This window comes from Oceanobacillus massiliensis str. N'diop (genome assembly GCF_000285495.1).
GTDB lineage: Bacteria > Bacillota > Bacilli > Bacillales > Amphibacillaceae > Oceanobacillus > Oceanobacillus massiliensis.
In genome coordinates this window covers 584,706-629,913 of sequence record NZ_HE610976.1, presented here as the reverse complement: position 1 = coordinate 629,913, position 45,208 = coordinate 584,706, and the positions used below count along the sequence as shown (strand labels likewise).

The following is a 45,208-nucleotide window of genomic DNA, read 5'->3' as shown; positions in this document are numbered from 1 at the left end:
CATGCCAGAACTGCGCGAACCGAGGCTGGAACCGCGCGAAACCAGGCCAGAACTGCGCGAAAATGAGGCGGGACCGCGCGAAACCATGCCAGAACTGCGCGAACCGAGGCTGGAACCGCGCGAAACCATGCCAGAACTGCGCGAACCGAGACAGGACCGCGCGAAACCAGGCCAGCACCGCACGAACTCTCCACACCGCGTCCGCGCCACTCAAGCCCGAACCCCCCGCCAGTCTTCCAGCTAGCACACTTCCATACGGCACCGCTCCTCAGAGTCTTCGTGTGTGACAGTAGGTATTATGTCTCTTATCTTTTTTAAATTTGGCAACAACTGTTTTGCCAAAGTTGCATTTAGATTGTGTTGAAAATAGTAATGAAAGCGCATTACAATGTAGGTATAAGGAATTATCTTTTTATTTGAAGGGAGAGCTTTAAATGGCTGAAAATAAAGGCGCGCGCGCCAAGATTCAACGTTTCGGCAGCTATCTGAGCGGCATGGTCATGCCTAATATCGGTGCGTTTATCGCATGGGGTATCATTACGGCATTATTCATTCCGGACGGCTGGTTGCCAAATGCAGATTTAGCAATATTGGTAGATCCAATGATCAAATACCTGTTACCGTTATTGATTGGTTTTACAGGTGGCCGAATGGTCTATGATTTACGTGGTGGTGTCGTAGGTGCGATTGCAACCATGGGGGTAATTGTCGGAGCAGATATTCCGATGTTCCTCGGAGCCATGATTATGGGTCCACTTGCAGGTTACTTAATGAAAAAATTCGACGGGTTATTCCAAGCGAAAATTCGTCAAGGCTTTGAAATGCTTTATAATAACTTCTCATCTGGTATCCTCGGGGCTATTCTAGCAATAGCTGCAGTTAAAGGAATTGGACCGGTTGTTGAGGGCTTGAATAATCTCCTTGCATCAGGGGTAGAAGCAATTATAAATGCTGGACTATTACCACTGGCCAATATTATCATTGAGCCGGCGAAGATTTTATTCCTAAACAATGCAATTAACCACGGGATTTTGAGCCCGATTGGTGTAGACCAGGCAGCTGAGGCAGGGAAATCTATCCTCTTCCTATTAGAAGCAAACCCTGGCCCAGGATTAGGTATCCTTCTGGCATTTGCCATATTTGGAAAAGGTGCATCAAAAGCCTCTGCTCCAGGTGCAGCGATTATCCAGTTCCTTGGTGGTATTCACGAAATTTACTTCCCGTATGTATTAATGAAGCCAATGTTGCTACTTGCAGTAATTGGTGGTGGAGTGAGTGGAGTATTCACATTCCAGCTCTTTGGATCAGGCTTAGTTGCAGCAGCTTCACCAGGTAGTATTTTTGCAGTACTGGCAATGGTACCGCAGGGCGGAAATCACTTTGGAGTCATTCTAGGTGTACTTGTTGCTGCAGCGGTTTCCTTTGCGATAGCAGCAGTAATCTTGAAAACAAGCAAAGCAGAAGATGAGGATTTATCTGCTGCAGCTGGTAAAATGGAAGAAATGAAAGGTAAGAAGAGTACCGTTTCCGGTGTTCTGAACCAGGATCAAGTGGAAGCAAACAGACCAGCGGCAGAGGTTGCTGAAGATCATAAGGCTGAAAAGGTTGATAAGATCATATTTGCCTGTGATGCTGGTATGGGATCCAGTGCGATGGGTGCATCCTTACTGAAGAATAAATTCAAGAAGAGTGAGATCAATATCGATGTAACGAACAAAGCGATCAATGATCTTCCAGGCGATGTCGATATCGTTATTACCCAAAAAGAATTAACGGATCGTGCTAAAGCCAAGGTTCCGAATGCAGAACATATTTCAGTAGACAATTTCTTGAACAGTCCTAAATATGATGAGCTAGTGGAACGTCTAAAAAAATAAATGATAGCAAGGGGTGAATGGTTTGTATGTATCCGGCAGGCAAAGGACAATTTTAAATCTATTGCTGCAGGCTCAAGGTGCCGTAACGGTCAAGGAGATAGCAGCAGAGCTTGGCGTTAGTGTACGGACCATTCACCGTGATATCAAAGACTTAGCGAAAATCGCATCTGATTTTCGCTTAAATCTTTTTAAGCAGGCTGGCATTGGAATAAGCATACAGGGTGAGGAACAAGATAAGCAAAAGCTTCAATCAGCGATCACGACAATCACGACGGCAGATCTTACACCAGAGGAAAGAAAGGCAATCCTTATTTCCACCTTGCTTGAGATGAATGAACCGGTGAAAATGTTTACCCTGGCAAATGAATTGAATGTAACTATCGCCGCTATCAGTCATGACCTGGATCAGCTGGAAGAGGAGTTAACAGCCTTTGACCTTAAGTTGATTCGGAAGAAGGGTTATGGGGTTGAAATTGAAGGGGACGAGGCACATAAACGTGCCGCACTCAGCAATCTAATCACTCGGAATATCGACCCTTTCGAGTTTGTTGCCCGTTTAAAGGAAAGCATTCAGCATAAGTCGGACAGGCAGGCTGATACCATTTCCACCAGGCTGCTCGGCCTCGTGAATCCTGAGAAATTGAGCATTATTGAACAAAGAGTGGAAGATGCAAGGGATAAATTGCCATATGAACTGGCGGATAGCGGCTATATTGGATTGGTAGTCCATCTCGCTTTAGCGATTGAGCGCCTGCAAAAGGGTGACACGATTCAATTTGATCAGGCCTATTTAAGACAGATTGAAGGGACAAGGGAATACGAGATTGCTAAAACAATTATCAGGGAGCTGGAGGCATCCTTTGCAATGGAAATCCCGGACGATGAGATTGGCTATATAACGATGCACCTGATGGGAGCTAAGCTGCGTACGAATCAGGATTATCTGATTGAGGATTCCAGTATTGATATTGCTTTTAAAGCAAAAAAATTGATTCGTTATGTGAGCGATGAGATGAATACAAATCTGACCCAAAATAATAAATTACTGAATGATTTAACCGCGCATTTGAAGCCGGCGGTCTATAGGCTGAAGCAGAGAATGAATATTTCCAATCCGATGATCAAGGAAATCAAACGGGATTATCATGAGTTTTTTCAAATTCTCGAGAGAGGTGCTATCGATATCTTTCCTGATATCCGTTTTCCGGATGATGAAATTGGCTATCTCGTCCTGCATTTTGCAGCGACAATGCTGCAATCCGAAAAAAGCTCGGATATAAATGTTTTGGTAATCTGTTCAAGTGGAATTGGTACTTCTAAAATACTTGCCACTAAACTCATGCAAAAATTTCCCGAAATCAAGCAGGTTGAGAATAAATCGTTCTTTGATTTGAAGGATTCGGCACTGGATCGTTATGAACTGATTGTTTCAACGATTCCGTTAGAAGGACTGGACAGAGAATATATCCTGACGTCGCCTATGTTGACGGAAACGGAGATAAAACGTATTCAGAAGGAAATCAGGAAAAAGAGACTCACCTCCGCACCGAAAGCCTCAGTGGCACACACGGAAGTTAGCGAGGACAAGGATTTCCTAATCCAGCTGGAATCGATGCAGAACTATTCGAAGGCAGTACTGGATCTATTGAAAGTCTTTCAGGTAAATCAAATGGAAGAGTCCAACCAGCGCTCTATCCAGACTTTGCTTGAATCCATCTGCATGGAATTGGAACAAAGGAAAATAATAACAAACAGTGAAAATGTTTTAAACAAACTGCTATCAAGAGAAACAACAGGTGGACTTGGCATACCAAATACAAATCTCGCTTTGTACCATACACGTTCGGCTGGTATACAAAGTCCGAGTTTCACCATCTACTCACTGAAGCAGCCTGTTGTCGTCAAAGGGATGGACGGCGAGGATATGTCCATCAGAAGAATTCTGCTAATGCTTGCCCCTGAAGTAGCCCTTCCGGAAGTATTGGATGTTTTAAGCTACTTGAGCGGAGTAATTATACAGGGGCAAGAAAGCATTGATCTGTTTGAGTCAGGAAGCGAAACAGACATTAAAAAATTCCTTTCCAAACAGTTTCATCAATTTCTAAAAGAAAAAAATCTAGTCTAGGAGTGCATAATCGATGACAAAAGAGATCTTAAGCAAAGACAATATTCAACTGCAGGTAAAACTGAATTCCAAAGAGGAAGCAATCCGCTATACTGGGAAAATCCTTTTTGAAAACGGCTATGTAGAAGAAACTTATATTGAAAAAATGTTAGAAAGAGAAGAACTGACATCAACATATATGGGTAACAACCTCGCCATTCCACATGGTACTGAGGACGCAAAGAAAAATGTATTGGAAACAGGATTAGCTGTCGTTACCGTTCCTGATGGCGTAGATTTTGGCGGTGGAAATATCGTTAAAGTACTAATCGGCATCGCTGGTAAAGGTGATGAGCATTTGGAAATCCTATCTCAAATCGCAATCATCTGTTCAGAACAGGAAAATGTTGAAAAAATCGTTAACGCTGGATCAAAAGACGAAATCCTAAACCTTTTCAATGAGGTGAACTAAATGCAAGCAGTACATTTTGGTGCAGGGAATATCGGCCGGGGATTCATCGGCGCCCTGCTCTACCAGGCAAATTATCATACAACATTTGTGGATGTTAATGGCAAAATAATCGATGAAATCAACAGCAAACAGCAGTATAATGTCGTATTGGCCGCTGAAAATAGCGAAACATTAACTGTTAAGGATGTTTCCGGCATTAACAGCATGACAAATCCTGAAGATGTTATCCAAGCAATTGCCAATGCTGATATTATCACAACGGCAGTAGGACCGAATATCCTTGCCATCATCTCCAAATTGATTGCAGAAGGATTAAGCGAACGCGCTAAAACAAACAAGAAACAACTGAATCTGATTGCATGCGAAAACATGGTCGGAGGCAGCGCACTGCTTAAAGAAAAGATTTATGAGCATATTACAGAAGAAGAAAAAACTGTATTCGATCAGCTTTACGGCTTCCCAAATGCAGCAGTAGACCGAATCGTGCCGAATCAAGTAAACGAGGATCCGCTCTTAGTATCGGTTGAACCGTATTACGAATGGGTTGTCGAAGAAACAGCAATTAAAGGCGACAAGCCACAAATCGACGGTGTCACTTATGTTAGCGATCTGACACCATATATCGAGCGCAAACTGTTTACCGTAAACACCGGGCATGCTGTACCAGCATACCTGGGAAGATACATGGGCTATGAAACAATCAATGGAGCAATGAACGATGAAAATGTGCAGGAAATCATCAAAGGAGCCTTAACCGAATCCGGCGAGGCACTCATCCAGACATATGACTTTGAACGGGAAGCACATCAAGAATACATCAACAAAATCATCAAGCGCTTTAAGAACCCATACATCTCAGACGAAGTCACCCGCGTTGCCCGCGGCCCTATCCGCAAACTAGGAGCCCGCGACAGACTCGTCCGCCCAGCAAGCATGTATATTGATGTAACAAGCAACGAGCCAAGCTACCTAGCCAAAACCATCGCAGCCGTACTGGAATACAAAAATGACCAGGACGAAGAAGCAGCAAAACTGCAACAAATCATATCCGAAAAAGGATACGAAAAAACATTGCAGGAAGTATCTGAACTAAAAGCAGATCATCCACTGATTACTACGGTAATGAAAGAACTAGAACAGATTAAAACCTTAAAAGGATAATTACAGTTTGGGAAGGCAAGCCAATGCGAGGAGCATTGGCTTGTTTTTTTGTTTGATGGATGTGGCGCGGTGCGGTGACGGTAGTCGTGCGGAAAAGGGGCAGAGTCGCGCGAAAAGAGGCAGGAGTCGCGCGAAAAAGGGGCGGAGTCGCGCGAAAAAGGGGCGGAGTTGCGCGAAAAAGGGAAGGAGTCGCGCGAACCATGGCCAGAGTTGCGCGAAAAAGGAGAGGAGTCGCGCGAAAAGGGGAGTCGCGCGAAAAGGGAGAGGAGTCGCGCGAAAAGGGAGAGGAGTCGCGCGGAAAGGGAGAGGAGTCGCGCGAAAAGAGTAAGTAGTCGCGCGAAAAAGGGCCGGAGTCGCGCGAACCAAGGCCAGAGTCGTTTCAAGTCGCATTAGTTGCTTAATCATTCGCCATCTAATACGATATTACTGTTTGCATTACATAGGAGATGACATCGATGAATAATATATTTCAAAATAAATGGTCCGTTATTGGTATAGCAATTTTTTGCTCCGTTTTATGGGGGAGTGCGTTTCCGGTACTTAAAATCAGTTATGAGGAGCTGCAGATGGCGCCGGATGATACGATTGCTAAAATTGTCTTTGCCGGTATTCGCTTTTTATTGGCTGGACTGATCGTACTTGTTGGGGTGTTGCTGACAAATCCCAGGAATATTCTTGTTACAAGGCGTCAAATCAGAACATTGATCATATTAGGTATTGTTCAGACTTCGCTGCAATATTTTTTCTTTTATAATGGACTGGCAAAGGTTTCGGGGATGCAAGGATCCATCCTCTCTTCCAGTGCAACCTTCTTTACAGTGTTACTAGCTCATTTCTTTTATAATAATGATCGGATGAATTGGAATAAGACAATTGGTCTCATTACTGGATTTGCTGGAATTATTGTCGCGAACTGGGGGCAGGAATTCGAGCTGAGCTTTCAATTGACTGGTGAGGGATATATGATATTAGCGGCATTGACGGGGGCAATTGGCACGATTATGGCTAAAGAGCTTGCAACTGGAATCCATCCATTTGCCCTGACAGGCTGGCAGCTGACAATAGGTGCTGCGGTTTTACTTGCAGTTGGCCTGCCGCAAATAGAGGCGGACGCCATCATTTTCAATCCGCTTGGAACAGGGCTATTGATTTATTCAGCCGTGCTTTCAGCATTGGCTTTTGGCCTTTGGTATTCCATTTTAAAATACAATAAGGCCGGTGAAATCAGCATGTATAAGTTCATTGTGCCGGTTTCGGGAACAGTATTATCAGCGATGTTCATTCCCGGTGAGGAATTGAATCTCTTTATTGTCGGTTCCATTGCGCTGGTTGCGATTGGGATTATTGCTGTCAATTATAAGGGGAGCAGTAAGAAAAAGCTTTAAACCGCCAAACCAGAGCAAGGCTTCACATATGCATAGCGACAGAACATTTTAATTCAATACGCTAGCCATGCTGCCCGCAAGCATGCTTCAGCTAGAAACGCTAGCCAACGCCAGCCAAGCTATCCAAAAACATGCTTCAGCTAGAAACGCTAACCCACGCTAGCCATGCTGTCCAAAAACATGCTTCAGCTAGAAACGCTACCCAACGCCAGCCATGCTGTCCAAAATATACTTAGGCAAGGGAGTCCCTACATCCGCCCCAACACATAAAATAAGACCTGCACCCCAGCTTCAAGGGATGCAGGTCTTTCAATATTCTATTTCTCTACGATTTCCACTTTGCCTTCATGTCCAACAAGTACCTTAGTTGCCATGTCTGTAAATAGGCCAGTCTCCACTACACCGACTAGTGAAATTAGATCGGAATGCAGTTTCTTTGGATCCGGAATTTGTTCAAAATTGCAATCCAAAATATAATTGTCATTATCTGTAATGAAGACTTCGTTCTTTTCTTTCCTTAAAACAGGAGTGCAGCCATGGGCAGCGATTTTCTTGGCAGTCACTTCCCAGCCAAATGGCGTTACCTCGACAGCCAACGGAAAGCGGCCCAATTGGGAAACCATTTTTGAGTGGTCGGCTATGATGATGAATTTTTTGGCGGATGCGGCAACAATCTTTTCCCGAAGCAATGCTCCGCCACCGCCCTTAATTAGATTCAGTCCCTCGTCTACCTCATCTGCACCATCGATGGCCAAATCAAGTTCTTGTACGGTGGCAAAATCAGTTAGCGGGACACCGAATTGCTCGGCCCACTGTGCGGTCGTGTTAGATGTAGGGACTCCAACGACTTGGAGACCTTGCTGGACCCTTTCACCAAGTTTTTTAACCATCCAGTATACGGTCGAACCTGAGCCAATCCCGATTTTCATACCATCTGTTACATATTCAACGGCTGCCTCTCCGACTAATTTTTTGGATTCATCTATTGTATTCATTAGGCACCTCTGTTCCATAGAATTTAAAATGCTGCATCAAATATCCGGAATGCGGATCAGCTTTCGCACTCCGGATTTGTTGCCTTGGCTGATTATTTAATCACAGATTCTACATACTTCACGACATTTTCAACAGTAAATCCGTACTCTTCCATAACCTTTTCTCCTGGTGCGGATGCGCCGAATCGGTCGATTCCCAGTATCTTTCCGTGATCTCCGACATAGCGTTCCCATCCGAATGAAGTTCCCATTTCAATCGCAACACGGGCTTTGATCTGTGGTGATAGTACAACATCTTTATAGGCTTGGTCCTGTTCGTTGAAACGATCCCATGATGGCATGCTTACTACGCGTACATCAATGCCTTTTTCGCGTAATGTCTTTTGTGCAGCAACAGCCAATTGGACCTCTGATCCGGTTGCCAATACTAGTGCATCAGGTGTTTCCTTTTCCGATTCACTGACAATATAGGCACCTTTTTTAACCCCTTCATAGGCAGCTTCATCTGTGCCTTCAAGTGTTGGGAGGTTTTGCCTGGTCAATACAAGGGCTGTTGGCTGATTCGTTGATTCAACTGCAAGTCTCCAGGCTGCTTTTGTTTCGTTGGCATCGGCAGGACGAATCAGTGATAGGTCAGGAATGGCACGCAATGCAGCCAATTGTTCAACCGGCTCATGTGTCGGCCCATCTTCACCGACTGCGATAGAGTCATGGGTAAATACATAGGTTACAGGTGCCTTCATAATCGATGCCAAACGAATCGAAGGTCGTAAGTAATCACTGAATACAAAGAATGTGCCGGCGAATACCTTTAACCCGCCATGTAATGCCATCCCATTCAGTGCTGCCCCCATTGCATGTTCACGTACACCGAACCAGATATTTCTTCCGGCATAGTCCTTGCGTGAAAAGTCGCCTGCATTGCTGATCATTGTTTTATTGGATCCGGCAAGGTCGGCACTGCCGCCAAAGAAGTTCGGTACAGCTTTTGCAATTGCATTCAGCACCTTACCAGAGGATGCCCGAGTTGCAAGGGTATCTTGTCCGGCCGTAAATTGCGGAAGCTCATTTTCCCAATCAACAGGAAGTTCACCAGTGATGGCAAGCTCCAGTTCTTGAGCCAGTTCTGGATAGTTTTCCTTATAGGAAGCTAGCAATTGATTCCATTCGCTTTCTTTCACTTCGCCATTTTTGCCGATTTTGTCATTGAAATCATGATAGACTTCTTCCGGTACATGGAAATCTTCGTGTGTCCATTTGTAAAATTCCTTTGTCAGGACAACTTCATCGACACCAAGTGGTGCACCGTGAGAAGAGCTTGAAGCAGATTTGTTCGGTGAACCGTATCCGATAATTGTTTTAATCTCAATTAATGTAGGCTGTGCGGTATTTTCCTGTGCTTCCTTTATGGCATTCCGGATTGCTTCCAGATCGTTCCCGTCTTCTACGGTAATAACTTGCCAGCCATAGGCCTGGAAACGCTGTTCGGTATTTTCGGAGAAAGATAGATTCAATTCTCCATCGAGTGAAATATCATTTGAATCATAGAGTGCAATCAGTTTGCCAAGCCCGAGATGCCCGGCAAGAGAAGCAGCTTCATGAGAGATTCCTTCCATTAAATCGCCATCACTGACAAGAGCGTACGTGTAGTGATCGACAATGGCATGGTTTTCTTTATTATATTTTGCTGCAAGATGTGCTTCAGCCATTGCCATACCTACTGACATGGCAATACCTTGTCCAAGGGGGCCGGTAGTTGCTTCAACGCCATCGGTATGATGGACTTCCGGGTGACCTGGAGTTCTTGAGTTCCATTGGCGAAACGCTTTCAAATCTTCTATTGTTACGTCATATCCGGATAAATGAAGCAAGCTATACAAAAGCATGGAACCATGTCCTGCCGAAAGGACGAATCGATCACGGTTAAACCATTTAGAATTCTTTGGGTTATGATTCATAAAATCTGTCCATAGCGTATAGGCCATCGGTGCGGCACCCATTGGAAGTCCTGGATGACCGGAATTGGCTTTTTCAATTGCATCAATAGATAGTGTGCGGATAGTGTTTACGGATTGTAATTCAACTAGATTTGCCATCGTAATATCTCCTTTTAAGAAAATTGTTATATTTTTCACATGTTCATTCTATAATGAAACGCTTACAATAACAACTAGTTTTTGTACATTAATTGTGAATTATCTATGTATAAACTTGGTTTTTCTATGTAAGTCACAATATTGTACATTAAATGTTCTACAAATTGTGATGAAAACGTATTCATTTTCTGTTAAAATAGTGTTAAGATTTAATCAAAGGAGGTTACAAGTTGGTGCTCAGCGATCGAAACAAAAACATCCTGAAGGAATTAATCAGCTATCCTAGTATTATAAGTATGGATTTAGAGAAGAAATATGACCTGACTCGCAGGCAGCTTGGCTATAGCATCCAGAAGATTAATGACTGGCTTGTAAGCAATAACCTTCCTGCAATAGAGAGAACAAGAAATGGTCATTTTGTGATTGATCAGGCTGTCTTTTCCAAATTCAGCAGCAATAATGAGAATACGTTAGCGAAAACCAATATCCTCACAGAAGATCAGCGTGTCTATCTGATTATGATGATGCTTGTAAGCTCAGAAGAGGAACTTTCCTTAAACCATTTCACACTGGAATTGAATGTTAGTAAAAATACGATTCTCAGTGACCTGAAAGAAGTGCAAAGGCGCCTGGATGAATACGAGCTGACGATCCGATATTCAAGAAAGAATGGTTATTTAATAGAAGGAAAAGAATTTCAGATTCGCAAACTGCTCATCAATGTAACCTATCAGATACTGCAAATGAGTAATGGAGAAACGAGATTAAAAGAATTAACGACAATCAATGAAGTGCAATTAAATGAATTTAATCATCGTATCGAGAGAATAGAGAATACGCTGAATTTGAAATTTACCGATGAAAAACTACTGACAATGCCGTATATCCTTATTTTGGTCCTTAGAAGAATTGAAAAAGGCCATCATATCAATGCCTTTTCCATCGAATATGAGGAATTATCAAATACGAAGGAATATCAGGCAACCGAAGAACTTTTATATGACTTTGAAAATCTTCCGGTTGAAGAACGATTGTTCATTACGCTGCATCTTTTGACAACGAATGTCCACTCATCTGAAATTTTGAATGAAGAGGCAATACCGAACCTGATTCCGGCAATTGATACGATGCTTCGTTATTTTGAAAAAAATGCCTGTATCTATCTGCAGGACAGGGATATACTTCGCGATAAATTATTGCAGCATATCCAGCCTGCCTATTACCGGATTAAATACCAGCTTACCGATACGGTTCATTTTCAAGGTTCTTTAAGCAAAGAGTTCAAAGAAATACATCATCTTGTCAAACGCTCGATCCGGCCACTCGCAGACTTGATTGGCAGTGACATTCCAGACAGTGAATCAACCTATATTACGATGCTGATTGGAGGCTGGATGTCCAGACAGGGTGAGAGTATCGATAAGAAAATTAAAGCAATCGTTGTCTGTCCGCAGGGGGTTTCTGTTTCCAGACTCATGTTCAATGAAATAAGCGAATTATTTCCCGAGTTTGTCTTTCTGGATTCCCTGTCGATAAGAGAGTTCCTCGACTATCCATTGCATTATGATGTCGTATTCTCACCAGTACACCTTGAAACGACGAAAAAGCTGTTTGTGACCAAAGTGTTTCTCGGCCAGGAAGAGAAATACCGCTTAAGGAAACAGGTTATGCTTGAGGTCCATGGCTATATTCCTAATGATATTGATGTGAATTATCTGATGGAAATCATCAAACAGCATGCGACGATTGACAGCGAAAAGGATTTGATCGACAGTCTGGAGAATTATATCAACCGTGACGAGGATGCTGCAGTAGTCAAAAAGAATGTTGATAAACAGGAATTAAATCTGGATCAATTGATCACTCCGCAGAACATCACTCTGGAAGACTCGGTAAGTTACTGGGAGGATGCCATTCAAAAGGGTGCCCATCCATTAATTGAAAGCGGTTCAATTGAAGAGGAATATGTCAATCGGATGATTCAATACAGTGAACAGGATTCTTACATTGTAATCGGTCCGAATATTGCGATTCCGCACGCTGCACCGGAGGATGGTGTGAATGAGGTTGGCATGAGCTTACTGCGGGTGAAAGAGGGCGTAAGGTATTCGAATGAATTTAGCATCAAATTGATTGTAGTCATCGCTGCGGTGGATAAGCAGCAGCATATTCATGCATTGATGCAATTGATGAGACTTGCGAGCTCCGAGAAAGATCGCAATCGAATGATCAACGCCAATTCAGTGGAAGAAATCTATGAAATTATCAAATTATATTCTGCCGATTGACTAAATACAACGAAGAGAAATAGAAGGAGTGGAGTAAAATGAGTGAATTGTTTTTTGATGAATCTGTCATTCTGCTAAATTTGGAAGGCACTACCAAGGAAGAAGTACTGGAGACGGTCAGCAGCAATCTGGTTGATAAGGGACTTGTAAAACCAAGCTTTATCCAGGCCATCATCAACAGGGAAGGTGAATTTGCAACAGGACTGCCAACAGCAGGTGTCTCTGTAGCCATCCCACATACAGATGTAGAGCATGTCAACCAGAAGACGATCAGTATTGCTGTGCTGAAGGACCCAGTTGATTTTGTCATTATGGGTGATGACAGCGAGACTACGCCAGTTCAGATTGTCTTTATGCTGGCAATGGATGAACCGCATTCACAGCTTTCCTTGCTGCAGCGTTTGATGCAGGTTTTCCAGAATGAAGAAGTATTGAAAGAATTGGCAAGTCAAACAGATAAAACAGCAATAAAAAATCTGATGGAAGAAAAATTGGATTTTGTTGCACTTGAAGGAGGTGAAAGATAATGGCGAAGCAAGTATTAGTGGCATGTGGAGCAGGTATTGCTACATCTACAGTTGTTAACAGTGCTATCGAAGAAATGGCAAAAGAAAACAACCTTAAAATTGACTTGAAACAAATTAAGATTGCTGAAGTTGGTTCTTATGAGGACACAGCCGATCTATTGGTAACAACAGCAATGACGAAAAAAGAATATCCATTCCCGGTAATCAATGCACGTTCTTTCCTTACTGGAATTGGTGTGGAAGATACAAGGAAACAAATTTTGGAAGCGCTAAAAAAATAGAATAATGGAATCTCGGTTTCTCTGAAAAAGCTGAAATCGAGATTAGCCATATTATGTTAGGGGGCAAAAAACATGCAAGCATTTGTTAATTTTATTCAAGATTTCCTTGATTTAGGTGCAACCGTTATATTACCGGTAGCCATCTTCCTGCTGGGATTGCTGTTTGGTCAAAAGCCTGGTAAAGCATTCCGTTCCGGTTTGACTATTGGGGTAGCATTTGTTGGTATTTTCCTAGTTATTGATTTGTTAACGCTTAACTTAGGTCCAGCAGCACAGGGCATGGTTGATCGACTAGGTGTTGAGCTAAATGTTATTGATGTAGGCTGGCCGGCAACATCTTCCATTGCTTGGGCATCAGTTGTTGCTGCGTTTATCATTCCGCTGGGATTAGTTGTAAACGTAATCATGCTTGTCACGAAAACAACGAAGACCATGAACGTTGATATTTGGAACTACTGGCACTATACATTTATGGCAGCCGTTGTCTATGCCATTTCAGGAAGCATCATTCAAGGTCTGATTGCAGCCGTGCTATTCCAGATCGTCTGTCTGAAAGTAGCTGACTGGACACAGCCGATGGTTAGTGAATTCTATGAATTGCCAGGCGTATCGGTTGCTACAGGTAGTACGATCTCATATGCACCATTTATCTATCTTGTAAAATTAGTTCAAAAGATTCCTGGACTTAAAAATCTGAATGCAGATCCAGATACGATCCAGAAGCGTTTCGGTGTCTTTGGAGACTCCATGGTAATCGGACTTATCTTGGGAGCGGCAATTGGTGCCCTTGCCGGATATGGTGTTGGCGAAGTCATCAATATCGGTATTTCCATGGCCGCTGTAATGGTTTTGATGCCGCGTATGGTTAAGATTCTGATGGAGGGCCTGATGCCAATCTCAGAGAAAGCACGCGAATGGCTCAACAAGCATTTCGGAGATAGAGAAATATACATCGGTCTTGATGCAGCAGTATTGCTTGGACATCCATCCGTAATTGCAACTGCACTGATCCTGACTCCAATCACTGTATTGCTCGCTGTTATCTTACCAGGTAACGCAGTCCTTCCATTCGGTGATTTGGCAACGATTCCATTTGTCATCGCCTTTGTTGTCGGTGCAGCTAGAGGGAACATTATCCATTCACTGATTGTAGGAACAATTATGATTGCGTTCTCACTTTATATGGCAACAGACATTGCACCGATATTTACACAAATGGCCACAGAAGCAGAGATTAACTTGCCTGAAGGATCAGCAATGGTATCAAGTATTGACCAGGGTGGTAACCTTGTTAACTGGATTCTCTGGAAGATATTCGGGATTTTTAACTAAGCTATTTCCTCTGCCAATCTAGATACAGAAATCTAACACCTTAAAAATTGGAGGAGTCAGTAATGAAAGCACTCGTGAAAACAGAACTTGGTTTTGGAAACCTCGAGGTTCAAGACAGAGAGGAACCGAAAGCAGGCAAAGATCAAGTAAAAATTGAAGTGAAATACGCTGGTATCTGCGGTTCCGATATTCATACGTATGAAGGTCATTATAAGGTTGCAGCACCTGTCACATTAGGGCATGAATTTGCAGGTGAAATTGTAGAGCTTGGTGAAGGTGTGACTGAGTTTAGTATTGGAGATCGTGTTACATCAGAAACAACATTCTACATTTGCGGTGAATGTGAATACTGCAAATCCGGTGACTATAACCTTTGCAATCATCGTAAAGGGTTAGGGACACAACAGGATGGCGGATTCACCAAGTATCTAATCGCAAGAAAAGAAAGCGTACACAAGCTTCCGGAAAATGTTGATTATCAATCAGCCTCCATGACGGAGCCGTTAGCTTGTACACACCATGCCGTGTCCAAAACGGAGATTAACGAAGGGGACATCGTTGTTGTCATTGGTCCGGGACCGATTGGACTGTTAACCGCACAAGTGGCGAAAAGCCGCGGTGCAACAGTCATTATCACCGGTTTGACAAATGACAGAATCCGTTTGGACAAAGCAAAGGAACTTGGTATCGACTATACCGTCAACACGCAGGAGGAAGATATCAAGGAACTCGTAAACAGCCTGACAGATGGCTATGGGGCAGATGTCGTATTTGAATGCTCAGGTGCTGTTCCGGCAGCAAAGCAGGGACTTGATCTGCTGCGCAAAAAAGGACAGTATGGTCAGGTTGGCCTCTTCGCAAACGCTGAAGTGCCATTTGATCTTGAGAAAATCATTCAAAAGGAAATCCGAGTTGTTGGAAGCAGAAGTCAAAAACCTGCTGATTGGGAACCATCCCTTGCCTTGATGAATGAAGGAAAAGTAAATGCCAAGGCCTTAGTAACCCACGAATTCGATATTACCAAATGGGATGAAGCATACCAGGCAATCAAAAGCGGGGAAGCAATCAAAGTGCTGCTGACACCAGTTCAATAATTCAAGGGATGTGGAGAAAGTGGATAAACAAAAGCTAATATCAATGATTGATTATACATTTTTAACTCCAACTGCAAGCAAAGCAGAAATAAAGACCTTTTGTGAGGAAACAATCGAATACGGATTTAAAACCGTCTTCGTAAACCCATACTATGTTGCCTATGCCCATTCTCTTTTATCACCGCATGGCATCAAGGTTGGTGTGCCAATCGGATTTTCGCTAGGCGGGGCAACGACACATGTAAAGGTAGAAGAAACAAAAGAAGCAATCAGAAATGGGGCAGAAGAGATTGATATGCTCGTCAACCTCGGTGCTGTCAAATCAAAGGAATATGATGTTGTAACACAAGATATTGCCGAAGTTGTCAAAGCCGCGCAAGGATTGACAACAAAGGTGATTATCGAAACGGCATTACTTACCGATGAGGAGAAAATCAAGGTTACCGAATGCATTATAGATGCTGGAGCAGATTTCGTAAAGACTGCAACAGGATTTAACGGTGGCGGTGCAACGATTGAGGATGTTCAATTACTCCGTTCTATTGCCGGAGACAAAATCGGCGTCAAAGCTGCCGGTGGAGTGAAAACCTACGAAGATGCTATCCGCATCATTGAAGCGGGAGCAGACCGCATCGGGGCAAGTGGTGCAATCGCGATCATCAGCGGCGGGGTTTCGAACTCTTCTTATTAAACATAATCAGGTTAAACATAGTCAGGCGTTGGATGATTAGGATTAGGTAAACCTGCCTAACCGTTCAACGCTATTGATGGAAATGAGGGTGGAAAATGGTAGATGCATTATTGGATTTTATGCTTGGACCGATGAGAGGAATAAGTGAGTTTTACTTTGAATACCAATATATTTTCAACCCAATTATTGTGGTATTGGCATTCTATAAGGTTGTCATGAGTAAAAGAAAGAATGAATCACCCAACTCGTAAATAAATATTAAAATTGCCGGTTTATTTCTAATAGAAGATAAGAATGAATCACCCAATTCTTAAAATAGAAAATTGAAGGGATGATAGAAGTGAAAGCCCTAAATCTTTATGGAGTGCAGGATATCCGATTTGAGGAGACTCCAGAACCAGTAATCGAAAAAGAAGACGACGTCATCATCAAAGTAAAAGCAGTTGGAATATGCGGTTCTGATATTTCCAGATTTAAAAAGCTCGGACCCTATGTCGAGGGAATGACATTTGGCCATGAATTTGCCGGCGAAGTAGCAGAAATCGGTTCCGGTGTGACAGGAATCAAAGTTGGCGACCGTGTTGCAGCCTGTCCGACCTATGCATGCGGTAAATGCGAAAGCTGCAGAAAGGGCGAGCCATCACAGTGTGAAAAACTAACCGTCATCGGCGCCCGCCATCCAGGTGCCTATGCTGAATACGTGAAATTACCTTCTGAACATATTATAGTCCTTCCAGATAATGTAGACTATGACACGGCTGCATTAATCGAACCTTCTTCCGTTGTAGCACATGGCTTCTACCGAACAAACATCAAGCCAGGTGCCGAAGTCGCTATCGTAGGCTGCGGCAGTATCGGCCTGCTTGCCGTCCAATGGGCCAAAATCTTTGGCGCAAAAAAGGTATATGCCATCGACATTGATGATAACAAGCTAAAAACGGCAAAGGAACTCGGAGCAGACGAAGTCATCAATTCATTGGAGAAACCTCCACATGAACAGCTATTGGAACTCAACCATGGCCGCGGAGTAGACCTCGCAGTCGAATCGGCAGGATCACCCATTACATCTGCACAAGTATTCGCCCTGCCCAAAAAAGGCGGAGAAGTCGTATTTATGGGAATCCCCTATGCAGACATTACAATCGAACGATTCTATTTCGAGAAAATCGTCCGCAACGAACTATCCATCTATGGATCATGGAACGCACTCTCAGCACCATTTCCAGGAAAAGAATGGGAATCAACCGTACACTACATGAGCACAGGTCAAATTAATGTAAAACCAATGATATCCCACACCTTGGAACTAAGCCAAGGCCCAGAAACATTCAAGCAAATCATCAACAGAGAAATAGACGCAGTCAAAGTATTGTTTTATCCGGAAATCGGCAAAGAGCCAACAACCACAACAACAGGCGCAATGGCAAAAGGATCTTCTGTTGGACTGGGATAAGTTATAGATTATGTGCTAAGAGGAGCTATCTGAACTGAATTATCGGTTTAGGTAGCTTTTTTTGTTGTGGCTAGGGCGGAGCAGTCTGTGGCTCGTCGCGCGGAAAGGGGAGTGGAGTTGCGCGGGAAAGGGGTGGAGTCGCGCGAAAATGGATTGTAGTTGCGCGAAAAAGGGGTGGAGTCGCGCGAAAAGTGGATGGAGTCGCGCGAAAAGGGATGGGAGTTGCGCGAAAATGGGGTGTAGTTGCGCGAAAAGTGGGTGGGGTCGCGCGAAAAAGGGGTGGAGTCGCACGAAAATACACCGAAGTTGCCCAAACGGCCACCAGCATTACAGCGCCCCATCATGACGGAAGCCAGCCCCCCCAGACCCACCTATATCCCCTTAAAAGAGTACCTCTACCCTCGCCCGACAGGAACTCCCCAGCCCCACCACTACAAAGAGCGGTTCGTCACCGCGGCCGCTCTTGTACCCATCTTTTATGTTCTTTCTGAAAGGTTAGGTTACTGGCTTGCAGGATTCTTGTGGCTAGGCTTCTCGAGTGGATTTTCAAGAAGCGTACACATTCTTTATTAGTTATGAAGTTGCCTGAGCATAATAGGTAATCGGATATCGCTTTTTGGTGAGCGTTTTTGCTGCTTTTGTTGCAATGTGTGCATAACCAGAATCCGTGAGTCCGCTCCATACCTAATTTTCCGCAGCCTGGACACTCTACTCCTGGCAAGAGATTGTCAATCGTCAATTCGTGCTTGGCCATGACATCAAAATCAAATTATCTGCATACTCTCCTTATGGCATGTCCAATTTTTTGTTGTTGGATGGTTGGATTGTGGGATAAAGTATTTTCCATGTCAATGATCTTCTTTGGAATATGTTCACCACGTGCAACGACGCTGGCGATTGCTTCCTTATCACCGATCACTTCAATTTTGGTGGCTGGTTCACTGATTGCTATGAAATAGTGGATCGGGATTGGCGGATAGCCGGATTTCTGAAGCCAGTTTTGGAATTTTATCTGTTGTAATTCAGCCTGTGTGATGGGGTGGTTAAAGCCTGTTTCTTTCTCGCCGTCATCCCGTGTAAATTGGTTGAGAATGGTGTCAAATATTATCTTGCCATTGTAATTTTTGACTTCAATAATATAGATGGCGTGAGGTGTGATAATGAGATTGTCGATCTGGAAGGATTGGCCGTTGTTGAGCAGTTAAACATCGCGGAGGAGGATATATCTCTGTGGTAGATGTGAGAGATAATAGTCTACTTTCTTCTCTCCAATATAGCCTTTATGATACTTGGCGATTTCATATTGAATTTCGGGTCGCTTAGGGGAGTTCTTGGGGAGCCTGGCAAAGATAGCTTCGTATTTCCGTAAAACGAGAGGTTTCTCACGGTTTTTCACTATTGTCGATACTCCTTTCAATTTTCTTAATAACAGTATAATGAATACCCCAGATTTATCAAATTTCCAGAGTGAATTTTTAAGACAAATGCACAAATGAAAATCCACCAGAAATACATTCAATAGATTTTTTTTGGGTTTTGATGACTCAATAATTTTGTTTTACTATATTCTTCTGGAAAAATGTTAGTTTTTTCTGCTGCAATTCAATTCAGGCTTTCACTTGTTGAAACTTCAAATAATTAGAATACCTTATAATAAAACCATCCTATCAAAAAAGAACTCCAGACCAGCTGGAGTTCTTCCTTTACCGAATTTTTATCACAAACCAAAAGCCGTTCTCTTATTCAATCAACATAAATCTGAAAAAACTTTAAAATTCACGTTTCAAACTCATCAGCTAGTGGTATATAAAAGTTAAAGATTAATAAAAACGCTTATAACTGTCGAAGTGGCTCTTCCAGTATGAATTGCTTAGGCTCGTAATCTGGACGCCGCTTGATGAAGCATGGATGAACTGGTTATCACCAATATAGATTCCCATGTGGGAAATGCCAGTTTTATAAGTGCCTTCAAAGAATACGAGATCTCCTTTTTGCGGAGAGTTTACGTAGAATGAACGATCAAAGTATCCTGCAGCTGATGTACGGCTGATGTTCATGCCTGCCTGCTTGTATACATAATAGATGAATCCGCTGCAGTCGAAGCCGCTTGTTGTAGCGCCGCCCCATACATATTTTGTACCGTTTAGGCTTTTCGCTGTGCTGATTAATTTATTAACATTATAATCAACATCAGCTGTTGGAGTATTGCTGGAACTGCTGCTGACTACCTTTGAATCAGATGAACTTTCTCCAATGTTCAATTTTTGACCGATCAGAATCAAGTCAGATTTAAGACTGTTCCATTTCTTCAGGTTGGCTACTGTTACACCATTGCGAGAAGCGATTCCTGATAAAGTATCACCAGATTTAACAACATAAACACTGGACGAAGCAACCTTACCACTGCTGCTAGATGTGCTGTTGGATGAGCTAGCAGAAGAATTAGTGCTGCTTTTGCTGACAACAAGTTTATTCCCAGGATAGATAAGAGTTGTATCCAGGTTATTCCATTTCATCAAGTTTGATAGGGAAATGCCATGTTTCGAGGCGATGCCACTTAATGTGTCACCACTTTTTACTGTATACGTAGTAGATTTAGTAGTAGATGTAGTAGGTTTAGAGTTTGATGATGAACTTGATTTTGCGCTTGATGTTTCAATCACCTGATTTGGATAGATGATATCTGATGACAATTTATTGATAGACTTTAATGAATTAACACTTGTACTATATTGCTGTGCAATCGACCAAAGTGACTCTCCGCTCTGTACTTTATGTGACGCTGCATCTGCCTGCTCTGCTCCAAAAAGAACGGACGCTAATGCTGCTGTTGCAGTAACCGACATGAATATTTTCTTATTCGCCAATTTATTTTCCCCCTGTTAACCAGCTTCGGCCATTACTGGAGACATTCTTTATAAACGATAACGGTTCTGCACCGCCCGCCTATATATGTGTCCAACAATTTGCCTGCTTGGTAATCTATCTCTGTATAACCAATATCTAACAGAAACTAACAATATTATATATTTTTTAGCAAAATAATTATAGATTGAAAGGACATTTGTAATGTTATTGTAATATATATAACAAAAAAATCTCCCTACAACCCCCATAAAACTTAAATTCTCCCTAAAGTTTTCAAAAAAATATTCTATATACTAATTTAGTATGATATAATTTCATATTGTAATGTCGAGAAGTAGAGAAATTTATCATAAATTCTACAAACATAGACAAACAAAAATTACCTGGGGGTACCAAAATGGAAGAAACTATCTCCCTGAAAGAAATATTCGGGGTTTTGAAAAAGCGCTTCTTAATGATATTGACATTTGTGTTTGGCGCTGCGCTTGTTGCTGCAATTATTAGCTACTTTGTCTTAACACCTACGTATCAATCAAGTTCACAGTTTATTGTTAATCAGGAACTTCAGGATCCAACGCAGTACAATACAAATAACATACAAACAAACGTTCAAATGATAAATACTTACAATATTATAATAAAAAGTCCTGCCATTCTAGATGAGGTTGTGAGTGAATTAGACTTACCTTATTCTTCTTCTGTGCTAGGAGAAAAAATTGAAGTCTCCAGCGCGGATAGCTCACAGGTAGTTACTGTTATTGCAACAGATGAAGACCCTGCAATGGCTGTGGAAATAGCAAACGCTACTGTAGGAATCTTTCAAAATGAAATACCGGAGATTATGAGCGTTGATAATGTCAGTGTTCTAAACGAGGCGCAATTAAGCCCGAATCCTAAACCGGTTGCACCAAACCCATTGTTAAATATCGCAATTGCAATCGTATTAGGAGCAATGGTTGGAATAGGAATTGCATTCTTGATTGAATATCTGGATAACTCTATCACTACGGAGGATGATGTTGAAAAGAAACTGGGATTGCCAGTGCTGGGAGTTATCTCTTTTGTTAGTGAAGATGATATTCGATCTAATCAGTTCATGCTTGAGCCAAATAGAAAAAAAAGGAGTGGCTTTGATGGCGCGCAGGAAAAATCATTCTAGACCAAACAATAAGATGAGAAATCTCATCACCAAATTAAATCCTAAATCTCCTATTTCAGAACAATACCGAACAATTCGTACAAATATCCAATATGCTTCTGTGGATGAAACGATTAAATCTCTGCTTGTGACATCATCAGGACCAGGTGAGGGTAAATCTACTACAATTGCAAACCTGGCGGTGGTTTATGCGCAGACTGGTAAGAAAGTTCTTTTAATTGACGCGGATCTCCGGAAACCAACTGTTCATTATACATTCCGCCTTGATAATTTGAGAGGGTTAAGCAATATTCTGGTTGGAGAAACAACTCTGAATGATTCCGTTAATAGAACAGATGTGGAGAACCTAGATGTTATTTCTTGTGGACCGATCCCTCCAAATCCTTCTGAATTATTGGCCTCAAGGAAAATGGATGCCTTCTTAAGGGAGGCAACAGATGCATACGATATAGTTATTTTCGATACACCACCGGTATTAGCTGTAACGGATGCACAAATTATGGCTAATATAGTAGATGGGTCGTTATTGGTTGTGAGAAGTGGACAGACGAATATTGAAGCAGCGACAAAGGCTAAAGAAGCTTTGGAACCAGCTAAAGCAAAATTGCTTGGTACGGTTTTAAATGGCCGTGAAAAGAAAGCTTCCAATTATTACTATTATGGAACAAATTAAATAGTATGGACTCTCTGTGATAAATCGCAGAGAGTTTTTTTATTTCAATCATCTAATAAAAATGTAAAATTTTGTTAAAATATGGTATTATTAATATATAGGAGTTTTTACCTATATATTAAATAGATTACATGTATAATTGTAATGAGGGAAAGTTGATATTATAATGATAGATAATCCTAAAAACGAAATTTTTGGAAAACTTACCACGAGAGGCGGTTTATACAAATGATAGATATACATTCGCATATTTTACCAGGGGTCGACGATGGGGCGAAGAATGAAGAAGATAGTTTAGCGATGGCTAGGGAAGCAGTATCACAAGGAATTACAACAATTTTCGCAACCCCTCATAACAAGAATGGAAAGTATGAGAATGAGAAAGACGCCATCTTAAAAAACGTAAAAATCTTAAGTGAATTATTTGAGAAGGAGAATATCCCTCTCTCCGTAATAAGCGGTCAGGAAACCCGTATAAACGGGGAAATGATAGAAGATATAAAAGATGGAAAATTATTATCCTTGAATTCAACCAAATATCTTTTTGTTGAATTTCCGTCAGCCCACGTACCAAGATACTCCAGTCAAATGCTTTTTGATATTCAGGTTGCAGGCTATACTCCAATCATCGTCCATCCGGAGAGAAATCAGGAGCTGATTGAACATCCATCAAGGCTGTATGACTTTGTAAAAAAGGGAGCACTGACTCAAATCACTGCTGCAAGCCTCGTAGGCAAATTCGGTAAAAACATCCAAAAGTTCACTAATCAATTAGTCGAAGCAAATCTTACCCACTTTATCGCATCTGATGCACACAATACCACTACACGAGGTTTCTGTATGGATGAGGCCTTTCGGGAAGTAAAAAATGCATATGGAAGTGATTATTTTTATTTGTTTATGGAAAACAGCCAACTTTTGGTTGATAACATGAATGTGAATCGTATGGAACCTGTTCCCGTGAAAAGGAAAAAGTTTCTTGGATTGTTTTAAAGGAAAATGAATATATATGAAACTAAATTTTAAAGATACACATCTTTTTGTGCAGCCTTTTATTTAAAATAGATATAGAATCATTTAGGGAGAATAGTGAAATACAAGTAAAAGGGGCAATTCAGTTGATTAAAGTTCTCTTAGTAGAAGATCAGCAGTTATTTCGTGATGGTATTGAAGCTATTATCGAACCAATAGACGATATAGAAGTAATCGGAACAGCTGATAACGGTGTAATGGCGCTTGAATATATGGAGAAAGATAGACCAGAGGTTGTAGTGATGGATATCCATATGCCATTTATGGATGGAATACAAACAACGCGATATATTAAAGAAAACTATTCCGATGTTAAGGTGGTTTTGCTAACAACCAAAGCGGATGATGATTTGGTTATATCAGGGATAAATATTGGAGCTGATGGATTTCTGGTGAAGGCTTTGTATGCTGATAGACTAATTGAATGCATTCGTATGGCATATCAAGGGCAAACAGTGGTTTCTGGTGAGGTAGCACGAATTTTGGCGAAACGTATACGGGAAATTACCTTGAATAAAAAACAGTTATTTGCGATGGGATTAGAGAAGCTTGGTTACAATTTTACGAAACGCGAGATTGATATTGCCTACTTATTAATGGAAAACTATACAAATAACCAGATTGCAAGTAAATTATATCTTGGAGAAGGTACGGTGAAAAATTACATCAGTGAGATCTATAATAAGCTAAATATCCACAATAGAGTTCGAGCGGTAAAATTTTTCCAGAAGATTATACCAGAGCAATAGGATAAAGATGTTTAATTATGACTTTTATTTTTCGAAAGTCACTAATAAAATGACCGCCTATATAGTACTATGTAAATGTTGCTTTTTTACTAGCTAAGAAGATTTTCAAAAGAACAAATAGGCGGTTAAGTTTAATGATTACGATTTTAACCATAAACAAGAATCCTCTCTACGATAATTTTATACAAGTTATAAATAAGCATAAAGCGATAGAGTTAAAGGGGAGTGTTCACTGTGGCAATGACACCGTTTCAATTGCTGCAGAGCTGGACCCCGATGTAATCATAGTAGACACACAATTGATAGCAAGACGTGAATCTGCTGAATTGTTGAAACAACTTAAAAGGAATCTGCCAAAGGTGAAGATTATCACCTTAGTAAACAACTCGGATCCTACCTATTATTTCCAGTTAATCGAGTCGGGATGTGACAGTATAATAGATGAGTATTCTAATCTTACTGAAAAGATAGTAGATTCCATACTATCTGTCACGCAGAATGCTTATTTTAATGTGCCATTCAGTTTTATGGGGCGGTTAGTTGATCGATTAGATGAACTGAGACAAGATAATTATGATCTCTTTAATAAAAGGCTCTACGAAAATGAACTTTATTTATCTGTGAAGGAAGCAGAGGTAGCCTATTACTTAAGGCGGAATTTAAAAAATAGGGAAATAGCTGAGTATCTGTTAATTACAGAGGGTACCGTTAAAGTGCATATCAGTAATATTTATCGAAAAATAAACGTAAAAGGCAGAAAAAATGTGATAGAATATCTTAATAGGATTATGTCGAAAAATGTTACCAAGAGGTCAGCTATTGTAAAATGAAAATGGAGGATAGATAATGTCATATCGCAAAAGACTTGCATTGTTAGTTATTCTGGATTCGCTAATCGTTAGTACAGCAATTTTTATTGCCTTCTGGGTAGTATATCCTTCTTATCCCAATTTATTACTTACAAAGGAATTATATATAAGTGCGGTGGCTTTACTAATTTTTCATCATGTTTTTGCTTTTATCAATAAATTATACAATAAGGTATGGGCCTATGCCAGTATAGGCGAACTAGTTACTATCGTGAAGGCTATAACTTTTTCTATTGTTTCGGTGGCTGGAATTCAGTTGATAGTGAATGGCACAATATATAGAAGAGCATTGCTCATTACCTGGATGCTTCATATCATCTTAATAGGTGGTTCGCGTTTTGTATGGCGAATTGTCCGTAATCGTTACATTATAAAAGATACTAATCAAAAACGCACTTTAATTGTCGGTGCAGGAGCCGCTGGTGCAATGATTGCACGGCAACTGAGAAATGAACATAGCAACACCGATTTAATCCCTGTTGCATTTGTTGACGACGACATTAATAAGCAAAGAATGCAAGTATATAACTTACCTGTAGCAGGAACGACATCAGATATTGAAGAAATAGCTGCAAAACTGGAGATAGAACACATTGTCATTGCCATTCCGTCGCTTCGTAATGGCGAACTTGAGAAAATTGTTGAACAATGTAATAAAACCAATGCTAAAGTACAGATGATTCCAAAAATCGAGGATCTTATGACAGGAAAAGTATCTGTCAGTCATCTGAAAAATGTTGAAGTAGAGGATTTGCTGGGGCGTGAGCCTGTGAAACTGGATATTGATGCGATTTCAGAATATGTTACAGGCAATACGGTTATGGTAACCGGTGCTGGAGGCTCAATCGGTTCAGAAATTTGTCGACAGCTGATGCGCTTTATTCCAAAGAAGCTATTGCTGGTTGGTCATGGAGAATTTAGTATTTACTCGATTGACATGGAACTAAAAAGAATTTATGGAGATAGGGAAATAGAAATTGTCCCTATTATTGGAGATGTACAGGATCGTGAGCGGATTTTCGACATTGTAGAACATCACCAGCCTGAAATCATTTACCATGCAGCAGCACACAAGCATGTCCCATTAATGGAATATAATCCCCACGAAGCTGTGAAAAACAACATTATCGGTACGAAGAATGTCGCTGAAGCAGCCGATGCATTTGGAGTGAATAAATTTGTGATGGTTTCGACGGATAAAGCGGTAAACCCAACGAACGTCATGGGTGCAACGAAACGTGTAGCAGAAATGATCGTACAGGACCTAGCGCAGCGAAGCAAGACGAAATTTGTTGCTGTACGATTTGGAAATGTACTGGGAAGCCGTGGCAGTGTTATTCCTTTATTTAAAAAACAAATCGAAAACGGAGGCCCAGTAACTGTAACGCATCCTGAAATGACACGTTACTTCATGACGATACCGGAAGCATCCAGACTTGTGATTCAAGCTGGGACACTTGCAAATGGTGGAGAAATCTTTGTCCTGGATATGGGTGAGCCTGTGAAAATTGTTGATTTGGCTCGAAACCTTATTAAGCTATCAGGGTATACAGAAGATGAAATTCCGATTGAATTTGCCGGAATTCGACCTGGGGAGAAGATGTATGAGGAATTGCTTGGTGAGGATGAAGTTCATCCGGACGCGGTCTATGAGAAGATTTATGTTGGACGGACGGTTGAGGTTGATTCGCAGCTCCTACTGAATCTTATTAATAGATTCGACAATTATAATGCTGTACAACTAAAAGACGAACTGATGAGCATTGTATTTACTGAACGGAGATTGATGACGAAAGTGTAATCTGAATTTTTATAACGGAGGTATTTATTTTGAAAACAATAAAAAAAGCAATCATCCCAGCGGCTGGTCTGGGAACTAGATTCCTGCCTGCAACAAAAGCAATGCCCAAGGAAATGCTGCCGATAGTTGATCGGCCAACAATTGAATATATTGTTGAGGAAGCAATAGAGTCTGGTATAGAAGACATTATTATTGTCACTGGTAAGGGGAAACGCGCGATTGAAGATCACTTTGATCATAACTTTGAATTAGAAGATAATTTATTGAAGAAAGAGAAGTTTGATCTTCTGGATAAAGTAAATCAAGCATCGAAGGTTGATATTCATTATATTCGCCAAAAAGAACCAAAGGGTCTTGGCCATGCTGTATGGTGTGCACGCAAATTTATTGGTAATGAACCGTTCGCGGTCTTGTTAGGCGATGATATTGTAAGAGCTGAAACACCTGGGCTAAAACAATTAATTCAGCAATACGAGGAAACACAAAGTTCAGTTGTTGGTGTTCAACAAGTACCAGACAATGAAACAAATCGTTATGGAATTGTAGATCCGAGTACGATTGAAGGCAGACGTTATCAAGTGAATAATTTTGTTGAGAAACCAATGCAAGGTACTGCTCCTTCTAATCTGGCTATTATGGGACGTTATGTATTTACTCCGGAAATCTTCCAATTTCTTGATAAGCAGCAGATCGGTGCAGGTGGTGAAATTCAACTGACGGATGCGATTCAGATGTTGAATGAAATTCAAAAAGTATATGCTTATGACTTTGAAGGCAAGCGTTATGATGTTGGAGAGAAGTTGGGGTTTGTGAAGACTACGGTTGATTTGGCTTTGGAGAATGAAGAGATTAAAGATGAATTGTATAAATACTTAGTACAAATAATCAAAGAAGGAAAAGTGAGTACAGTATAGCTTGGTGGAGGTTTCAGAACAAATGGTTTATTTAAAACTCAAAAGAGTATTAGATTTAATTCTTTCTTTTTTAGGGATGATCGTTATATCGCCAGTTTTTTTATTCTAGTATTAGCAATTAAACTAGATTCAAAAGGTCCTGTTTTATTCAAACAGAAGCGAATTGGAATCAATAAGAGTCATTTTAACATTCTTAAATTCCGTACTATGAGGGTAGATACACCAAAAAATACTCCAACACATCTTCTTAGTAATCCCGAACAATATATCACTAGGGTGGGGAATTTTTTAAGAAAAACCTCACTAGATGAACTACCACAAATATGGAATATATTTGTTGGACAGATGAGCCTTATTGGACCACGTCCTGCATTGTGGAATCAATATGATCTCATCAAAGAAAGAGATAAATACGGGGCTAATGATGTGAAACCTGGTTTAACAGGATGGGCACAGATTAATGGAAGGGATGAACTTCCAATTGATGTTAAATCCAAAATGGATGGAGAATATGTAAAAAACCTAAGCTTTAGACTGGATATTATTTGTTTTTTTGGTACGGTAATCAGTGTTCTAAAAAGTGATGGCATTGTTGAAGGTAAAACTAGAGCTAAAACAAATAACGAAAATGCGAGTAGTAATAATAAGGAGATATCTTCTAAATGAAAAGAATACTTATCACTGGTAAAAATAGTTATGTTGGAAACTCCTTTGAGAAGTGGTTGGATAATTATCCAGGGGAATATTCGATTGATAAACTAAGTCTTAGAGATAACTCTTGGAAAGAAAAAAATTTTTCTTCTTATGATGTTATTTTGCATGTGGCGGGGATTGCTCATGTTTCTTCTGATCCGAATAAGGAAGAATTGTATTATAAAGTTAATAGAGATTTAACTGTAGAGGTAGCCAAAAAGGCAAAAATTGAAGGTGCTAAACAATTTATCTTTATGAGTAGTATTATTGTCTATGGGGACTCCACCAGTGATAGGAAAGTTATTGATAGAAATACTGTGCCAAAACCTAGTAATTTTTATGGAAACAGTAAGCTTCAAGCGGAAGAAGGAATTAAAAACTTAGAGAGTGATAATTTTAAAATTGTTTTAATTCGACCTCCAATGATTTATGGAAGGGACTCAAAAGGTAATTATCCTAAATTAGCAAAAGCAGCGCAAAAACTCCCTGTTTTCCCTTATGTACAAAATGAACGGAGTATGCTACACATTGATAATTTATCTGAGTTTATTCGCTTAATGGTAGATAATAAAGAACGTGGGTTATTTTTCCCGCAAAATAGAGAATTTGTAAAAACAAGTGAAATGGTGAAGTACATTGCCGAGGTGCATGGAAAAAAATAAGGTTGGTTAAAGTATTTAACCCTATATTGAACTTTCTTAGTGGGAAAGTAGGTATAATTGACAAGGTGTTTGGAAATTTGATTTATGACAAAAAAATAAGTGAATATAAAGTGGATTATCGAATAAAAGATTTAAAAGAAACAATTGTAGATACAGAGCTGGAGAGAAAAAAGTTATGAAAAAAGTATTAATATTAGTTAATCATGACGTTGTAATATATAACTTTAGAAAAGAATTAGTGGTACGTTTAATTGAAGATGGCTACAAAGTTTACATATCTTCTCCCTTTGGTGAAAGAATAGACGAACTTGTGAAAATCGGTTGTGAATTTATTGAAACAAAAATTGAACGGCATGGATTGAATGTGTTACAAGAATTAAAACTAATTCAAACTTATAAGCAAATTATTAAGCATGTAAATCCTAATGTAGTTCTTTCCTATACAATAAAGCCCAATATTTATGGAGCAATTGCCGCTAGTAATTTAAATAAACCAATTATAGCAAACATTACTGGGTTAGGTACTGCAGTTGAAAATAAAGGGTTAATGCAAAGAATAACAGTCACGCTTTACAAATTTGCGTTTAGAAAAGCACATACTGTTTTCTTTCAAAACCAAGAAAATCAACAATTCTTTATTGATAAAAAGATAGCTATTGGTAAGCACAAATTAATTCCGGGATCGGGTGTTAATTTAGAGCACTTTTCACCATTAGAATATCCATATGTTGATACCCTAGAATTTATTTTTATTTCAAGAATTATGAAAGAAAAAGGAATAGATCAATATATAGAGGCAGCAAAATATATAAGGGAAAAGTATCCAAATACAAAATTCCATATATTGGGTTTTTGTGAAGGGGATTATGAAGATGAATTAAGAAGATTAGAAAGAGAAGAAATAATAATTTATCATGGTATGCAAAGAGATATTAGGAATTTCTTAAAAAATACTCATTGTTCAGTTCACCCCACATATTATCCGGAGGGCATGTCTAATGTTTTATTAGAAAGCGCAGCAAGCGCTCGTCCAATTATAACTACAAATCGTAGTGGATGTAGGGAAATAGTTGATGATGGTATAAATGGATATTTAATAAAGAAAAAAATAGTCAAGATCTTATTGAAAAAATAGAGAAATTTATAAACCTGAGTTTTGAAGAAAAAAAACAGATGGGTTTATCTGGAAGAGATAAGGTAAAAAGGGAATTTGATCGGAAAGTAGTGGTTGATAAATATATGAATGAAATAAATAATATTTAATTTGGTTTAGAGATATATAACAAAGGAGATTTTTTATGCGAAGAAAAAGAGAATTGATTGAAAAATATTCCTTTTTTATTAATTTTATCATTAAAATATCAAGATTTTTCCCAAATAAATTTTATTTAAAGTTATTAAAGTTAATAAGGAGTCACGATAATTACTTAGCTATATTTTTAAGATATCTATGTCTAAAAAACTGTGCAGAAAGTTGCGGTAACAATGTAGTTGTTTTCTCAAACGTGTATTTTTTTAACATTCAAAAGTTAAAAATTGGTGATAACGTAAGTATACACCCATTCTGCTATATTGAATCCTCAGGAGGAATAGAAATCGGAAACGATGTTTCAATAGCACATAATAGCACATTAATGTCCGAAGAACACATATATTCAAATATAAAAAAAATATAAAAGATCAAGGTGTTGAGTATAAAAGAACTTTAATTGAGGATAACGTTTGGATAGGTGCGGGTAGTAGAATATTAGGAGGTACCATAATTCGTTCAGGGAGCATTATAGCAGCTGGAGCAGTTGTGAAAAATGAAATTCCTAATAACGTTATTGTAGGTGGTGTCCCCGCAAAAGTAATCAAAGAAAGGAATTAGTTTATGAAATTGGTTTTTGCTCATGATCATATTTTTTACGAATATGAAAATCAAGTTTATAGTACAGGTGGACTTTCGAAAGAAATGTTAGAAAGATATACTAGAGTATTTGATGAAGTAGTAGTCATCAGTAGAAAAAGAAAAATAGATACATTCGATGATAATTTAACGCTTGCATCAACTGATAAAGTGAAATTTGTAGAAGTACCTGATTTTAAATCGATAGTTAATAGTTATAAAATATTAAAAGCCAAAAATATAATTAATTATCAAATAAAAAATTGCGACGCATTAATAGCTAGGTTACCCAGTTCTATTGGTGGAATTGCAATGTCATGCGCTAAGAGAATTAAAAAACCATATATAATAGAACTCGTTGCTTGTCCGTGGGATGCTTTATGGAATCATAGCATAAAAGGGAAATTGGTTGCGCCATTCTCTTTCTTTTCTACAAAAAGACTAGTGAAGAATGCAAATCATGTTTTGTATGTGACAAATAAATTTTTACAACAAAGATATCCAACAAGTGGGAATGTTGTAAATTGCTCTAATGTGGCATTAAAAGATTATGATGGTTCGATACTTAATAATAGATTAGAAAAAATATGTCACAACAATAACAAGAAAATTATTATTGGGACTACTGCAGCACTCAATGTTAAATATAAAGGACAACAGTTTATTATTAAAGCATTGGGAGAATTAAAAAAACAAGGTATTACAAACTTTGAATATCAACTTGTGGGTAACGGAGAGCGAACATATTTAGAATCTATTGCTAATAAATATAATGTTATTAATGAAGTGAAATTTTTAGGAGTCCTGCCTCATAATGAAATATTTGAATGGTTAAAGACCATTGATATATATGCTCAGCCTAGCAGACAAGAAGGTTTACCACGTGCGTTGATTGAGGCTATGAGTATGGCTCTACCATCTTTCGGGGCAAATACTGCGGGTATTCCAGAACTCTTAGAAGAAGATTATATTTTTAGTAATACTAGAAATAACATTAGAGAAATATGTTCTATTTTAAGAGAAATGAACACAAAAGCTTTAACAATACAAGCCGTTAGAAATTTTGAAGAAGCAAAAAAGTATGATAAGAAAATTATTGAGGCACGAAGAACGAAGTTCTTTAAAGAATTTAAGAAAAACATAGAATGTTAATTTAAATAACATTATTTATGATTTTATAAACTATTGGAGATGGAGTTATTGTTAGAGATTTTTATTATTCCTATGGCTTTTCCTTTAGCATTTATTATAGTTACTTTACTTTATAGGAAATTAACAAGTTACAGTATCATTTTTTTATTAACTATAGCTGTTTATTTTGTAGGAGTAATATTCTGGTATTTCTTTGTTATTAGCTATGGTGGAAATAATAATACTTTTATATTTCCAGATGAATTGACTTATCTTTTTGGTGAATCAACAGGTTTCTATGGAGATATCGTTAAGTTAATTGTTAGTTTAGGGTCTACCTTAGCTGTAAGATTTATTAATGTATTTAGCTACACCTTTGGGTTATTATGGTTAACAACGGAATTAATTCATGTACGGTTAAATAATAATTCTAGCATAAATACAATAAAATTTATCTATGTTAGTATGATTGCAGCGCTAGGTAGTTATTGGTCCTTCTTTATACTAAAAGAAGGTATGACAGTTCTTAGTATTTCAATGTATCTTATTTCTTATCATCGTAGAAATAAGCCTTTAAAAATAATAGCTCTGATTTTAGCCTTATTTGTTAGGTTTGAGGTTGCTATAGCTATTATATTTGCTGAAATAGTTGTGTTTCTTTGGAAAAAATCTAAAATGTTATTGTATCTATTATTAAGTATAACAATAATAGCTATAATCTTATATTTAAATATGCCAAACTCAGAAGCACTAAAGTTGAGCTTTCTATCAAGGAGATATGGTGAAAGTGATAAGATATATGATAGTGCAGCAATTCAAACAGCTCAACTGGGATTCTTGCAATTTATTACTTCTTATACCTATTTTGAAACTATTGCAGGAAATATTTTGCGTAGTTTAATACCGTTTTACTTACCATTTAGTCCAATCAGTACCCCTCTAACTTTATTTAATTTAATCGGTTGTATTCTAGTATTTAAAAAATTCAAAGAAAAAAGAGATGTCCCAACAATATTTGGTGTTGTGATTCTACTTCTTCTTATGGGGACTATTTCAGTACCGCGTTATGTAACGGTTATTATAATACCATTGACAATTTACTTGTTGTTAGATAATACCAAAAGAAAAGATATAAGAAAAAATACAACTACTTAATCGGTCGATTAATTGTTAAGATTAATTTAGTGGAATGTGATATAAACCTATTCTTTTAGGAGGAGACATTTTGAAGGAATTCCCTTTAGTATCAGTTATAATACCATGTTTTAACAGTGGAGAATGGATGGGAGAGACATTATCAAGCGTTTTTGACCAAACTTACCCCAACATTGAAGTAATAGTTATAGATGACGGATCGACGGATAATACAAAAGAGATAGTATTAAATTATAGTGATGAAATACTATATTATTATCAAAAAAACAAGGGACCTTCAGCTGCAAGAAATCTAGGTGCGAAAAAAGCTAGAGGGAAATATATCGCTTTTTTAGATTCGGATGATGTTTGGGAAGATAACAAGTTATCTTTACAAGTTGGTTATCTAGAAAAAAATAAAAATGTTCAATTGGTATTTTCAAATGTAAATCTCATAAATGAGAAAGGAGAACATTTATATTCTCATTTTAACCGAGTCCCTATAGGAAAAAAAGAAATTATTATGAAATTCTTTTTGGGGGAAATAACAATGAATACTCCAACAATTGTAGTGAAAAGAGATTCACTCCTTAACGTTGGTGGTTTTGATGAAGAATTACCTCTGAGAGAAGATCATTTTTTCTTAATGATGATGACACACAAGTATGAAATATTTCATTTTAAAGAGCTGTTAGTAAATAGAAGGGTGAGTACAAAAAGTATGAGTAACTCACTTAATGTAGAAAAAATTTTTAAAATGAATGAGCCCTTTATTTTAAAAAGCGTAAAAAAGTTTCCTTTTTTATCAAATTATAAGAAAAACGTATATTCAAGAGTATATTCAGCAATTGCAAGAGGATACTGGAAAAAAAGAAATTATTTAAAAGCTCTACTATATATAATAAAAAGTATATATAATAAACCATTGAAGCTTAGAAATTATATCTTTTTCTTTTTGATTCTTTTAAGAGTGAATTATAAATATATGGAAAGTGCTAAATGGAAATTGAAAAAAAATAATAAAATAATTAGCAGAGTTATTTCATATTAATCTTATGCTTGATATTAAAATAATTTTATTTATATAGTTAAATTAGCATTTGTACTTGAAATAAATTTTTAAGGAGAAATTATGAATAAAGTTGGTATTATCACACTAAATGGTTATAAAAATTATGGTAATAGGCTCCAAAATTACGCTCTTCAAGAAGCTATTAAGGCAATTGGCTTTAATGTAGAAACGATTGTAGTTGACCCAAAAGCGATTTCTTCGAATGACAAAAAATCATTAAGCTTTTTTGATATTAATTTAATTAAAAAGGTTACGAGGAAATTAATTAATATTAAAAATAAAAACATCATGAGGAAAGGGAGAATAAATTTAAAGAGTTTTCTGCGAAATATATTTATGAAACGAAGTATAAAATTTCAAAGGAAAACATACATGCAGAGGATATATCAAAATTCAAGGCATTTGTTACTGGAAGTGACCAAGTTTGGAATCCATTCTATATAAATGGATCCTCTCTATATTTTCTAACCTTTGCTATAAAAGAAAAAAGGATTTCATATGCAGCAAGCTTCGGTATCTCTAGCATTCCAGATATTTATAAAGCAAGCTATAAAAAATATTTGTCTGAAATGAATTATTTGTCAGTAAGAGAAGAACAAGGTGCAAAAATAATTAAGGATATTACAAGTAGAAATGCGCAAGTAGTACTTGATCCAACAATGCTTCTAACTCGAGAAAATTGGAGAGAAATCTCTAAAGCATCGAATGAAAAACCAAAGATACCTTATTTACTAACATATTTCCTTGGAAATGTTCCTCAGGATACTTTAACTAGAATTGAAGAAATTGCTAATGAAAGGAAATTGAAGATTGTAAATTTAGCTAGTTTGAAAGACACTAAGTATTATTCTGCTGATCCAGGAGAATTTATAGATTTTATAGACTCTGCGGATGTTTTCTGTACAGATTCTTTTCATGGTGTAGTATTTTCGATATTGCTAGAAACACCTTTTATTGTTTTTGAACGCCAAGGGAAATTGCCATCCATGAATTCACGAATAGAAACATTATTATCTAAATTCAAATTCAGTTCGAGAGTCGCAAAAAATATAACTTCCATTAACCAAATATATAATATTGACTACTCACATGTTGATGAAATTCTATCATCTGAGCGTGATAAATCATACACATACTTAAAGGAATCATTAAAATAATATTGATAAATAGAAAGTGGTATTAACATGAGTCAAATGAAAGCTGGAGCAATACTTTCTTACCTATCGCTATTTGTTACTGGCATTATAGCATTAGTATATACACCAATATTGATACGTTTAATCGGTCAAAACGAATATGGCCTTTATGCACTGATTGGATCAATGGCAGCTTATTTTAGTATAATGGATTTAGGTTTAGGAAATACTATTATTCGTTACATTGCTAGAAACAAAGCAATTGGAACCAAAAAAATAGAATCAGAATTAAATGGTTTTTTTTTAAAAATATATGCTTATATTGGATTATTAGCTGCAATTGTGGGAATAATTGTTTGGCTTAATATTGAAGTGATTTTTGGCAACAGCCTTACAACAACCGAATTAGAAAAAGCGAAATTAATGATAATTATTTTAATATTTAATTTTGCTCTTTCTTTTCCGTTATCAATTTTTAGTTCTATTTTACAGGCATATGAAAGATTTGTATTTGTGAAAATGGTCGCAATTTTCCGTGCCTTATTGATACCAATAGTTACAATCCCCTTTTTGCTTTTGGAACACGGAGCAGTAACAATGTTAGTAATTACTACGGTGGTTAATATTTCTGTATTGATATATAGTGGTTGGGTTGCATTAACTAAATTAGATATTCATTTTAGTTTTGGGAAATTTGAACGTGAATTTATCAAAGAAATCTTCGGTTTTTCTTTTTTTATTTTTTTAAATGTAATTGTTGATTTAATTTACTGGAATACTGATCAATTTATTTTGGGTATTACATCAGGAACTGATATAGTAGCAGTTTATGCTATTGCTATGCAATTCATCATGATGTATAAAATGTTTTCGACTTCTATTAGTAATTTGTTTTTACCTAAGACATCAAAACTTGTAGCTAATAATGCAAGTGATCTAGAATTATCAAAATTAATGGTCAAGTACGGTAGGATTCAGTACTTAATTTTAATTTTTATTTTATCAGGGTTCTCTGTATTTGGATATCAATTTATAATCACTTGGGCTGGTGAAAGTTATAAGACGGCATATTTTATCGTCCTAATAATTATGTTTCCATTGACTATTCCTTTATCTCAAAATTTTGGGATAGCCGTTTTACAGGCGAAGAATATACAAGGATTCCGTGCTATTACTTATTTAATAATCGCTATTATTAATATTATAATAAGCATACCTTTAGCTATTAATTATGGGGGAATAGGAATAGCTATAGCTACAACTCTATCATTAATTATTGGTCATATAATTCTTATGAACATATATTATCATACTAAAATTAAAATCAATATGATTCTATACTGGAAGAATATTTTACAAATAACTATAGCAGTAATTATATTAACAACTATAGTTTTTGGAATCGATAGATTCTTTTTTGATTCAAGTCATATTATAATACTTTTAATTAGAATTGTGATTTTTACATTAGTTTTCCTAGCAGTATCATGGATTTTTGTCCTAAACGATTATGAAAAAAATCTCTTTAAATCGATTATAAAAAAACAAAAAATAAATATATGAGAAAAATTACAACTAGTTTTATCTATTACATTATAATAGGGAGTAAAAAGAATGAAAAAAATTATAAAAAAGATAATACCTCATTTTGTATTTGAAAGATTAAAACGGCTGTTGAATTTGATTAAGTTAAATAAAAATTATTTTAACGAAATGAGAAGATACTCGAAGTATTCATTTGAATTAACTAAAAATAAGACTCAAAGGCATTTGGAGTCGAATTTAATTTTTTTCTACCATAAGATAGAAAAGGGTCTCTCTCTACCCAATCCTAGAGTTGGTTTTGGTGAAAAAAAAGTTTATCATCTATTAGAATTAGTGAAGGTTTATTACAATAGGTTTGGTTGGGATAAGACAGCGCAGGTATCTTTAAATACTCTTTTTGCATATTACAAGTTTAATAAGGATCATAATTTAGATTTAAAGGATTTATATATTGAATTAGAGGAATTAAAAAAAATCTCAACTAATAATACAACGGTAGGAGGAGTTACAAATATTAATTTGAAAGATATTGAGAGTGCTAGAATAAATTTTAAAGACTTTGCTAACTCTAGATACAGCTTAAGAGCCTTTCTCCCAGGGGAAATTCCTCTGTCGAAAATAAGAGAATCAGTAGAAATAGCACAAAAGACACCGTCAGTTTGTAATCGCCAATCATGTAAAGTCTACGTCTTTGATAAATATAGAAAAGATGCAATATTAAAACATCAAAATGGAAATTCTGGATTTGGAAAAGACGCTGATAAAGTTCTAATAATTACTGCAAATCTTAAAGATTTTAGGGGACCTAAAGAGAGAAATCAGGCATATATAGATGGTGGATTATTTTCAATGTCTATAATATATGCTTTACATTCCTTGAATGTAGGAACTTGTGCTTTAAACTTATCGCTAGATTATAGAGATGAGGAAAAACTAAAAGAGGATGCTAAAATACCTAAATCAGAGGTTGCTTTAATGATGGTAGCCTTAGGAAATTTCCCGGAAAGTTTTTATGTTACTGATTCACCAAGACGTAACACAAAAGATGTGTTAAAAGTTATTGATGGTTCAAGTAGTTAAATATAATAAATTACGGACTTTGGTACAGTGTCTACTATTATCTTGAATTCAAGAGAATGGTAGGTATTTGGAACTTTCTGAAAAAGAATAAAACTTTTGATTCTACTAATAAAATATAAGAGGGAAGGCATAAATATGTATAAAATAGCAGTAGCAGGAACAGGATATGTTGGCCTAGTTGCCGGAGTATGCTTTGCAGAGGTTGGCCACCAAGTAACCTGTGTTGATATAGATGAAAATAAAGTAAAAACGATGAAGCAAGGTATTTCCCCAATCTATGAAAAAGGATTGGAAGATTTAATGCAGAAAAATTATGCTGCAGGTAGGATTGATTATACAACAGACTATAAATCGGCATATAAAGATGCAGATGCAATTTTTATCGGGGTAGGTACTCCAGAACAACCTGATGGATCTGCAAATTTATCATATATTGCTACGGTTGCTAGACAAATTGCCGAATCTATCGAAAAGGATTGTCTAGTTGTTGTAAAGTCTACTGTACCTGTTGGTACAAATGATAAAGTAGAACAGTTTATTAATGACTTCCTGATTAATGATGTTAAGGTAGAGGTAGCATCGAATCCAGAATTTTTGGCACAAGGCTCTGCAGTGAAGGATACGCTGCAAGCGGCAAGAATTATTATTGGAACGGAAAGTAAATGGGCTGAGGACGTATTAATGTCTTTGTATGAACCATTTAATTTACCAATTGTATCTGTTAATAGAAGATCTGCTGAAATGATTAAATATGCATCAAATGATTTCCTCGCTTTAAAAATTTCCTATATGAATGATATTGCCAATCTTTGTGAGTTAGTTGGAGCTGACATACAGGATGTTGCTAAAGGGATGAGTTTCGATGAACGTATTGGAAGTAAATTCTTAAACGCTGGTATCGGTTATGGGGGATCATGTTTCCCTAAAGATACGAAGGCATTGGAAAGTATTGCAGCACAAAATGGTTATGAACTTAAAACTGTGAAGGCAGCTATTGATATTAATGAAGATCAGAAGACAAAACTATATAAACAGGCTAGTAAGAGACTTATAACTTTTAGTGGGCTTAAGGTAGCTGTGCTGGGATTAACTTTCAAACCTGGAACTGACGATTTAAGGGAAGCACCATCCCTTGAAAATGTGCCTTTATTATTGGAACAGGGTGCAGATATTTATGCATATGATCCTGTTGGTGCTGAGAACTTTGCGAAATTATATCCAGAAGGTAATAACGGTAAAGGCACTATCACATATGTATCTAATATAGAACATGCAATTGAAGATGCTAATGTTTGCTTTATTTTTACCGAATGGGGAGAAGTGAAAGCAATAACTCCAATGAGATATAAACAATTGATGAGAACACCTTTAGTATATGACGGCAGAAATATATATGATACCAATGACATGAAAGAGGCGGAGATAGAATATTACTCCGTTGGAAGAAAGTCAGTGACCAGAGAAGACATAAAGGAGTCGAAGAACCTTGAATTTCACAACTCTTGATCCTAGTAAAACATACCTAATCACTGGAGTAGCTGGTTTTATCGGATACTACTTATCTAGAAAACTATTAGAACATGGTTGCCAGGTAATTGGTGTTGACAATGTCAATGACTACTATGATGTGAACCTTAAACATACTCGTTTAGGAAATTTGGATCCATATGAGAAGTTTACTTTTATTAAAGGGGACATATCAGACAAGGACATGGTAATGCAGATTTTTAAAGAATACAAGCCTAACATCGTAGTAAACTTAGCTGCTCAAGCAGGAGTAAGGTATTCCATAGAGAATCCAGATGTGTATATTCAAAGTAATATCATCGGCTTCTATAATATTCTTGAAGCATGCAGGCATAATCCAGTCGATCACCTTGTTTATGCTTCATCAAGCTCTGTTTATGGATCTAATAAAAAAGTACCATTTGAAGAAACGGACTTTGTTGACAATCCAGTTTCACTTTATGCTTCTACTAAGAAATCAAATGAATTGATGGCTCATACGTATAGCCACCTTTACAAGATCCCGGCTACGGGACTCCGCTTCTTTACGGTTTACGGCCCTATGGGTCGACCGGATATGGCCTATTTTGGTTTTGCAGATAAGTATTTTAATGGTGAGCCTATAAAGATTTTCAATAATGGTGATTTTGAGAATGATCTATATCGAGACTTTACTTATATTGATGACATCGTTGAAGGAATTGAACGACTATTAAGTAATCCGCCTAAAGATGAAGGTCAACATAAAGTTTACAACATCGGGAACAACAGTCCTGTAAAATTGATGGTGTTTATTGAAACGTTAGAGAAGGCTATAAGTAATGCCGTTGGCAAAGACGTACAATTTGAAAAAATCTTTGAACCAATTAAACCAGGTGATGTTCCTGCAACTTATGCCTCAACAGATCAATTACAGAAAGCTATAGGCTTTAAACCAGAGACTTCAATTGAAGAAGGACTCCAGCAATTTGCAGATTGGTATGTGGAGTATTACAAGCTCAAAGACTAAATAAAGTACCCGCTAAGCTATTAAGGCTTGGCATATGATGATTATTTAGATCACAATGAACTTGTGCAGGACAATTGAGATTATTGATAAGGAATTAGAGAATAAAAGATTCGGATAAACTAAAGTAGCCACTAGAACAGACATCTGTTTTAGTGGCTCTTTTATCCGTACTTACTGGCTCAATCTGCCCGCAATACTCAGGTAGCGTACTCCGGCGAAAAACTGTAAATACATTCCAATGTTCGCTGCATTTGCTTCTTTAACATATAGGGAGATACATTCATCATAAGTTGCTCATTGTTTTAAAGTGGATTACTCCAGATTCTGTTTGGAGTGTGTTAGTGGAATATTTATTAATCTGGAGAACATGATGGTAGAAGATCACAACAATCATTATTATCTATTGCGTGTGTAGGAAAAGCAATTAGGTTGAACTGGAGTACGTCGCTGTACTATCGGTTATCATCTTTAACTTTGCTGTCAGCAATTCATCTATTTTAGTCTGCCCCTTAAATTTGAACCCTCCTAGAGTGATTACTGCCATTAGATCTTGCCACCCTTGCCATGTTATTTACCACTGAATGCCAAGAAATTAACCACTCGTTGCCATCTTGGTTACCGATAAATATGTAAACCCTACAGACACCTATCTATTGAGCTGTCTGTAGGGTTTTTGTAACGGGTTAGTTCATTTCAAAATAATCGAAGATTATTTTTCTAGAACCTTCATGAATATCTTGTTCGGTCCAACTGTATGGACAAGGTTCCTGACCATATATCCTTAAAAGTTTTAGCCGTAATTCTTTAGGAAAAGGATAACATTGTTTGTAGCCTACCCAATAATAGTATTCCTCTATTTTTTTTAGGTCTTTCCTTGTCATGATTGTCATATCAGATCTCACCGTTTAGGCCATGACGTTCTCGCATAGAAACTTCTCCATCTATCATAATTTGATAGGAATCGTGGATAATACGATCTAAAATCGCTTCTGCGATTGTTTCGTTACCTAATTTTAAATGCCAACCATTAGGATCGATTTGTGAACAGAAAACTGTCGAAGCTACTTTATGGCGTGCTTCCGTAATTTCTAATAGAATTGCTGCCTCATCTGTTGTTAAATCGGTGAGTAACCATTCATCAAGTATTAGTAAATCAACTTTCGTGTATTTCTTAATACACTTCCTGTAACTTCCGTTTGCTGCTAGTTTGGCTAGGGATAACTCATCTAGTAACTCTGGTAAACGAATATACTTCACCTTGTAGTGTTGACGACAAGCTGAAACTCCGAATGCAGTAGCTAAGAATGTTTTTCCAGAACCTGTCGGTCCTTTCAATATAATATTATGACTATCATGGATATAGCTACAACTAGCTAACTTCAATATCAAAGCTTTCTCCAGTTTACGATCTTCATGATATTCTATATCCTCGATAGAAGCTTTTGAATTTAAGAAAGTAGCTGACTTTATTAGACGTTGAAGTTTATTCGTTTGACGACGAGATTGTTCAACATCCACAAGTAAAGAAAAGCGATCTTCAAAACTCATCTTTTGAAATTCCTGTAACTGCTAAACTAAAATCAACAGATTCTGCTAAATAGAAATGAACACTTTTCACCCAATATCAATCCAGATAAGTTATGATTGTCTTTTAAACATAGTTTGTCTGGAGGATCTGAAAGGTGGAAAAATTACTCTTGTATTTACAGGTTCATCAATTGAGTGAACAAGGATTCAAAGTGGCGAAAATCGCCAGGAAATTAGGCATTTCAAGGAATACGGTCTATAAATATTTGACTATGTCCTTCGAGGAAGCAAGTGATTGGGCAAATTCCCTCAGGCAAAGGAGGAAGAAGCTCGATCCCTATCGGGATCAAATTATAAGGTGGTTAAAAGAACACCCTGATCTATCTTCCGCACAAATTGAGGATTGGCTGAAAGAAAAATATCCCGGTATCACCATTGGGGGGAGCACAGTCAGATTATTCATTAAAGACTTGAGAGAAATTCATCACATTCCAAAAGAAGTATATGTGCGTGACCATGAAGCAATTGATGAACTGCCCATGGGCCAGCAGATTCAGGTGGACTGGGGAGAAATAAGGCTTAAAAACACGGATAAAAAAGAGGTGAAACTTTACTTCATCACATTCGTTCTCTCCCATTCCCGATATAAATATGTCGAATGGTTAGGGAGGCCATTTACCACAACAGACACGATTCGCTGTCATGAAAAAGCATTTGCTTATTTCGGTGGTATGCCAGAGGAATTAGTTTATGACCAGGATCACCTGATTACTGTCAGTGAAAATGCGGGTGACATTATTCTAACCAGTGAATTCCAGGTCTATAAAGAGCAACGGAAATTCCGTTTACATTTATGTAGAAAAGCGGATCCACAAAGTAAGGGGAAAATAGAAAACGTTGTAAAGTTTGTGAAAAACAATTTTGCCAGGAACAGGGACTTTACGAACATCGATGCTTGGAATGAAAAGTGCATCGCCTGGTTAGATCGGACTGGAAACTATAATGTCCATAACACAACAAAAAAGAGACCCGTTGAAGTGCACGCCCTCGAAAAGCAGCACTTGAAACCAGTCTCCACCCTGCTCGCCATTGCGAACGATTATAGTTCCAGTATAACAAGAACCGTCTGTCCAGACAATGTCATCAAATATAAATCCAATCGTTATTCTGTTCCCCTGGGAACGTACCGGCGTAATGGTGATAATAGAGTTTTTATCGAAACCAAAGAAAATGAATTGATCATCAAAAAACAATCACAGGGTGAAGTTCTGGCCCGGCACACCCTAAGTATGGAGAAAGGAAAACTCATCAAAAACAGGCAGCATGCTCGCGATCGTTCAAAAGGGATTCAAGGCTATAAGGAGACCGTTATCCGTCAATTCAATGACGGCGAACAAGCCGCATTATTCATTCAAGAATTGAGTACCCGGTATCCGAGATATGTTCGAGATCAGCTTCAAATCGTTCAGTATACCTTGCATCATTTCCGTCAGGAAATTGAAAAAGCCCTGGGTATCTGTATAAAAGACCAACTTTGGAGTGCAAATGATCTTCGAGATGTTTCCCAACATCTCGCCAGCCAAAAAGAAACAGAGGAACGACAAGCACCTCGTCATACGGAGAACCCACAAAACGATCCTGTCACACGACAAGCCACTGCATCGATCAGAGAAATGGACGATTATATCAAGATACTTGGAGGCGTTGGACAATGAACAGCACAGTTAATGAACTTCAAGATCACTTCCGCCATCTTCGGATGGCAGAGACAGCCAATGGATTGCCTCATCTGTTGAGAAAAGCCGAACAATCTTCTTGGACGTATCATGAATTTCTGGAGGAACTCTTAACTTTTGAATTAAAGCGGAGAGAAGAAAAAAATGTAGAAAGGAGGCTGAAGTGGGCAAAATTCCCTTATCAAAAAACACTGGATGAATTTCGTATTGACGAACAGCAATCCATCAGTAGTCGTCAAATCAATCAGTTAAGGGAGCTGAATTGGCTCGAGCAGCAATATAACCTGATTCTGCTTGGTCCACCAGGGGTGGGCAAAACCCATATTGCGATTGGTCTCGGCCTCGAGGCCATCTATAAAGGATTCAAGGTGACCTTTTTAACCATGGGAGAACTTGTCCGACTGCTCAAGACAGAGGAGTACCTGTCAAAATCCAAAACCCAGCTAAAAAGAATCCGGGAATCAGATCTTGTTATCATTGATGACCTGATGTATCTGGCAATGGATCAGCGAGAAGCCAACTTGTTTTTTCACCTGATTAACCATCTGTACGAACGAAGCTCAATCATCTTGACATCCAACAAGGGCCCAAAGCAATGGGGTGAATTGATGGGCGATCAAGGCATAACAACAGCTATATTAGACCGAATTCTCCATCGGGTAGAAGTTATTCACCTAAATGAAGACAGCTATAGAATGAAACACCGAAACACAATTTTCGAAGAGAAAAGTGTTCAAAATTAATTAGCAAAAAGTGTTCAAAACTACTTGACGGTTACAATTCCCTGTTCAAAGCTTGCTCTTTATATGCTTCTGCCATACCGCCTAATTTCATTTCGTGTAATTTTGTTAACGTTTGTTCATTCATCATTTTTTCGTACCTCCATAATATGCAGCCCCACGTGTGAAACCATAGTTATTTTCATTTATTTCTGTTTTGCGTTTGAGATCTTGCTCAGCGTCATTCTTTTTATTGTTCTTTAATATCGTTTGAATACTTTTAACGGTTGGTCGCTTGGTCATAGAAAAGACCATCTTACATGCTCGTTCAATTTCATACTTTGAATAGCGTCTTTCAGACTTTTTCAATGAAAATATAGATTGTAATGCTAGTTTCTCAGTTTGAGAAGTATCTAGAATATATTGAACAACGTTCAATGTTGACGAGCCAATACTCTCTCCCCATTCAATTGCGGCTTCAGGGGTTTGATCTATAAATAATTTATGATTATCTGGCATATGATCACGAATAGTGGATAATTGACTGTA

Annotated in this window: 41 protein-coding genes and 5 pseudogenes; 38 read left to right on the top strand and 8 right to left on the bottom strand. The window is 38.0% G+C overall.

Translation table 11 applies throughout. The features are described from left to right. Nucleotides 1–214, bottom strand: a 214-nt coding sequence (locus tag OMHG_RS18930; protein WP_222704850.1) for a hypothetical protein, incomplete at its 3' end; no start/stop codon positions are given. A 220-nt stretch (nucleotides 215–434) separates the two neighbouring features. Here OMHG_RS18930 and OMHG_RS03100 point away from each other — a divergent pair. The 5 genes from OMHG_RS03100 to OMHG_RS03075 all read left to right on the top strand — a co-directional run bounded on the left by OMHG_RS03100 (nucleotide 435) and on the right by OMHG_RS03075 (nucleotide 6,999). Continuing rightward, complete coding sequence (locus tag OMHG_RS03100; RefSeq protein ID WP_010648230.1) at nucleotides 435–1,877, top strand: PTS mannitol transporter subunit IIBC; 1,443 nt, start codon at nucleotides 435–437, stop codon at nucleotides 1,875–1,877. Between the two features lie 13 nt (nucleotides 1,878–1,890). Continuing rightward, nucleotides 1,891–4,002, top strand: coding sequence for a BglG family transcription antiterminator (locus tag OMHG_RS03095; RefSeq protein WP_237566128.1), 2,112 nt, complete (start codon nucleotides 1,891–1,893; stop codon nucleotides 4,000–4,002). Between the two features lie 13 nt (nucleotides 4,003–4,015). After that, nucleotides 4,016–4,453 carry a PTS mannitol transporter subunit IIA gene (locus OMHG_RS03090; RefSeq protein WP_010648225.1) on the top strand — a complete coding sequence of 146 codons (438 nt, stop codon included), beginning with the start codon at nucleotides 4,016–4,018 and terminating at the stop codon, nucleotides 4,451–4,453. Beyond that, nucleotides 4,454–5,614, top strand: coding sequence for a mannitol-1-phosphate 5-dehydrogenase (locus OMHG_RS03085; RefSeq protein WP_010648223.1), 1,161 nt, complete (start codon nucleotides 4,454–4,456; stop codon nucleotides 5,612–5,614). It begins immediately after the preceding gene. 455 nt (nucleotides 5,615–6,069) lie between these two features. Then, complete coding sequence (locus tag OMHG_RS03075) at nucleotides 6,070–6,999, top strand: DMT family transporter (RefSeq protein ID WP_010648220.1); 930 nt, start codon at nucleotides 6,070–6,072, stop codon at nucleotides 6,997–6,999. A 317-nt stretch (nucleotides 7,000–7,316) separates the two neighbouring features. Here OMHG_RS03075 and rpiA read toward each other — a convergent pair whose 3' ends face one another. Beyond that, complete coding sequence (gene rpiA / locus OMHG_RS03070) at nucleotides 7,317–7,994, bottom strand: ribose-5-phosphate isomerase RpiA (protein ID WP_010648218.1); 678 nt, start codon at nucleotides 7,992–7,994, stop codon at nucleotides 7,317–7,319. A 92-nt stretch (nucleotides 7,995–8,086) separates the two neighbouring features. Continuing rightward, nucleotides 8,087–10,090: a transketolase gene (gene tkt, locus OMHG_RS03065; RefSeq protein ID WP_010648217.1), complete on the bottom strand. Its 2,004-nt coding sequence runs from the start codon at nucleotides 10,088–10,090 to the stop codon at nucleotides 8,087–8,089. Nucleotides 10,091–10,323: 233 nt separating this feature from the next. Here tkt and OMHG_RS03060 point away from each other — a divergent pair, with 233 nt between their 5' ends. The 9 genes from OMHG_RS03060 to OMHG_RS18925 all read left to right on the top strand — a co-directional run bounded on the left by OMHG_RS03060 (nucleotide 10,324) and on the right by OMHG_RS18925 (nucleotide 18,715). Next, nucleotides 10,324–12,378: a BglG family transcription antiterminator gene (locus OMHG_RS03060; protein ID WP_315969463.1), complete on the top strand. Its 2,055-nt coding sequence runs from the start codon at nucleotides 10,324–10,326 to the stop codon at nucleotides 12,376–12,378. Nucleotides 12,379–12,416: 38 nt separating this feature from the next. Beyond that, a complete protein-coding gene (locus OMHG_RS03055) occupies nucleotides 12,417–12,905 on the top strand; it encodes a PTS sugar transporter subunit IIA (RefSeq protein ID WP_010648213.1) in 489 nt (162 codons plus the stop codon). Further along, nucleotides 12,905–13,186, top strand: coding sequence for a PTS sugar transporter subunit IIB (locus tag OMHG_RS03050; RefSeq protein WP_010648211.1), 282 nt, complete (start codon nucleotides 12,905–12,907; stop codon nucleotides 13,184–13,186). The genes OMHG_RS03055 and OMHG_RS03050 overlap by 1 nt, the downstream gene beginning before the upstream one ends. 72 nt (nucleotides 13,187–13,258) lie before the next feature. Then, the gene (locus OMHG_RS03045; RefSeq protein WP_010648209.1) at nucleotides 13,259–14,518 is read left to right on the top strand and encodes a galactitol-specific PTS transporter subunit IIC; all 1,260 of its coding nucleotides are present in this window, start codon (nucleotides 13,259–13,261) and stop codon (nucleotides 14,516–14,518) included. 62 nt (nucleotides 14,519–14,580) lie between these two features. Further along, nucleotides 14,581–15,612: a zinc-binding dehydrogenase gene (locus tag OMHG_RS03040; protein WP_010648207.1), complete on the top strand. Its 1,032-nt coding sequence runs from the start codon at nucleotides 14,581–14,583 to the stop codon at nucleotides 15,610–15,612. 19 nt (nucleotides 15,613–15,631) lie between these two features. Beyond that, nucleotides 15,632–16,303 carry a deoxyribose-phosphate aldolase gene (gene deoC, locus OMHG_RS03035; RefSeq protein ID WP_010648205.1) on the top strand — a complete coding sequence of 224 codons (672 nt, stop codon included), beginning with the start codon at nucleotides 15,632–15,634 and terminating at the stop codon, nucleotides 16,301–16,303. Between the two features lie 95 nt (nucleotides 16,304–16,398). Continuing rightward, entirely contained in the window at nucleotides 16,399–16,554 is a 156-nt protein-coding gene (locus OMHG_RS18715; RefSeq protein ID WP_010648203.1) for a hypothetical protein, read from the top strand. A gap of 89 nt (nucleotides 16,555–16,643) precedes the next feature. Further along, nucleotides 16,644–17,756, top strand: coding sequence for a galactitol-1-phosphate 5-dehydrogenase (locus tag OMHG_RS03030; RefSeq protein WP_010648201.1), 1,113 nt, complete (start codon nucleotides 16,644–16,646; stop codon nucleotides 17,754–17,756). 752 nt (nucleotides 17,757–18,508) lie between these two features. After that, nucleotides 18,509–18,715, top strand: coding sequence for a hypothetical protein (locus OMHG_RS18925; RefSeq protein ID WP_237566126.1), 207 nt, complete (start codon nucleotides 18,509–18,511; stop codon nucleotides 18,713–18,715). A gap of 44 nt (nucleotides 18,716–18,759) precedes the next feature. On the opposite strand, the pseudogene OMHG_RS19415 reads toward OMHG_RS18925, so the two are convergent. Both OMHG_RS19415 and OMHG_RS03020 read right to left on the bottom strand, forming a co-directional pair. After that, nucleotides 18,760–18,891, bottom strand: a pseudogene (locus OMHG_RS19415) (nuclease-related domain-containing protein); the annotation flags it as partial. 685 nt (nucleotides 18,892–19,576) lie between these two features. Next, nucleotides 19,577–20,623 carry a C40 family peptidase gene (locus tag OMHG_RS03020; protein ID WP_010648196.1) on the bottom strand — a complete coding sequence of 349 codons (1,047 nt, stop codon included), beginning with the start codon at nucleotides 20,621–20,623 and terminating at the stop codon, nucleotides 19,577–19,579. Nucleotides 20,624–21,021: 398 nt separating this feature from the next. Here OMHG_RS03020 and OMHG_RS03015 point away from each other — a divergent pair, with 398 nt between their 5' ends. The 22 genes and pseudogenes from OMHG_RS03015 (at nucleotide 21,022) to OMHG_RS02925 (ending at nucleotide 40,677) form a co-directional block, all read left to right on the top strand. Further along, nucleotides 21,022–21,783, top strand: a complete 762-nt coding sequence (locus OMHG_RS03015) for a YveK family protein (RefSeq protein WP_010648195.1) — start codon at nucleotides 21,022–21,024, stop codon at nucleotides 21,781–21,783. Beyond that, entirely contained in the window at nucleotides 21,758–22,456 is a 699-nt protein-coding gene (locus tag OMHG_RS03010) for a CpsD/CapB family tyrosine-protein kinase (RefSeq protein WP_010648194.1), read from the top strand. The genes OMHG_RS03015 and OMHG_RS03010 overlap by 26 nt, the downstream gene beginning before the upstream one ends. A 228-nt stretch (nucleotides 22,457–22,684) precedes the next feature. Continuing rightward, nucleotides 22,685–23,449 carry a tyrosine-protein phosphatase gene (locus tag OMHG_RS03005; RefSeq protein WP_010648193.1) on the top strand — a complete coding sequence of 255 codons (765 nt, stop codon included), beginning with the start codon at nucleotides 22,685–22,687 and terminating at the stop codon, nucleotides 23,447–23,449. A gap of 125 nt (nucleotides 23,450–23,574) precedes the next feature. After that, a complete protein-coding gene (locus OMHG_RS03000) occupies nucleotides 23,575–24,237 on the top strand; it encodes a response regulator (RefSeq protein WP_010648191.1) in 663 nt (220 codons plus the stop codon). A gap of 134 nt (nucleotides 24,238–24,371) precedes the next feature. Further along, nucleotides 24,372–25,067 carry a response regulator transcription factor gene (locus OMHG_RS02995; protein WP_010648189.1) on the top strand — a complete coding sequence of 232 codons (696 nt, stop codon included), beginning with the start codon at nucleotides 24,372–24,374 and terminating at the stop codon, nucleotides 25,065–25,067. Between the two features lie 16 nt (nucleotides 25,068–25,083). Next, complete coding sequence (locus OMHG_RS02990; protein ID WP_010648187.1) at nucleotides 25,084–26,907, top strand: polysaccharide biosynthesis protein; 1,824 nt, start codon at nucleotides 25,084–25,086, stop codon at nucleotides 26,905–26,907. A 29-nt stretch (nucleotides 26,908–26,936) separates the two neighbouring features. Further along, a complete protein-coding gene (gene galU, locus OMHG_RS02985) occupies nucleotides 26,937–27,821 on the top strand; it encodes a UTP--glucose-1-phosphate uridylyltransferase GalU (protein ID WP_010648185.1) in 885 nt (294 codons plus the stop codon). Between the two features lie 22 nt (nucleotides 27,822–27,843). After that, nucleotides 27,844–28,487: pseudogene (locus OMHG_RS02980) on the top strand (sugar transferase). After that, nucleotides 28,484–29,176: an NAD-dependent epimerase/dehydratase family protein gene (locus OMHG_RS02975; RefSeq protein WP_315969461.1), complete on the top strand. Its 693-nt coding sequence runs from the start codon at nucleotides 28,484–28,486 to the stop codon at nucleotides 29,174–29,176. The pseudogene OMHG_RS02980 and the gene OMHG_RS02975 overlap by 4 nt, the downstream one beginning before the upstream one ends. A 2-nt stretch (nucleotides 29,177–29,178) precedes the next feature. After that, nucleotides 29,179–29,355 (top strand): hypothetical protein, encoded by a 177-nt coding sequence (locus tag OMHG_RS19315; protein ID WP_336884684.1) that lies wholly within the window; start codon nucleotides 29,179–29,181, stop codon nucleotides 29,353–29,355. Next, on the top strand, nucleotides 29,352–30,311 hold the full coding sequence (locus OMHG_RS02970) for a glycosyltransferase family 4 protein (protein WP_010648182.1): 960 nt from the start codon (nucleotides 29,352–29,354) through the stop codon (nucleotides 30,309–30,311). The genes OMHG_RS19315 and OMHG_RS02970 overlap by 4 nt, the downstream gene beginning before the upstream one ends. 163 nt (nucleotides 30,312–30,474) lie before the next feature. Further along, nucleotides 30,475–30,852 (top strand): acyltransferase, encoded by a 378-nt coding sequence (locus tag OMHG_RS02965; RefSeq protein ID WP_010648181.1) that lies wholly within the window; start codon nucleotides 30,475–30,477, stop codon nucleotides 30,850–30,852. Further along, nucleotides 30,807–31,046, top strand: a complete 240-nt coding sequence (locus tag OMHG_RS19410; RefSeq protein WP_202594345.1) for a DapH/DapD/GlmU-related protein — start codon at nucleotides 30,807–30,809, stop codon at nucleotides 31,044–31,046. Before OMHG_RS02965 ends, OMHG_RS19410 begins: the two co-directional genes overlap by 46 nt. 3 nt (nucleotides 31,047–31,049) lie before the next feature. Next, nucleotides 31,050–32,216, top strand: coding sequence for a glycosyltransferase (locus OMHG_RS02960; RefSeq protein WP_010648180.1), 1,167 nt, complete (start codon nucleotides 31,050–31,052; stop codon nucleotides 32,214–32,216). Nucleotides 32,217–32,264: 48 nt separating this feature from the next. Beyond that, entirely contained in the window at nucleotides 32,265–33,350 is a 1,086-nt protein-coding gene (locus tag OMHG_RS02955; protein WP_010648179.1) for a hypothetical protein, read from the top strand. 70 nt (nucleotides 33,351–33,420) lie between these two features. Then, nucleotides 33,421–34,380 (top strand): glycosyltransferase, encoded by a 960-nt coding sequence (locus tag OMHG_RS17445; protein ID WP_010648178.1) that lies wholly within the window; start codon nucleotides 33,421–33,423, stop codon nucleotides 34,378–34,380. A gap of 81 nt (nucleotides 34,381–34,461) precedes the next feature. Next, complete coding sequence (locus OMHG_RS18705; RefSeq protein WP_049887916.1) at nucleotides 34,462–34,845, top strand: hypothetical protein; 384 nt, start codon at nucleotides 34,462–34,464, stop codon at nucleotides 34,843–34,845. Further along, nucleotides 34,734–35,558: a polysaccharide pyruvyl transferase family protein gene (locus tag OMHG_RS02945; protein ID WP_081498484.1), complete on the top strand. Its 825-nt coding sequence runs from the start codon at nucleotides 34,734–34,736 to the stop codon at nucleotides 35,556–35,558. The genes OMHG_RS18705 and OMHG_RS02945 overlap by 112 nt, the downstream gene beginning before the upstream one ends. Before the next feature lie 27 nt (nucleotides 35,559–35,585). Continuing rightward, nucleotides 35,586–37,100 (top strand): oligosaccharide flippase family protein, encoded by a 1,515-nt coding sequence (locus OMHG_RS02940; RefSeq protein WP_010648177.1) that lies wholly within the window; start codon nucleotides 35,586–35,588, stop codon nucleotides 37,098–37,100. 51 nt (nucleotides 37,101–37,151) lie between these two features. After that, nucleotides 37,152–38,162: a nitroreductase family protein gene (locus tag OMHG_RS17705; RefSeq protein ID WP_010648176.1), complete on the top strand. Its 1,011-nt coding sequence runs from the start codon at nucleotides 37,152–37,154 to the stop codon at nucleotides 38,160–38,162. A 135-nt stretch (nucleotides 38,163–38,297) separates the two neighbouring features. Continuing rightward, nucleotides 38,298–39,668: a UDP-glucose dehydrogenase family protein gene (locus OMHG_RS02930; protein WP_010648175.1), complete on the top strand. Its 1,371-nt coding sequence runs from the start codon at nucleotides 38,298–38,300 to the stop codon at nucleotides 39,666–39,668. Then, nucleotides 39,649–40,677 (top strand): GDP-mannose 4,6-dehydratase, encoded by a 1,029-nt coding sequence (locus OMHG_RS02925; protein ID WP_010648174.1) that lies wholly within the window; start codon nucleotides 39,649–39,651, stop codon nucleotides 40,675–40,677. The genes OMHG_RS02930 and OMHG_RS02925 overlap by 20 nt, the downstream gene beginning before the upstream one ends. Before the next feature lie 891 nt (nucleotides 40,678–41,568). Here OMHG_RS02925 and OMHG_RS02915 read toward each other — a convergent pair. Continuing rightward, a pseudogene (locus tag OMHG_RS02915) lies at nucleotides 41,569–42,240 on the bottom strand (ATP-binding protein); the annotation flags it as partial. A gap of 119 nt (nucleotides 42,241–42,359) precedes the next feature. On the opposite strand from OMHG_RS02915, the gene istA reads away from it, so the two are divergent. Beyond that, the gene (istA, locus tag OMHG_RS02910) at nucleotides 42,360–43,919 is read left to right on the top strand and encodes an IS21 family transposase (RefSeq protein WP_010648168.1); all 1,560 of its coding nucleotides are present in this window, start codon (nucleotides 42,360–42,362) and stop codon (nucleotides 43,917–43,919) included. After that, on the top strand, nucleotides 43,916–44,683 hold the full coding sequence (istB, locus tag OMHG_RS02905; RefSeq protein WP_010648165.1) for an IS21-like element helper ATPase IstB: 768 nt from the start codon (nucleotides 43,916–43,918) through the stop codon (nucleotides 44,681–44,683). Before istA ends, istB begins: the two co-directional genes overlap by 4 nt. Nucleotides 44,684–44,720: 37 nt before the next feature. Here the strand turns inward: istB and OMHG_RS19515 are convergent. Together OMHG_RS19515 and OMHG_RS02895 are read right to left on the bottom strand one after the other, a co-directional pair. Further along, nucleotides 44,721–44,807: pseudogene (locus OMHG_RS19515) on the bottom strand (AAA family ATPase); the annotation flags it as partial. Next, a pseudogene (locus tag OMHG_RS02895) lies at nucleotides 44,807–45,208 on the bottom strand (IS21 family transposase); the annotation flags it as partial. The pseudogenes OMHG_RS02895 and OMHG_RS19515, both read right to left, overlap by 1 nt.

Bases quoted from the DNA above. Each gene is read 5' to 3' on its own strand.
- OMHG_RS17705 (WP_010648176.1), top strand. From the start codon at position 37,152: ATGAAAAAAATTATAAAAAAGATAATACCTCATTTTGTATTTGAAAGA.
- OMHG_RS03045 (WP_010648209.1), top strand. From the start codon at position 13,259: ATGCAAGCATTTGTTAATTTTATTCAAGATTTCCTTGATTTAGGTGCA.
- OMHG_RS02970 (WP_010648182.1), top strand. From the start codon at position 29,352: ATGAAAAAAGTATTAATATTAGTTAATCATGACGTTGTAATATATAAC.
- OMHG_RS03015 (WP_010648195.1), top strand. From the start codon at position 21,022: ATGGAAGAAACTATCTCCCTGAAAGAAATATTCGGGGTTTTGAAAAAG.
- OMHG_RS02965 (WP_010648181.1), top strand. From the start codon at position 30,475: ATGCGAAGAAAAAGAGAATTGATTGAAAAATATTCCTTTTTTATTAAT.
- OMHG_RS02960 (WP_010648180.1), top strand. From the start codon at position 31,050: ATGAAATTGGTTTTTGCTCATGATCATATTTTTTACGAATATGAAAAT.
- OMHG_RS18715 (WP_010648203.1), top strand. From the start codon at position 16,399: ATGGTAGATGCATTATTGGATTTTATGCTTGGACCGATGAGAGGAATA.
- OMHG_RS03040 (WP_010648207.1), top strand. From the start codon at position 14,581: ATGAAAGCACTCGTGAAAACAGAACTTGGTTTTGGAAACCTCGAGGTT.
- OMHG_RS02995 (WP_010648189.1), top strand. From the start codon at position 24,372: ATGATTACGATTTTAACCATAAACAAGAATCCTCTCTACGATAATTTT.
- OMHG_RS03050 (WP_010648211.1), top strand. From the start codon at position 12,905: ATGGCGAAGCAAGTATTAGTGGCATGTGGAGCAGGTATTGCTACATCT.
- OMHG_RS03085 (WP_010648223.1), top strand. From the start codon at position 4,454: ATGCAAGCAGTACATTTTGGTGCAGGGAATATCGGCCGGGGATTCATC.
- OMHG_RS03100 (WP_010648230.1), top strand. From the start codon at position 435: ATGGCTGAAAATAAAGGCGCGCGCGCCAAGATTCAACGTTTCGGCAGC.
- OMHG_RS03075 (WP_010648220.1), top strand. From the start codon at position 6,070: ATGAATAATATATTTCAAAATAAATGGTCCGTTATTGGTATAGCAATT.
- OMHG_RS18925 (WP_237566126.1), top strand. From the start codon at position 18,509: ATGACATCAAAATCAAATTATCTGCATACTCTCCTTATGGCATGTCCA.
- OMHG_RS02975 (WP_315969461.1), top strand. From the start codon at position 28,484: ATGAAAAGAATACTTATCACTGGTAAAAATAGTTATGTTGGAAACTCC.
- OMHG_RS02940 (WP_010648177.1), top strand. From the start codon at position 35,586: ATGAGTCAAATGAAAGCTGGAGCAATACTTTCTTACCTATCGCTATTT.
- OMHG_RS02990 (WP_010648187.1), top strand. From the start codon at position 25,084: ATGTCATATCGCAAAAGACTTGCATTGTTAGTTATTCTGGATTCGCTA.
- OMHG_RS03010 (WP_010648194.1), top strand. From the start codon at position 21,758: ATGGCGCGCAGGAAAAATCATTCTAGACCAAACAATAAGATGAGAAAT.
- OMHG_RS18705 (WP_049887916.1), top strand. From the start codon at position 34,462: ATGAATAAAGTTGGTATTATCACACTAAATGGTTATAAAAATTATGGT.
- istB (WP_010648165.1), top strand. From the start codon at position 43,916: ATGAACAGCACAGTTAATGAACTTCAAGATCACTTCCGCCATCTTCGG.
- tkt (WP_010648217.1), bottom strand. From the start codon at position 10,090: ATGGCAAATCTAGTTGAATTACAATCCGTAAACACTATCCGCACACTA.
- OMHG_RS02930 (WP_010648175.1), top strand. From the start codon at position 38,298: ATGTATAAAATAGCAGTAGCAGGAACAGGATATGTTGGCCTAGTTGCC.
- OMHG_RS03055 (WP_010648213.1), top strand. From the start codon at position 12,417: ATGAGTGAATTGTTTTTTGATGAATCTGTCATTCTGCTAAATTTGGAA.
- OMHG_RS03005 (WP_010648193.1), top strand. From the start codon at position 22,685: ATGATAGATATACATTCGCATATTTTACCAGGGGTCGACGATGGGGCG.
- rpiA (WP_010648218.1), bottom strand. From the start codon at position 7,994: ATGAATACAATAGATGAATCCAAAAAATTAGTCGGAGAGGCAGCCGTT.
- OMHG_RS03090 (WP_010648225.1), top strand. From the start codon at position 4,016: ATGACAAAAGAGATCTTAAGCAAAGACAATATTCAACTGCAGGTAAAA.